A 57,671-nucleotide genomic window follows, 5' to 3' on the forward strand; every position below is an offset into this window, starting at 1 on the left:
AGCAGAAGCACCAACCATGATGTCCATGTCGGCCTGCTTCATCTGCTCGAAGGTAGGATCGATTACATACTGGCCATTGATACGAGCCACGCGCACCTCAGAGATGGGGCACTCGAAGGGAATATCCGAGCAAGCCAGGGCTGCAGATGCAGCAAAACCTGCCAATGCATCGGGCTGGTCAACGCCGTCTGCTGAGAGCAGCATGACGTTAACGAAAACTTCTGCGTGATAATTGCCAGGGAAAAGTGGACGAAGCACACGGTCCACGAGACGGCTAGTCAGGATTTCGTTATCAGAGGCTTTGCCTTCACGCTTGGTGAATCCACCAGGGAAACGTCCAGCAGCACTGTACTGCTCACGGTAGTCAACCTGCAAAGGCATGAAATCGGTTCCGGGAACTGCATCTTTTGCGGCACAAACAGTGGCCAGAAGTACAGTGTTGTTCATCTTCAGCATGACAGCACCGTCGGTCTGCTTTGCCACTTTCCCGGTTTCAATGGTGATGGTTCTGCCATCAGCCAATTGAAGGGTTTTTGTAATTACGTTCATCTTGTTTAAAACATCTAAAAAAATAAATTCGTGCAAAAGTACACATTATTTTATTAAAACGTGCACAAAATCTGCATATTTTACTCTTTTTTATGAATTAATTCGTAACTTTGCACTCGACAAAACAATAACGACAATGAAAAAAATAGCAATAACAGCCTTGGCAGCACTCGTTTTCGCTGCCTGTAGCGACCAGAAACCTACCTTTACCGTAGAAGGAACCATCGATGGTGTCAAGGACACGACCATCTATCTGTATAACAACGCCCTGAGCGGCGCTGTGAAAGTGGACTCTGCCAAAATAGGCGAGGACGGCACCTTCACGCTGAAAGGGGAGGCGCCCAAGGATCCCGAACTCTACTGCATCAACCTGGGCAACCAGATTATCTACGTGGGTATCGACTCCACGGAGACGGTGACCATTCATGCGAAGGCGCCCAACATCGCCCGTGACTACGAGGTGGAGGGTTCGGTGAACACCCAGAAAATCAAGGAACTGTCGCTGAAGCAGCAGGACCTCAGGGCCAGGGTGATTGCCATCCAGAACAACCTGGATTTGAACAGGGAGCAGATTACCGTGGCACTGCAACAGCTGGTGGATGCCTACAAGGTGGAGATTGCCAACGACTACATCTACGAGAACCCGGCATCTATCTATGCCTATTTCGCCCTGTTCCAGACGCTGGGCGGCTATAACCTGTTCGACCGTTCCAACCAGCAGGATGTACGTGCCTTTGCTGCCGTAGCCACCAGTTGGGACACGTTCCACCCGGAATCAGAGCGTACCAAGCACCTGCACAACACCACCATCAAGGGTATGAACGATACCCGTCAGCAGGCTGCCCGTGAGATGATGGCCGCAGAGGCCGCCACGAAGGTGGAGGCTACCGGTCTGATTGAACTGGAGCTGCCCGACGTGAGTGGCCATACCCGTACGCTGACAGAACTGAACGGCAAGGTGGTGCTGCTCGACTTCCACATGTTTGGCATGAAGGAGTCGGCCGCCCGTATCCTCAGCCTGCGCGACCTGTATGCAAAATACCACGCTCAGGGACTGGAGATCTATCAGGTAGGACTTGATGAAAACGAGCATTTCTGGAAGCAGCAGACAGAAACACTTCCCTGGATTTGCGTCTACGACCCATCGGCCCAGTCGGCCCTGCACTACAACGTACAGAACGTACCCGAATATTTCCTCATCGACCGCAACAGTCAGCTCTACAAGCGTTCGACACAGATGAAGGATGTGGAGGCGGAGATTCGCGCGCTGCTCGCAAACCCTACCAGCTCAGCCAAGTAAGCGATAGTCTCTACTGGCTGAACGATTGGCGGCTGCCCTACCCAGTGTACCGCTTCTGCACAGGTGATGTGGATGGCGACGGAAGTATCGACGCCTTGGTGGGTGTCGTCAAAAACACCCGATTTCATCAGGAGGTAGCACGCCGTATCTTCATCTTCAAACAGGTAGATGGGAAGGTGCGTCCGCTGTGGCTGGGTTCACGACTGGGTGCCGAGTTGGTGGACTTCCGTTTTGTGGACGGGTGCATCAGGGCATTGGAGACCGATGGAAAGGGAAAATATGCCGTGATAGACTATGAGTGGAAGGACTTCGGACCGGCCTTCAAACGGTTTATCGTCAAGAATACCAATCAAAAGAACGCCATAAAACAATTTAATCTATGAAGAGAATAGCTTCCTTTATCCTTTCTGGGCTGCTGCTGGCAGGTTGTGCCACCAAGGAGCAGACGGCACCGGTGAGCACGCTCGACGTGGAGAGCCTGCGCGACAGCGTGGACCTCAACATGGATATCACGGGCCTGTCGCTCAGCGACTTGCGCATCCTGGAGAATGTGTTCCTGGCACAGAAGGGTTATCCTTTTGAGGACTCCTATATCCGCAGCGTCTATTGTTCGACAACATGGTACGACTCGCTGATGTGGGAATTCAGCGAGAACGAGGACTACTACGACCAGAACAGTGGCTACTGGGGCGGCGAGCGCAACGAGGAACTGTCGTATCGCGAGGAATACTACGCCAGCATCAAGCCGGAAATCATCGCTTATACCGACGAGCAGCGTGCCTTTGTGAACCGTGTAAGACAGCGCGAGGATGAGTTGCGCAAACGGAACTTCAAGTCAGAGAACGAAGGCGACAAGGTGAACATCACAAACATCGTGAACCCTGCCCTGCTGAAAGATCCAGACCAGCGTCTGTGGGACTACCTGGGACGCAACGGCTTTGCCATCGTGCCTGCCCAGCACCAGCAGCTGTTCCACGTCTACGAGCAGAACGACTACCACGAATTTCCGGCCTTCGTCACCACCGACCTCTTTCTGCAACTCTACCACCTCTATTTCGACTGCATGCTGCGCGAAGTGGAACAGGAGAAGTTCATGCCCTTGCTGAAGGAGTTCTGCGAGGAGGCCCGCAAGAAGGTATCAACAGAAAACGACGACCCAACAGAGCAATGGCTCTCCACCTATTTCACCGTGGCCAACGCCCTGCTGAACGGACGACTTGCAACCACCGATGAAACGGCACAAACGGAATATGAAAAGGTCATGAAGAGCGAGGACGACATGTCGGAGTTCATGGGTTATACTGATGCTATGTTCAACTACAGTCTGTTCCGCCCGCGCGGCCACTATACCCGCAACGAGACGTTAGGCCGCTACTTCCGCACCATGATGTGGCTGCAGACCGTACCCTTCCAGACCGACAAGGAAGAGGACATGAAAAAAGCACTGCTGCTGGCCCAACTCATTGGTCGTGACACCAAAATGACGAAACTCTATCAGGCGCTGACAGAGCCCATGACCTACCTCATGGGGCAACCCGACGACGTGAGCATTCTGCAGGTTTGGCAGTTGCACCAGCAAGAGCCCGACTTCAGGAAACTCTGCAAAAAGATCGATGAAATCGCCGAAAAACAAACACGCATCCGTCCAAAGTTCCTACGTACAAGCAGAAACAAGGTGCGCCTGATGCCCCAGCGCTACCAGCCCGATGCCGAGGTGCTGCAGGAGATGGTGGATTACGAGACAGAGACCACCAAGCGCGAAGCGCCCAAGGGTCTGGACGTGTTTGCCGCGATGGGCGTCAGCGCTGCTGAGAAGATACTCATGGACGAACTGAACGAGCCCGACCGCTGGAGCAAGTACACCAGCAACCTGAAGCGGATGAAGAAGCGCATGAACGAGATTAAGTGGGAGGAGAATGCCGCAACCCAGTGGATGAGTGCGCTGAAGACCGTCATCGACAAGCCTCAGCATGCACCTTATTTCATGCTCTCGCCCGAATGGGACAAGAAATCGCTGAATGCGATGCTGGGCTCATGGAGCGAACTGAAGCATGATGCCATTCTGTATGCCAAGCAGCCCATGGGTGCCGAGTGCGGCGGTGCAGGTCCTCCCGACCCCATCGTCAAGGGCTATGTGGAACCGAATATCCGGTTCTGGCAGAAGGCTATCGACCTATTGAAGGAGCACAAGAAGATACTGCGCACCCACAACCTGCTTACAGAGAAGATTGTCAATGTCAACGAACAGCTCATCGAAGAGGCCGAGTTCCTGTTGGCTATTAGCAAGAAGGAACTGAGGGGCGAGGTACTGAAAGACGTGGAGTACGATGAACTGGAGTATATCGGTGCGAAGTTTGAGAACATGTCGCTGGAACTGTTGCGCGACAGCGAGCACGAGCTCTGGGACTGGGAAGCCATTCAGGGGCCCGACCGCAAGGTGGCGCTGGTGGCTGATGTCTATACCGCCAATGCCGACAACAACCCCAACAAGAGTATCCTCTACGAGGCTGTCGGTGATGCCGATGAAATCTATGTCGTGGTGGAGATTGGCGGATACCTGTGGCTCACCCGCGGTGCCGTGTTCTCGTATCGTGAGTTCCAGCGTTCCATCGACGACCAGCGCCTCAACGACGAGGAATGGCAGGAGTACCTGGAGCGTCACCCCCGATCGGGCGTGCCAGAATGGATGACCCCGGTTACCGTGCCCTTGGAAAAGACGCCTGTAGATAATGAGAGCGTATTTTATAGCACTGGTTGCTAGCCTGGCTAGTTTCACTAGTGCCACTAGTCAGACTAGTTCAACTGGTGAAACTAGTAAAACCTGCCTCCTCTTCACCGGCGACATCCTTTTAGACCGCGGTGTGCGGAAAGTCATCGAGCGCCACGGCACCGACTACCTCTTCACCCGCAAGACAGACTCGCTCTTCCGAGCTGCGCAGGTGGTGGTGGGCAATCTGGAATGCCCGGCCACGAGAATCAAGGCACCCGTACAGAAGCGCTTCATCTTCCGTGGAGAACCAGAATGGTTGGACGGACTGAGAAAGCACGGTTTTACCCATCTGAACCTGGCCAACAACCACAGCATAGACCAAGGCAGAAAAGGACTCACAGACACCCGGGAAAATATCCTTAAAGCAAGGATGGAACCCGTTGGAATGGGCAAAAATCTGCAAGAAGCGGCACAACCGGTGCTGCTAACATCATGTCCACGCAAGGTGTGGCTCATCGCCTCACTGGGAATGGCGCTGGAGAATTTTGCCTACCTACCCGACCGTCCCTGCGTGAACACCGAACGGACGCAGGAGATTATCGGGCGCATCCGTGACATCAAGCGGAAAGACCCACAGGCTGTGGTTCTCGTATCCATCCACTGGGGAGGCGAGCACACCCTGAAGCCCGTACCCAGTCAGCGACTGGATGCCCACCGTCTGATCAATGCCGGTGCAGATGCCCTGATATGTCACCATACCCACACCCTGCAAACCATTGAGCACTACAAAGGACGGGATATCTACTACAGCATCGGCAACTTCATCTTTGACCAGCAGAAGCCGCTGAACAGCCAAGCCTGCGTGGTGAAGGTGGAAGTAACCAGGAATCATGTGAAAACACAAGCCCTGCCCGTCCACATCCAAGGATGTGTGCCACATTTAAAGTGAATTTTCTTGCGCCCAATCGTTAAGAAAACAAAAAATCTCCTATATATATAAGGTGGTAGCAAACTTTTTGTTTACTTTTGCACCCCAAATTATCATAACAAGCAAAATTATGCAGAAAAATCTTGTGATTGTGGAGTCACCCGCCAAGGCCAAGACGATTGAGAAATTTCTTGGCGAGGACTATAAAGTCATGTCTAGTTACGGACATATCCGCGACCTGAAGAAGAAAGAGTTAAGTATCAACGACACCACCCTGGAACCCGAATACGAGATTCCCGATGAGAAGAAGAAACTGGTCAGTGAACTGAAGAACCAGGCCAAGAAAGCCGGTCAGGTATGGCTCGCATCCGATGAAGACCGCGAGGGAGAAGCTATTTCATGGCACCTGTGTGAGGTGCTGGGACTGGATGAGGAGAAGACCAAGCGTATCGTGTTCCACGAGATTACCAAACCCGCTATCCTTGATGCCATCGAGCATCCGCGCACGCTGGACATGAACCTGGTGAATGCCCAGCAGGCCCGTCGTGTGCTCGACCGTCTGGTAGGTTTCAAGTTGTCGCCCGTGCTGTGGCGCAAGGTGAAGCCCGCCCTCTCTGCCGGTCGTGTGCAGAGTGTTGCCGTACGTCTTATCGTAGAGCGTGAGCGCGAGATACAGGCCTTCAAGAGCGAGACATACTACAACGTGAGCGGTGTCTTCGCCATTGCCAACCCCGACGGTTCAATGACGGAGGTGAAGGCCACGCTGGGCCAGCGTTTCAAGACCGAGGAGGAAGTGATGGCGTTCCTGAACAAATGCAAGGATGCCACCTTCACCGTAGAGGCTATCCAGAAGAAGCCCATGAAGCGCACGCCTGCGCCCCCATTCACCACCTCTACCCTGCAGCAGGAAGCCGCACGTAAGTTGGGCTACACCGTGAGTCAGACGATGATGGTGGCACAACACCTCTATGAAAACGGACGCATCACGTACATGCGTACGGACTCTGTGAACCTGAGCAGCCTGTGCATCAACGCCACGAAGGAGGAGATCGGACAGCTGTATGGCGAGCAGTACAGCAAGGTGCGCCAGTATCACACCAGTTCAAAGGGTGCCCAGGAGGCGCACGAAGCCATCCGTCCTACCTACATGGACCAGACCACGATTGAGGGTACCGTACAGGAGAAGCGCCTGTATGACCTCATCTGGAAGCGCACCCTGGCCTGCCAGATGGCAGATGCCGAGATAGAGAAGACCACCGTCACCATCAGCATCAGCACCAGCGACGAGCAGTTCGTGGCCAGCGGCGAAGTGGTGAAGTTCGACGGTTTCCTGAAGGTTTACCGCGAGTCTGTTGACGACGATGACGACAACAAGGACGAGCAGGGACACATCCTGCCTCCTTTGAAGAAGGGCATGGAACTGACACGTCGCGACATCGTCGCTACAGAGCGCAACAGTCAGGGACCTCAGCGCTATACGGAAGCCTCATTGGTACATAAGCTGGAGGAACTGGGAATCGGCCGTCCTTCTACCTATGCACCTACCATCAGCACCATCCAGCAGCGTGAATACGTGGTGAAGGGTGACAAGAAGGGCGAGGAGCACAACTATGCCATCATCACCCTGAGGGGTAAGCAGATATCACAGAAGCAGCGCACCGAGATGACCGGTGCCGACAAGGGTAAGCTGATGCCTACGGATATCGGTACGGTGGTGAACGACTTCCTGATGGAGCATTTCCCTACGATCATGGACTATAACTTCACGGCTAAGGTGGAGCAGGACTTCGATAAGATTGCAGAAGGCAAGGTACTGTGGGACAAGATGATGAAGCGTTTCTACAAGGACTTCGAGCCCGTGGTGGAGAGCACGATGAACGCCCGTTCAGAGCACAAGGCCGGTGAGCGCCAGCTGGGTATCGACCCCAAGAGCGGCAAGCCCGTCTTCGTGAAGATTGGCCGTTTCGGTCCGCTGGTACAGATTGGTTCGGCCGAGGACGAGGAGAAGCCACAGTTTGCCCACCTGCCCAAGGAACTGAGTCTGGAGACCGTCACACTGGAGCAGGCACTGGAACTCTTTAAGCTGCCCCGCATGCTGGGCCAGTTTGAGGGTGAGCCTGTCACCATCGGTACAGGTCGCTTTGGCGCCTACGTGCTCCACAAGAAAGTATACACCTCTCTGCCCAAGGACGCCGACCCGCTGACCATCGGTATTGCCGATGCCGTGAAACTGATTGAGGACAAGCGCAAGCAGGAGGCTCAGAAGCTGCTGAAGACGTTCAAGGAAGACAGTAAGCTGACGGTGCTCAACGGTCGATACGGTCCCTACCTGGCTTACGACGGTACCAACTACCGTCTGCCCAAGAACCTGCACGAGAAGGCCAGGGAACTGACCTACGACGAGTGCATGAAGATCATCAACAAGAATTGAGGATTGAGATTTGAGGTTTGAGATTTAAGAACTGAGGTTTATGAAAAGGATTATCCTCATAGGCTACATGGGAGCCGGCAAGACGACCGTAGGCAAGGCACTCGCCAAGGAACTGGACATCCCGTTCTATGACCTGGACTGGTATATCGAGAACCGCAGGCGCAAGACGGTGTCGGAGATCTTTGCCGAAGTGGGCGAGGAGGGCTTCCGCCAGATAGAGCATAACATGCTGCACGAGGTAGCAGAATTTGAGGATGTCATCATCAGCTGTGGCGGTGGCACGCCCTGCTTCTTCGATAATATCGACTATATGAACGGGCAGGGACAGGTGGTTTACCTGAAGGCCTCGCCGGAAGTGCTCTACAAGCACCTGCTGATGGGCAAGGGCGAGCGTCCGCTGCTCAAGGGCAAGAGTAAGGAGGAACTGATTACCTTCATCCGCGAACAGCTGGAGAAGCGCGAGCCCTACTACAACAAGGCACGCTACACGGTTGACGTGAGCCTCATGGATAATTACGACAAAATAAAAATCACAATAGAGAAACTCCGCGAATTACTGGAACTATGAAGAAATGGACCTTAGATGATGCCCGCGAGTTGTACAACATCAACGGATGGGGCACGAGTTACTTTGGTATCAACGACAAGGGTGATGTCTATGTGACGCCCAGCAAGGACGAGGTGCAGATTGACCTGCGCGAGGTGATGGACGAACTGTCGCTACGCGACGTGACAGCCCCCGTACTACTGCGTTTCCCCGATATCCTGGACAACCGTATCGAGAAGACCTGGAGCTGCTTCAAGAAGGCGGCCAAGGAATACGACTACAAGGGTGAGAACTACGTGGTCTATCCCATCAAGGTGAACCAGATGCAGCCCGTGGTCGAGGAGATTATCTCTCACGGACGTAAGTTCAACCTGGGCGTAGAGGCCGGTTCCAAGCCTGAGCTGCACGCCGTCATCGCCGTACAGTGTCAGAGCGACTCTATCATCGTATGTAACGGCTACAAGGATGAGAGCTATATCGAACTGGCCCTGCTGGCACAGAAGATGGGCAAGCAGATCTTCATCGTGGTGGAGAAGCTGAACGAACTGGATATCATTGCCCGCGTGGCTAAGCAGTTGAACGTGCGTCCTAATATCGGTATCCGCATCAAACTGGCTTCCAGTGGCAGTGGCAAGTGGGAAGAGAGCGGCGGCGATGCCTCTAAGTTCGGACTGACCAGTGCCGAACTGCTTGAAGCGCTGGAGATGCTCGACAAGAAAGGTATGCGCGACTGTCTGCGCCTGATTCACTTCCATATCGGTTCGCAGATTACCAAGATACGTCGTATCCAGACGGCCCTGCGCGAGGCTTCACAGTTCTATATCCAACTGCATAAGATGGGCTATAACGTGGATTTCGTGGATTGTGGCGGTGGTCTGGGTGTGGACTATGACGGTACGCGCTCTCCCTCGAGTGAGAGTTCGGTGAACTACTCGATTCAGGAGTATGTGAACGACTGTATCTACACCTTTGTGGAGGCGGCCAACAAGAACAATATCCCCCACCCCAACATCATCACGGAGAGCGGACGCTCGCTGGCTGCCCACCACTCTGTGCTGGTCATCGATGTGCTGGAGACGGCCTCACTGCCCGAGATGCCCGAGGAGTTTGAACCCGACGAGAACAGTCACCAGCTGGTGAAGGACCTCTATGAGATCTGGGATAACCTCTCCCCCCGTAATGTGCTGGAAGACTGGCACGATGCCGAACAGATTCGTGAGGAGGTGCTTGACCTCTTCTCGCATGGTATCGTGGATTTGAAGACACGTGCTGAGATTGAGGCGATGTACTGGAGCGTTTGTCATGAGATCAACGCGCTGGCGAAGAACCTGAAGCATATCCCAGAGGAACTGATGAATATCGATAAGTTGCTGGCTGACAAGTATTTCTGCAACTTCTCACTGTTCCAGAGCCTGCCCGACTCATGGGCTATCGACCAGATGTTCCCCATCATGCCTATCCAGCGACTCGACGAGCGTCCTACGCGTAATGCCACGCTGCAGGATATCACCTGCGACAGCGACGGTAAGGTGGTGAACTTCGTGACCAACCGCCATAACTCGCACTCGCTGCCCGTCCATGCGCTGAAGAAGAACGAGACCTACTATCTGGGCGTGTTCCTCGTGGGTGCCTATCAGGAGATCCTGGGCGATATGCACAACCTCTTTGGCGACACGACCGCTGTCCACGTATCGGTGAAGGATGGTCACTACCACATCGACCAGATTTTCGACGGCGAGACCGTGGCCGAGGTGCTGGAATACGTGCAGTACAACCCCAAGAAACTGGTACGCCAGTTGGAGATATGGGTGTCTAAGAGTGTGAAGGAAGGAAAGATTTCGCTCGAAGAAGGCAAGGAATTCCTAAGCAACTATCGCAGCGGACTCTACGGATATACCTATCTGGAGCAGTAATGGGAGGTAAGAGGTAAGATGATGGAGATATTTAGCGACTGGTATATACTCGGATTGAGCGTCAATGCCTGGATCACTATCATGACAGTGATCAGCATCTTTGTGGTGATGGCCCGATCCCATATACCTGCCGAGGTAGCCTTTCTGGGGGCCCTGACGGTATTGCTGGTGACGGGTGTCGTCACGGAGGAGGAAGGTATGGCGGGATTTGGTAGTGAACCTGTTGTGGTGCATGCTGCCTTCTTTGTGATTATTGCAGGACTGATGCAGACGGGTGTGCTCTATTGGCTCACCAAGCATGTGCTGGGCGACCCGAAGAACTACAACAATGCGCTACTACGACTGATGGTGCCCACCAGTATCTTGTCGGCTCTGCTTAACTCGGTCAATGTGGTGGCGCTCTTCATCGATGCGGTGAAGATATGGTCACGCAAACTGAATGTCTCGCCCTCCAAACTATTATTACCCCTGAGCTATGCCGCCACCCTTGGTGGTATGTGCACGTTGCTGGGCAACTCTTCCAATCTGGTGGTAGCCGGTCTTTACCTGAATAAGACGGGCCACTCCATGCACATCTTCGAACCACTACTTCCTGGTCTCATCGTGACTGTCGTGGGTATCTTGCTGGTGATTATCATGCAGCATTATATCCCATCGCGCAAAACGGCTGAGGAGTCGTTTGAGACCACCAGCGACTATACCGTGGAACTGCTGGTTCCAACAGATAATCCTGCGGTGGGAAATACCGTAGAAGAGGCCGGACTGATGAACGTCAAGGGTGGTACACTCCTCGAAATTGTCCGATTTGATCGGGAAATTATCATGCCTGTGCCCAAGGATGAATGGGTGCTGGGAGGCGACCGTCTGATTTATGCCGGACAGATTAACGAGATTCTTGAACTGAAACGCACACACGGATTGGCTGCTGCCGATCATCATGTGTGGAGTATCAATGATATCGATACCAAGCGAAAGATGCGCACTGCCTACGTCAACTTCGGCAGTTCTCTGATAGGCCGCTCAATGTCAGAGTGTCATTTCGAACAGAAAAACAACGTGGCCCTCGTGGCTGTGGCGCGCCAGGGTAACCGTGTCAACGGACAGCCGCGTGAGATTCGTCTGGAGGCTGGCGACTCGCTGCTACTGGAATGTCCACCCAATGATGACCGTGCGTTGGAACAGAACAACCGTGGAAAGGTGACTTTCTTTGATAGTCATTTCGTGCCGCAGTTGGGCAAGAAGACCATCACCTCAGCCATTATCCTGGTCTTGATGTTCCTGATTTCATCGTTCCACCTGCTGCCTCTGATGGCTTCTACCATGTTTGCCGCAGGACTGATGATGATTTTCGGTTGCTGTCGCATCACGGGCGTGACCAAATATATAGAATGGGAGCTGTTGCTCATCCTGGGCGCCACGGTGGTATTCTCGGTGGCCATCACCAAGACGGGCGTGGCCGACACCATAGCCCACCAGGTGTTACAGCTATGCGGCAATAATCCGTATGTCGTCATGGCGGTGATGTGTATCCTGGCCTCTGTCGTCAGTGAGTTTGTGAGCGACGTAGGTTCCAGTGCCGTGTTCTTCCCCATCATGTACCAGCAGGCTGAGATGCTTGGCTGCAATCCCATGCCGTTTATCATATCACTGATGCTCAGTGTCACCATCAGTTTTGCCTCGCCCATAGGCAGCAACACCCACATGCTCATCTACGGTCCAGGTTCGTTTAAGTTCACCGACTTTGCCCGTCTGGGTATTGTGATGCATATTGTGCTACTCACCGTGGCACTAGGCTTGGTCACTATAATTTATCCATTATATTAATCACATTGAATCCGACATGAAACCATCATTGACCGTTATCAAAGTAGGAGGTGCCGTCGTTGAGGACGAGGCACAGCTCACACAACTTTTACACGATTTCACCGCTATTCAGGGACCGAAGATACTGGTTCACGGCGGTGGCCGCAGAGCCACAAAGATAGCCGAGCGACTGGGCATCGAGACCAAAATGGTGGACGGGCGCCGTATCACCGATGCCGATATGCTGGAAGTGGTCACCATGGTTTATGGCGGACTGGTTAATAAGAATGTGGTAGCCCGTTTGCAGGCACTTGGGTGCGATGCCATCGGTCTGACGGGTGCCGATGCGAATATCCTGCTCTCTCAGAAGCGCCCCGTGAAGATGGTCAACGGCGTACCTGTTGACTATGGTTACGTGGGCGACGTGAAGCAGGCATCAGGCGCAAAACTATCCCATTTCATCGACGCAGGACTGATTCCCGTTGTAGCACCGCTTACCCACGACGGACAGGGACACATGCTCAACACCAATGCCGACACGATGGCTTCTGAGACTGCTAAGGCCATGGCAGTAGCAGGTTACGACGTCACCCTGATTTACGCGTTCGAGAAGCCAGGCGTCTTGCGCAATGCTGATGATGACAACTCCGTGATTGCCACCATCAACCATGCCGACTTCGAGGCCTACAAAGCCGACGGCACCATCAGTGGAGGTATGCTACCCAAGATAGAGAACGCCCTTGCCGCCATCGATGCTGGCGTGCAGCGCGTTATTATCACCAAAGCCACGGCTATCGATGGTCAGCATGGCACGATGATTACAGAATAGCGTAACACGTACCTTCGCAAAATAATCTATATACAATGGCAATGAACCTAAATCTGACAACTACGATTAATTTCGACCATATCGCTGACCGCAAGTTGCGAAGTGATGTGATAGCACTCTGCCTCAAGACAGGCAAACCTGTACTGAAACTTTCTACGAAGGATTATGTGGATAATGGTCTGGAACACTATGTGAAGGAATACGGGTCGGCAGGACTGGTAAATATTGCCGTGTTCAATATCCTGCAGCATACGATTACGGGATGGCCAGGAGGTAAACCAAACGCAGACGACTCTACACGACCGGAGCGTGCATTGCCCTACCCCAAGCGGGTTATCGTGTTCTCGCCGCATCCGGATGATGATGTCATCTCAATGGGAGGCACTATCCGTCGCCTGAAACAGCAAGGACACGACGTACATGTAGCTTACGAGACTTCCGGTAATATTGCGGTGGCAGACGAGGAGGTGAGGCTCTATATGCATTTCCTGCGTGCCTTTAATGAGAAATTTGCCAATGGCAGCGATGACATCATCAAACACTATTCCGACGAAGTGCTGGGATTCATCAAACGGAAGCAAGAGGGCGACCTCGATAATCGTGATGTGCTGACCGTGAAAGGACTGATACGAAGAGGCGAGGCACGCAATGCCTGCGGATACAACGGTATCAAGAAAGACCATATCCACTTCCTCGACCTGCCTTTCTACGAGAGCGGAAAGATAGAGAAACTGCCGATGACAGAGCGTGACGTGCACATCATTCAGGAACTGCTGCAGCAGATAAAACCGCACCAGATATACGTAGCCGCCGACCTGGCCGACCCACACGGGACGCATCGGGTATGTACGGATGCCGTGCTGGCTGCCATCGACGAAGAGAAGCAGGCGGGTGCAGAATGGCTCCACGACTGCAGGGTGTGGATGTATCGCGGTGCATGGTCGGAATGGGAGATAGAGAATATAGAGATGTGTGTACCCATGAGTCCCGAAGAACTGCGTGAGAAACGCAACGCCATCCTGCGCCATCAGAGTCAGATGGAGAGTGCCCCATTCCTAGGCAATGACGAGCGCCTGTTCTGGCAACGCGCAGAGGATCGCAACCGTGCTACTGCCAAACTCTACGACGACCTCGGACTGGCTTGCTATGAAGCCATGGAGGCCTTCGTAGAGTATAAGTTCTAAAGAAAGCGTAGTACTTATATATAAAAGAAAAGAGAGGTCAGCCCTCTCTTTTTCTTTTATTTCTATTATTTCCTTTTCTTCGGTTTCCTGCGAGCCCAACCCTCTTCGCTGAAATCGGGTATTTCACCCTTAAAGTCCACACGGGGCGAGTTATTGTTCATCAACGCACGCCAGTCGTCCTTCTTCATCTTTCTCTTGGCTGGTGCAGGATTATTCGTCTGCTTGTCGTCCTCCGAATTACAACGCACGGTACGACCCTTGTAACGGATACCGGTGAGTTGCGTCATCACCTTACGGGCATCCTTCTCAGGTACCTCAAAATATGAGATGGTGTCGAGCAGGTCGATATGTCCTACCTCCTGGCGGCCTCCTACGTAACGGTTGAGCGTCTGCATCAGCACGCCAGGGAAGAAGCCATCCTTCTTACCCAGGTTGATGAAGAGACGCTTGAAGCCCTTCTGAGCCTTGTTCATGCGCTTCTCGCGGTCGCTCTGGGGTTTCTTCTCCTTTTCCCTGACAGGTGCCTCAATCTCGGGGGCATCAGCATAGTAAGCCAGGAACTTACCAAACTCCAGCGACACAATCTTCTTAATGAGTTCGTCCTTGTCGATAAATTCAAAGTAACGACTGATATCCTGCAGGAAAGGTGCGATTTCATCGTCGTTGACATCAGTCTTCACAATCTGGTCCATCACCTTATAGAGCTGTTTCTTACAAATCTCCTCGGCCGATGGAATGGGCGTTTCTATGAATTTCTTACCGATAATCTTCTCGATATCACGAATCTTGTGTTTCTCCTTTGAGTGAACGATAGAGATACTGGTGCCCTTCTTACCAGCACGACCCGTACGACCGGAACGGTGGGTATAACTCTCGATATCATCGGGCAAACCAAAGTTGATGACATGCGTCAGGTCGTCCACATCCAATCCTCGGGCTGCCACATCGGTAGCCACAAGAAGTTGTGTGAGGTGCTGACGGAATTTCTGCATCGTAAGGTCGCGCTGCTGCTGCGAGAGGTCGCCATGCAACGACTCTGCATTATAGCCGTCACGAATCAGTTTATCTGCTATCTCCTGCGTCTCCAGTTTGGTACGGCAGAAGATAATAGCGAAAATCTTGGGATAATAGTCAACAATGCGCTTCAAGGCCAGATACTTATCCTTGGCCTGCACCATATAATAGATATGATTCACGCTCTCGGCACCCTCGTTACGCGAACCTACCACCACCTCTTCGTAGTCAGTCAGGTATTTCTTGGCCACGCGCTCTACCTCGCGGCTCATTGTAGCCGAGAACATCAGCGTGCTATGCTCCTCGGGGAGCGACTCAAAAATCTCGTTGATGGCTTCCGAGAAGCCCATATTCAGCATTTCATCGGCCTCATCGAGTACGATATTACGCACATTCTCCAGTTTGGCATAGCCACGATTTTTCAGGTCAATGAGTCGGCCCGGGGTAGCCACGATAACCTGAGCGCCCTTCTTCAAGGCGCGTATCTGCTGTTCGATAGCAGCACCGCCATAGACGGCCTCCACATGAACGCCCTCCATATATTTCGAGAAATCGCGCAAATCATCGGCAATCTGTAAGCAGAGCTCACGCGTAGGACTCAACACCAAAGCCTGTGGAAGGTTTGAGTCTTGAGTTTTGAGGTTTAAGGTTTCCTCAAGGCGCATCAGCAAAGGAATGCCAAATGATGCCGTCTTACCTGTACCTGTCTGTGCCAGCGCAATCATATCGCGCTTACTGGTTAGTAGTCTTGGGATTACTTCTTCTTGTACAGGCATTGGCTGTACGAATCCCATCTCTTCAATGGCTCGGCGTATCTCTACGCTCACGCCTAATTCTTCAAATGTCTTCATAGTGAATTTTAATTGTTACTCATCGAAGCCACCGCCTCCGCCGCCAAAGGTATTCTCCTCATCGTTGCCACCCTGGCCGTCTTCACGATCGCGGTCGGTCTTCTTTCTTGTCATATTTCCAAAGTTCCACGTCAACTGCAGGTTGATACGTGGGTCGCGCCAGTTTTTCTGATGGCGCCAGAATGTTGGACCCTCGGTATAGTTCTCAAACTGACGCGTATTGAACACGTCGCGCCAGTTGAGCGCCAAAGCAAAGGTCTTATTCAGGAATGTCTTACGCAAGCCCAGGTCGAGTGAACCGTTAGCCTTGCGGTGTCCCTGCGTAATCACGGAGCGCGAACGGTAGTTGCCCGTAGCCTGCACAGAAATGCTATAAGGCAGGATAACAGAAGCCAACACACGGGCATCCCATGCAAAGTTCTCGTTGCCCTCGCCTGTCACGGTCTGGTTCTCCACAACCGTAGAGAAGCCATCCAACTTGTAATAGTAGGCATTCAGCGTGGTGGTGAGGTCGAGGATGCGGAAGAACTTGTCCTTCAGGATCACCTCGGCACCGGCGCTTTGACTCTTAGCCACGTTGAGGTTGGTCATGTACATCACGTTCTGTCCCTCATAGAGGCCCTGATAGCGGATGCGCTGCATCACGTCGGTAGTAGGACGATAGTAGGTACCTACAGACAACGTATGGGCAGCCCATGTCTTCAGGTAGTTCAGCGAGAAGGCATTGGTGAACTCAGGTGTCAGCTCGGGGTTACCGAACTCAATCATCGAGGCATCACGCGTATTCTTGAACGAGTTGAGCTGTCCGCCCCAGGGACGACGCAGACGACGGGTTACGTTCAACTGGATCTGTGATGTAGGTGTCAGTTCGTAGTTCAGGAAGAGCGAGGGGAACAGCTGGAAATAGTCCTTCTTAAAAGGTGTCTCCGTCTGATAATAGTCGATACTCCTCGTATCCACCTTCCAATATTCACCACGCAGGCCAGCCATCACACCCAACTTACCGAACTTCATGTTGGTTGTGGCATAGAGGGCATGGATATCACTGTCGTAGATAAAGCGGTTGTAGAAGAAAGGATCCTCCTGCAAACGCCCATCTGCAGGTGAGAGTCGCTCGGTCTGTCCTACACTGGCATACTCAAAACTGCTCTGCGGCGTATTCTCATGCGAGAAACGTCCTTCGTAGCCTGCCTCAATCTTAAAGTTCTCATTAATCTGGTTCTCATAGTCAAGACGAGCCTCCCAGTGTCGGTTGTTCATATCCATTGGGCGATACTGATAGCTATAGGAGCTCAGCGAAGTTAATAACGACGTGGTATCGTTTAGATACTCGTTTGAGCCGTCACCATTCCATTTATTAAACTCCACCATAGCATCCAACTTGTGCGTGCCACTCTCGTTGAACTTGTGTGTGTATGACAGTTCCACATTATACATATGGTGATCACCATCGCCCCAAGTCTGACGGCGCAGCTTGCGATCGGCCACCTTAGAACCGTCGGCACCAAATGTACCATATTCGTAAGTGGTCAGGTTGTCGTTAGAGTGGTTGCCCTGCATCGTCATACCACCCAGCGACAAATCATCGTTATCACTCAGATGGAAAGTCAGTCCGGCACGTGCAAAGAGTCCGCCGCCATTATTATTGTTCTCGCCCTCACTGAACTGATAGCTGTTGAAAGGAGAACTCGCGCTGGCACGATACCGCTGATCGCTCATATTGCCGCCATCACCCTTACGTTTACGATAGCCAATATTGGCATAGGCATCCACCCACTTGGAGGAATAGTTGATGTTACCACCCACGTTCCAGCCTTTCTGGTTGTTCACACCCGTCTGGACAGAGCCATAATAGCCGGCACGACGGTCGCGCTTCAGAATGATATTGATAATACCGGCAGTTCCCTCAGGTGAATATTTAGCACTGGGGTTGTCGATAACTTCGATACGCTCAATGCTCTCGGCTGGTATCTGCTGCAGAATCTCGGCACGGTTGTCGCTGGTCAGTCCGCTGCTCTTACCATTGATCCACACCTCCACACTGGAGTTGCCACGCAGAGAAATCTCACCATCGGTGGTCACCTCTACCGAAGGTATATTCTCCAACAGGTCACTGACACTACCACCAGCAGCTGCCAGCACCTCGTCAACGGTGAAGGTTTTACGATCTACCTCGAGCTTCATCTGTGAACGCTGACCAGTGACCTGCACCTCCTTCAGCATCTTCTGGTCTTCCGCCAGGTAGATAGCGTTATAATGAATATTGCGTTTCTCGGGAGTCACCTGAAAACGACGCACAGCCGACTTATAGCCCATCAAGGTGATCTCAAGTGTATAGGCACCATCTTTAAGACCCTGTATATTGAACTGGCCTTTCACATCGGTCATACCGCCACCTGCCAATTTCCCGTCAGCACCCGTTACACGCACAGTTACAAACTGCAGTACTTCATCGTTCTGCTTATCCAGAACCTTACCACGAACAACGCCCTGTGCCCACATACCTAATGAGCACACTAACAGCGCAGATACCAAAAACAATCTATTCATAAACCAGTTTAGTTATCGCATATAGAAATACATGAAAGCAGCAAAAGCAAGTATCAGATACGTGCATCCCTTCCAAATCTTACCAAATACATAGCAGCAGACAATCAGGAAAACTACCATCATGATATCTGAGAACCTGATATGGAAAGGCTGATAGTCCAGCATCTCCTCCGAATAGAGCATCTCACCATCGTCGCCTCTGCGACCTAAGGGCAGGTCATCCCTACCCTCTTCCTGGGCCCATAATTGCAGTCGAATAGCCCAGAGACAAATAATGGTGTAAAGTCTTAACAGGTTCTGATACATTAATTTATATTCAATTTTGCGTGCAAAATTACAAAAAAAGAATGTAAAAACTGCACTATTATAGGTATTTCTTTTGCATTTCGTTTGTTTTTTCGTATCTTTGCGGCCAGATTATTCCTAAAATACACAAAATCAGAGATGGCTTATACACGTATCACAGCAGCCGAGGCTGCAGCATTGATTAAAAACGGAGAGAACATTGCCATGAGTGGTTTCACACCCGCTGGTGTGGCCAAGGCAACGACAAAGGAGTTGGCCAAGCTTGCCGTCAAAGAGCACGAGGCTGGCCGCGAGTTCAAGGTTGGCATCTTCACTGGTGCCTCAACAGGTCAGAGCACCGATGGTGACATGGCCAATGCACAGGCTATCAAGTATCGTGCCCCCTACACTACCAACCCCGATTTCCGTAAGCACGTCAACCTGGGTGAGATTCCGTATAACGACCTGCACCTGAGCCACATGGCACAGGAACTGCGCTATGGTTTCTATGGTGATCTGGACTGGGCTATCCTTGAAGTTTGTGACATCGAAGAGGTGGGCAACGACTATCATGTCTATCTGACTGCCGCAGGTGGTATCAGTCCCACTGCAGCCCGCCTGGCCAAGCACGTCATTCTGGAATTAAATAGTTTCCACAACCCCAATGCCAAGTTCATCCACGACGTGTATGAACCCCTTGATCCCCCTTACCGCAAGCCCATCATGATTGAGAAGGTGAGCGACCGTATCGGTGTGCCCTATGTGTCTATCCCCAAGGACAAGGTAGTAGGTGTCGTAGAATGTAACATCCCCGACGAGGCCCGTGCTTTCAAGGACAGCGACCCTGTTACCGAGAAGATTGGTTTCCTCACCGCAGAGTTCCTCGTAGAGGAGATGCACAAGGGACGTATCCCCAAGGAGTTCCTGCCCCTGCAGAGCGGCGTAGGTTCTACTGCCAACGCGATCCTGGGTGCACTGGGCGAAGACAAGCACGTGCCCGATTTCAATATCTATACCGAGGTGATTCAGAACTCAGTCATTGAGATGATGCTCAATGGCCGTGTAAAGGATGCTTCTGCCTGCTCGCTCACCGTGTCTAACGACTGTCTGATGCAGGTTTACGACAATATGGACTATATGAAGAATCACCTGACGCTGCGTCAGAGCGAGATTTCCAACTCACCCGAGGTGATCCGCCGACTGGGCGTTATCGCCATCAACACGGCTATTGAGGCCGATCTCTACGGCAACGTGAACTCTACGCATATCAGTGGTGTGAAGATGATGAACGGTATCGGTGGTAGCGGTGATTTTATCCGCAATGCTTACCTCTCTATCTTCACCTGTCCTTCTACCGCCAAGGGTGGCGTCATCTCAAGTATCGTACCCTTCGTGAGTCACCAAGACTCTTCAGAGCACGACGTGAACATCATCGTTACCGAACAGGGTGTTGCCGACCTGCGTGGCAAGAGCCCTGCCCAGCGTGCTGAGTGCATCATTGAGAACTGTGCCCACCCCGACTACAAGCAACTGTTGTGGGACTACCTGAAGATTTCCAAGATGGGACAGACACGTCACAACCTGACTGCTGCCTTCGCCATGCACGACACCCTGGCTCGTAAGGGCGACATGCACCTGACGGACTTCGCAGAATATGTGAAATAAGCAATATATAGCAATAAAAAAGGCATCCTCACGGGATGCCTTTTTTATTGTTAATAGTTTCATTTACAAGGGATAGTCCTCGAAAGCATAAAGTACCGTACTCAAATAGCGCTCACCGGTATCAGGCAGCAGTACTACGATCTTCTTGCCCTTGTTTTCAGGACGCTTAGCCACCTGGATAGCGGCATAGAGGGCAGCACCTGCAGAGATACCAACCAGCAAGCCTTCCTGCTGAGCAATCTCACGACCAGTACGGATAGCATCATCGTTCTCTACATCGAACACCTCGTCGATGACGTCAGAGTCGTAGGTCTTGGGGATAAAGCCGGCACCAATACCCTGAATCTTATGAGGACCACTCTGGCCACCGTTCAGCACAGGACTTGACTTTGGCTCTACGGCGATGACCTGGATGTTGGGGTTCTGCTCCTTCAGGAACTTACCTGTACCGCTGATAGTACCGCCAGTACCCACACCACCGATGAAGATATCCACCTGTCCGTCAGTATCGCGCCAGATCTCAGGACCCGTTGTAGCATAGTGCTTAGCGGGGTTGGCAGCGTTTTCAAACTGCTGCAGGATTACTGCACCAGGGATAGAGTCGCGCAATTCCTCGGCAGCGCGGATGGCACCAGGCATGCCGTCCTTTCCAGAGGTGAGACGAACCTCAGCACCATAGGCCTTCACGAGGTTACGACGCTCCACACTCATGGTCTCGGGCATGGTAAGGATAAGGTGGTAGCCCTTGACGGCTGATACCAGTGCCAGTCCTACGCCCGTATTTCCGCTGGTGGGTTCGATGATGGTGGCACCGGGCTTCAAGATGCCCTTAGCCTCTGCATCCTCAATCATCGCCAGTGCGATACGATCCTTCACGCTACCGCCAGGATTAAAGAACTCTACTTTGGCAATAACAGGAGTCTCCAGACCCTTTGCCTGTGAATACTTGTTGAGCTCCAGAAGTGGGGTGTTGCCGACGAGCTCAGTCAGCTGTTTTGCAATTTTACTCATAACCTTATCCTTTTAAAATAAAAAATATTCTCGTTATTACGTTATGTCGATATATCGTTATCACAACTTATTGTCCGACGGTGCAAAGTTACGGCGTTTTTTCCAACCCCACAATACCTCTAGCATGTTATTTACATACCACATTTATGGTATTTTACTGAAAATCACGGTCTACCATCGCTGAAACGCACGAATCAGACCATACATTTTCGGCCGTTTCCACCATATCGATGATGGTATAGATGGGCAGGATGATGCCTAATACGGCGACAGGCGCACCGATGCCCGACATCAGCGAAAGGGTCAGGAAGAAACAGCCCATCGGTACACCGGCATTTCCCACTGCCGAGACAACGCTGATCAGCAGCCAGAGGAGTATGGTGCCCAACGAGAGTTCGGTGCCATCCTGCTGCATCACGAACAACGAGGTAACCAGGATAAAGGCCGCACAACCATTCATATTGATAGTAGTACAGATAGGCAACACAAAACGGGCTACATTCTTTTTGATGCCAAGACGCTTTTCCGCCGTTTCCATCGTCACAGGCAGCGTGGCCGCACTACTCTTCGTGAAGAGCGCCATCAGCACGGCAGGCATCATTTTTCCTAAGACGTGAACAGGATTCAGTCCTTTTGCCAACAGGAATAATGGCAGTACCACAAAGAACTGGATGACGTTGCCGCCCAACACCACCAGCACGTATTTGCCGATGGAATCGGCCACGACACCCGCACTGACCTGTGCCGACAACTGTGCCGAGAATGCCACAATACCCAACGGGAGCGTCCAGATGAGCCAGCGGATGAGCAGGAAGAGCAGGTCCTGCAAGCCAAGCAAGCCCTTGACGACTACCGCTTTGTTTTCAGAGTCGGGTAGTTTTGACAGGCCAATACCAACGGCGAAGGCCAACAATAGCAGCGACAGGACATTACCTTCGAGGAAAGGACGGACGATGTTGTTGGGAATGACCGAGAGAAGGTGGTCGGCATAAGAAGCAGTACCCGACGCAGAAGCCTCGGGAACGGTGGCACCACTAAGAGCCTCTAAGGGCAGTAAGCCAGGGGCTACGATAACGTAGAGCGCAGCACCAACGGCAGCAGCAGCGAAGGTGGTCAATAACGTGTAAGTCAGCGTATGGCCAAATATCTTACCAGAACCATTCGAGCCGAAGGTGGCAAAAGTAGTGATAACAGCCAGCACGATGGTAGGTACCGCCAGCAGCTGGAACAGACGGGTATAGACAGTAGCCACAAAGTTCATCACCTCATCGAGCCATGCGATGCCCAACAGTCCTAATATAGCACCCACAACGAGTGCTGCAATCCAAATAATAGTTCTTTTCATACTTATATTTCAAACGAAAGATTTACGTATATATTGCGTCCCTTCTGAGGAATATGGCACCAGTCGGCATAGGTAGCATAGTACTTATCGAAGAGGTTCTCGACGCCGGCACGGAGTGTGAATTGATATAATTGATAATTAGCTGAGAGATTCACGATGGTCCAGGCAGCCGTTTCTGTCTCTCCATACTTTTTGCCGTACTTCGCCTGTCGGGTGTGACCTTTTACCTCGGTCTGAAGACTCAGGGAGCCTGTGGTATAGCTCAGGCGCGACTGATAGGTGAACGGTGCGATGAGTGGGAGGTTATCGCCCTCATCATCGCGGCCCATGCTGTAGGTACCCTTTGCGCTCCAGCGGAATCCCTTGACGGGACGCCATTCGGCTGTGAGTGAAACATTGGCTATCGTGGCATGGTCAATATTCCCATAGACCTTCACACCCTCGGCACCGACAGTCATCGCACTCAGGCGGTTCTCAAACTGTCCGATGATATAGTTCGAGAAGAAGAAGGCGTTGGCATCAAGCCCAACTGAGAGTTGAGAGTGGAGAGTTGAGAGTTGATAGCTGCCGTTCACCTCTATCGCACTCTCATTCTTCAGGCGCGGGTTGCCGATGTAGTCGTACTGATCGAACGTGTTGTTCAGATAGTAGCCGTAGGCCTCCGTCACCGTAGGAGCACGACTCCCCCAGCCGGCTCCAATACTCAATTTAGAATTGACAATGGATAATTGATAGCTGGCGGCGATGCGTCCCGTTGTCTGGTGATACTGCTGCTTCATGCCAGGGAAGAAGACACCCAGGGCCTTGTAGCCCTCCTCATTGTTCAGTCGCTGATGCTGCCACGAGAGTTTGCCAGAGAGGTGCAAAGACGACTCATTATTCAGACGGATATTGTCTGTGAGAGCAGCACCCACGTTCAGCGTCCCCACATCAGGCCATGTGACCATATACATGGGTGCCGCTCCACCAGGATACATCGTCATGTCGGCAAACAGACGGTTGTAGTAGCTGTCGAGGTTCAGTTGCGCCTGATGCTTACCATACTCCCCCGTCAATAGCGAGTAGGCACCTGCCGTCCAACTCTCGCCTGGCATATCCATGTGGATCTCCACATCGGGACGCGTCGTGTCGTCCATCACGTGGGTGATATGGTTATAGTAGCCCTTCGTCTCCCATGACTCCAGTTTCGAATCCTCAAACAGATGCTTGTAAGCCAAGGATGTGATAAAAGCCTCAGCCTTTGACACGTCCATATTCAGCGCAGGATAGCCCACATCTGAGGCACGGTCGTAGATGAAAGTGGTCTCAATGGCATCATTCGCAGCAACCCGGTAGCCACCATTCACAAAGGCATTCACCTTCTGGAACTTAGAGAAGTCCACCTTCCTGTTGCCACCCGCCTTGTAGTTGTCGGCATGACGATAGAAAGCGCCACCGTTCACGTAGAACCGGTGCGATGAGTGCGAGGCATCAGCACCATAGACCTGTACGTTGCCGTTGGTCTCATAGCCCACCTGCGCATTCAATCCGCTTAATCCGTGAGATCTGTGGTCGTAAAGAAACCCTGCCTTTCGCAGTTTCAGGTCCAAAGCGCCACCGATATTTCCCGTAGCCTGAGGGTTACCATTAAGTCCCGAATTCAGACTGATGCTCTGCAGGTTGCCACTCTCCACATAACTGGTCACAGGGTCCATCTTGTCCGTGCAGGCATAGAAAATCTTCATGCCGTCGATGGTCGTAGAGAGACGTTCCGTCTGCATATTATTCACGGTGGGCTCCCAGGCATACGAGCCACGGCGCACCAGTTCCACATGGTTCAGTTCCTGCAGGTGCTCGTCGATAGTAGCCACCTGCCCTTTTATAGAACGTTTACCGCCCTCTTTGTGTGAAACAATCACCACCTCGTCCAAATCATGCGACGAGGTGGTAATAGTATCATTTTGAAGTCCTATAATCAATAAAATCAATCCTATCATAGCGTAACGTCCCAATAAAGTGTACTTAGCTCTTCACCGCCTGCCACGATATTTCCATCGGCATCCTTCACTGTGAGGTGAATGCGCCAGAGGCCCGTCATGGTCAGGTTGATAGTACCTGAATAACTGCCGTCGGCCTGCTTCGTGAGCGACGTATTGTTGGGCGAGGTGTGGTTGCCCATGTCAGGCATACGTGGGTCGATGTCGATGGTGAAGGTTTCCTCAGCTATCTGATAAGGCACGGTAGCCTTGGCGCTCTTCTTAGACACGTAGGCCGTGATGGTGTTGGTGCCGGTCTTGAAGTCGAGGGGGTTCACCAGCGAGAGGTAATATGTGGCGTCGTCCACCTTGAATGACTTCAGCCAGGTCTGTCCGTCGGGCAGGGCGTTGACTACCACATCCTTCTTCTCGATGCCACCCTTGCTGCCCAGCACCAGTGCGTCGTACGACAACGTCCACGAACCAGCCTCGCTGGTATTCATCACAAACGACACCCATGTGCGCTTCACAGCCAGGTAACCGTCGTTAAAGCTGGCGGCATCAGGACCTACAGGCGTGCTGTGGTACATATCCATCTTCACCATGTGCATCAGCGGGGTGATGTTGGTTATATCAAAGTTCTTGATGTAGTTGCCCGTAGCCTTCTTGGTAGCCACGAAGAAAATCTCGTTGTAACCATTGTGGAAGCTGCCTGTCGTGGTGTAGGCAAACACGTTGTACTTACCATCGATCTCCGTTGACAACTCCGGCACAATCTTCACTGTCTGCAGAAACTTATACACCTGCAGCGCCTCCTCGGCCGAGCAGCAGTCGATATCATCCGTTATCGTGATACCAGGAATCTCAATACCTGCCTGTACACCATCATCATTGCTATTGCAGGCTGTCAGCGCTGCAACGGCCAGAACCAGAAACAATCCTTTTACTTTTTTCATAATCCTTACCCTTAAATGATTAATACTACATATTATGTCTAATTGACACTGCAAAGTTACGGCGAAATCCTTATACACACAATCCCACGTTTAGGGCATTTGCATACCACGAAAGAGGTATTTGACAAAAAGAATAGGACTGACATATGCCAGTCCTATCTTTTTTAAAGGAAGAGATGACTAATTAATAGCCAGGGTTCTGGGCGATACCGAGGTCCTCACCGCTCAAGCCCGTGGGGATAGGCTGACGGTAGTGCTTACCACGGATATTGTTGTACTTAGCGCGCAAGTGGTTGTGCACCTTGGTGAAGTAAGCCTCCTGGTCGGCAGTGTAGGTATTGCCGAGCGAAGTCTTCCAGTCGTCAGCGAAGTGCTTGTAGTTCTTCACCAGCTTCACACTTGAGATAAGATCCTTCCAGCGGTAGCTGTTGAGCACAGAGAACTGTTCGTAGGTGAACTCATAGTCCCACTCGCGCTTAATCTCAGCGAAGGTAGGAGCGCTGACCTCAGCGATGCCGGCACGACGACGGAGTTGGTTGAAGGGCTCAGCAGCCTCAGAGTTGCGACCCAGCTGAACGAGTGCCTCAGCCTTGATGAGCAATACCTCAGCATAACGGATCTCGATGCGGTCAACCGAGTTCTTGGTGATCTCGAGGTTCTCAGAGTTCTCATAGCTCTGATCGACACCCTTACCATTGATAGGCGTGTAGACAGGCGAGTAGTAGTGATAGGTCTTGCCATCTTCAGGGTTCTTGATCTCGACGAAGTAGGTTTCGGCCAGACGCTTGTCGTTGGGCTGCTCAGCCTTCCAGTCGTCGTAGAGATTATCATCGGCCACCTCGGTGTGGTTCTGCGTATAGCCATTGCCGTATTCGCCGTTCTGGAATGGGAAGGTCCAAGAGCAGTGCGTCTGGTGGTTACCCTGAGCATCTACCTTGTCACCATCATGAGCGATCGTAAACAGGTGCTCGTTGGTGCCGCGCTTGTTGCTCTCGTAGTCGCGACCGTAGAGCTTTGTGTAGTCGGGGTCGAGCTTCAGTAGACCGCTGGCGATGACCTTGTTGGCATACTCCACAGCCTTCTCCAGACGACTGTCGGTCTTCGTGAACTGCGGGTCGGCCTGACCATTGGCGATAGCCTCTACCTCAGCAGCCGACAGAGGATTGTCGCCCCATACGAGGTAAGCGCGGGCCAGCAGAGCCTCAGCAGCCTGTTTTGAAGGCACGCGGGGGTCACCATCATAGTTCTTGAGCAAAGACTCAGCATCAGTCAGGTCGCTGACGATCTGTGCGAACACCTCGTCGATACTCTTACGGTCAGTGGTGCTGCCACCCTTCTCTGTGAACACAGGCACCTCACCCCACAACTGGGTCAGTTTCAGATAAGCCAGGGCGCGCAGGAACTTAGCCTTACCCACAGCAGCATTGTAGCCTGCCTGACTGACCTTACCCGCCTTCAGCGAGTTCTCGATGGTGGTGATGGCCTCGTTGTCCTGAGCGATACCAAGGAACAGATGGTTGAAGATCTTTACCTGATACCAGGTTGTGGGATCCTGTTCGAAACGGCTGTTCACAGGACCAGCCTCACTCTCCTCACCCTCGAAAGAGATCAGTTTGTTACTGTTCAGCTCGATGATAAATGAGAAAGACGAGCTGAGGGGTTGCCAGTGACTGTAAACACCGTTGACGAGCGACAGGGCGCTGGCATCGTCGGCCACGACATTCTCGTCGGTCACCTGATTATTATTACCACTGTTGTCATCATCGCTACTTGAGCATGATACAAAACCAAATGAAAGGGTTGTTGCCAAAGCGGCACCGAGTAAAATTCTAGCTTTCTTCATACTGAAATCTCCTTTTTACCTTTAATTAATACTCTATGAATTATAATGATATGTTTATTCCGAACACAAAACTGCGTGATGAGGGGTATGCACCTGAGTCGGTACCACTGGCCACCTCCGGATCGTAGCCCTTGTAGGGACTGATAGTCAGGAGGTTAGAGGCGGTGGCATAGATGCGCACACTTTGAATCTTGACGCTCGGATCCTGGAACTTGAAACGATAACCTATAGTCAGGTTCCTGAGTTTCAGGTAGCTGGCGCTCTGCACGTAGCGACTGTCGATATAGCCGATGGGACGGGCGTTTGATGCCAGAGGCAGACTATTGCCGCCACGCTCGGCCGTCCATGAGTCCTTGACGGTGCTGAGCACGTTGTACGAGTCGTTGGTCAGTTCCAGGCGACGACCCAGGGCGTTGTACACCTCATTACCATAGCTGCCGGCAAACGATGCAGAGAAATCGAGGTTGCGCCAACTCAGTTGGGTAGAGAAACCATAGACGATGTCGGGCTGGATGCTGCCGAGTATCACGCGGTCATTGCCATCGATGCGGTTATTGCCGTCGGTATCAGCGTATTTCAGGTCACCAGGCTTCGGTGTCAGTCCGTTGACAGTAGGCAACTGGCTCACATCCTCATCCTGCTGCACGATACCAATGAACTGCAGTCCGTAGAAGGAACCAAGCGCCTCACCCTTGCGCAGGATCTGCTGGTTATCGCTGCCCTGAATCACATTGTTCGTGGTACCCATGTCGGTAATCTCGTTCTTGTTGTAGGCGATGTTGGCCGAAGCCGTCCAAGAGAGACCTTTTCTCTGAAGAAGCGTACCATTGACCGCCAGTTCCACACCCTTGTTGACCACATTACCCACGTTCTGCAACTGGGTGGTGACACCAGAAGAAAAGCCCATCGGAACAACCAGCAGCAGGTCGCTGGTCTTCTTGTAGTAAGCATCGAATACCACGTTCAATCGATCTTTCCACAGACCGAGGTCGATACCAAGATTATAGCTGGCCGTTGTCTCCCATTTCAACTTATCGTTTGCCGTATTCTGCTTCGAGTAGCTGCTGCTGCCGCCATAAGAACCCGTGGCATACGAGGTTGTAAAGGCGTAATCACTAATCTCCTGATTACCCACCAGTCCGCCAGAGAGGCGCACCTTCAGATAGTCGATGCTGCGGATGCGGCGCAGGAATCGCTCCTTGTCAACATTCCACGACAGGCCCAGCGAGGGGAAGTAACCCCAGCGGTGGTTGGCCGCAAAGCGACTGCTATTGTCGGCACGGAAGGTGGCCGTGGCATTATAGCGGTCCAGCAGCGTGTAGTTCACACGGGCAATGATGCTGTTGAGCGTTGATTCCGATATACCCGTCTGCGGGGTGTATATCTCTGCGCCATCACCCAGGTTGTACTGCTTCAGCGTCTCGTTTGTGAAGTGGTTGGTGCGGATGGCACTGTAGGTTGACTTCTGTGTCTGTCGGGTATAGCCACCCAGTAGCTCCACGTGGTGCTGATTAAACTGATGATGATAGGTAGCCGTGTATTCCTGCTGCCATACATCCGTCTGCCGGTTGCCCGTACCGCCAATGCCCTGCGTGGCCAGTCCCAGTGAGGTATAGGCACCCGAGAAATAGTTCTGCGTGAGTTTCTCACTGTTCAGGCCCACAGAGGCTTTCAGCGTCAGGTCACCAATCTGATAAGTGGCCCAGATGTTACTCAAAAGGTAGTTGTTGATGTTCTCGGCCACGCTCTCGTTGAGGTCGTACACGGGGTTGGCAGCGTGGTCGCCAATAGCAAAGTAGGCATATTCATAAGGGTTCTTGAAGTTGTACGACCCGTCGGCATTATAGACTGAGACCACAGGGGGCATCAGCAGGGCATACACAAAACTGTTGGTGATGCCGGCCGAGAAGGGCGAAGAATTGAATACCTTCTCCTCTGCGGTGGTCAGTCCGTTCTGCTTCGAACGGCCGTAGGTGGCGTTGACGCCAAAGCGCAGTCCCTCCTGCAGTTCCCATTCCACGTTGGTGTGGAAGTTGTAACGCTCAAAACCAGAGTTCAGGATAATACCTTCCTGGTCGGTATAGTTGGCCGAGAAAGCATAGCGGTTCTTCTCCGTACCGCCATTGATACTCAGTTCATGACTCTGCTGGATAGCCGTACGCAGCACCGCATCCTGCCAGTCGGTACCCTTACCGAGGGCTGCAATCTCAGCATCCGTATAACCTCCCTTATTACTAAAATAATCCTTCTGGTACTGTGCCCACTCCGAGGCGGTGAGCAGGTCGAGCTTCTTGGCCACGCTGCTCACGCCCAACGTATAGTTGTAGTTCACGTGCGCCTTACCCTCGCCCAACTTACCTTTCTTGGTGGTGATGAGAATCACGCCGTTAGCACCGCGCGAGCCGTAGATGGCAGTGGCCGACACATCCTTCAAGACTTCGATACTCTCGATGTCGTTGGGGTTGATGGTGGCCAGGGGGTTCAGACTGCCCTCGATAGCACCGATACCCGTGGAGTTGTTGGCCGCATCCTTGAAATAGATAAAGCCATCGACCACATAGAGCGGTTCGTTGGACGCATTCACCGAGTTGCCGCCACGAATACGGATATGACTGTCGGCACCTGGCTGGCCACTGCTGGCCGTCACCGCCAGACCAGCCACCTGTCCGCCCAACGCCACATCGAGCGTGGGGGCTGTGGCCTTCTCGAAGATGTCGGCCTTGATGGTGGTCACGCTACCCGTCAGCTGGTTGCGCTTCTGCGTACCGTAACCCACCACGACGACCTCGTCCAACTTATTAGAATTATCAATGAGCGTTATCTCCACGGGCTCCTCGAAGTCGTACACATCCACATCCAGCGGACGGTAGCCCACATACTCTACCCTTAAAGTCAGCGGCGCCTCCTTCTTGGTCTGCAGACGGAATTTTCCGTCAACATCCGTCAGGACGCCCTGTGCCTTTGCATTCTTCACAATCACCGAGGCACCAATCAGCGCCTCACCACTACGTGCATCCTTGATGCTGCCCGTTATCAGTCCCTGTGCAGCAATCAGCAGCGGACTGCCTGCAACGAGCAATGTGATAAAAAATCTCCTTACCATATCCTTACCTTTTTTATTTTTTACTTTTTTACCTTTTTACCTTTAATAGTCGGTTGCAAAGGTACGGCGATTCCGCTCCCCCTACAATCCCACAATCGCGGCATTCGCATACCACATAAAAGGTATATCTGCTAAAATCTCTTAATATCTCGGCAATATTGACCTCTGAATTGGAAATTTTCGTAACTTTGCCGTCGAATTGAAAAAGATAACTAGTAAACCAATATCATTATAAATATTCTTATGAAACGGACCTTTTACTTCCTTTCCCTTTTCCTTCTCCTGGCCATGCAGGCCGGGGCCTACAAGAAAGAGTCTATTGACATCCAAGTGAACAACAAGACAAGAAACATGGTGGTGTTCACCCCCAACTCATTGCCTGCCAAGTCGCCCCTGTTTATCGTGACCCATGGTATGAACCAGGATCCGGAGTACCAGTACGGCTCTGACAAGATGTACGAGATGATTGACACGGCCAAGTTTGTGATTACCTACCTGCGCAGCAATGGCAGCACATGGGATATTGGTGGCACCAGCGATCAGAACTTCGTTATCAAAGCCATTGATGAGATGGCTACTCGTTTTGACATCGACAGAGAACGCGTGTACTGGTCGGGATTCTCCATGGGATCGATGCTGATTCACCACTGCATCGCCAACATGCAGGACAAGATAGCTGCCTTTGCCCCCACGAGTGGTATCCAGTTCTCGGAATCACCCTGGAACAACTGCAAGAAGCCTGTCAACCTGCTGGAGTGCATTGCCTATGGCGACGATGTCTTTGGCTACGAGAAATACGGCATCCATGCCTATATAGAGAACTATGCCAAGCACGACAAGCACACCTCTTACTCCAAGACCACCGGCTATAAGCCCATCAGCAGCAGCTGGTATAATGGCGACCTGGAGAAATGGACTGGCGGCGCCAATGGCGGTGAGGTGTGGCTCTACTCTTATAATAACGGTGGCCACTGGCCCATGGACCTGAACCGTCACCTGATCTGGAATTTCTGCAAGCGATTCTCGCTGAACATGCCATCGGTGAAGATCACGACGCCCTCCAACACAACGACCCATCTCTATATGTCCCCCAAGGACGAAGCCTCTTTCCCCGATATCAATGTGACCGCCACGGCGAAATCAGCAAAGAGCACTGTCAGCAAGGTGGTGTTCTATGACGGCAGCACCTTCCTTGACTCTCTGAAAGAGGCGCCCTATACTGTCACCATCAGGAATCCCAAGAACGGTAAGCACACCCTGCGTGCCGTGGCCTATGACGCGAATGGAAAGACGTCCGAGTCAACATGTCAGGTAAACTATGCCCAGGTTACAAGTTCCTATTCACTCATCCAGAATTTCAAGGTCGAGGGATGCGTGCCCCAGGACTGGTACGTAACCAACGGCAACGCCAAGCGCATCGGTGGCGGACTGCCTTATACCTCTGGCAACCGCATCCTGCACTTCACCAATTCCTCAAAAGGTTTTGAGTACGGACTGCTGGTCCAGAATACCATAGGCAAGGAGAAGAGCGCGTGGGCGAAGTTTGGCAACAAGAACGCCCGTTCCACGATGACGCTCTACGGCGGTCACTACCTCTTCAGATATAAGATATGCAACTGGAACCAACCCTCGTTCTCGCCTGTCACCATTGTCATTGAAGATACCGATGGTAACGAGATTGCTTCGCAGGTATATACACCAACAACCAATATAGGTAATAATACTGGCAACAAATTCACGGCCACGCTTCAGAACTTTGAGTTTGACATCCCCGAGACGGGCGACTACGTGCTGGCTATCTATGCCAACAGTGCCAAGAACTCAGACTTCGTGCTGGGTCAGGCCTACCTCCAGGCCAAGTCATTCCTGGCCACAGGCATCACCAACGTGACGAAGGACGAAAAAAGACACTCGTCAGACGCCTATGATCTAAGCGGCCGACGAGTGAAAAAAGAACTGCTGAAATCAGGTCTGTACATCATCAATGGACGTAAGACACTTGTGCACTGAGCTCCTTTTGATTAAGGTTAAGTAAGCCATATTGGTGATTATATTTTGTTCCGTTTTCAAGTACCCATTGCAGAAAACGGCTCACTGCTTCGTCCGTACCGTTATAGGTGATAGCCACCTTCCCGACAGTCACCTCGGCAGGCTTTTCAGTCTCCAGGATGGTGAGCACCTCATCAAGCGACCCCTTGTCGCTGAAGCTGACTGCCACATCCTTCTTCAGGTCGAGTCCCACGAGCGAGAGGTCGCTCTTCAGACGACGGCTCTGCAGGTCAAAGATATTTGAGAGCGTATTAAACGATACGCCAAGGGGATCCTTCGCAATAGCGGTATTCAGGAAGAGGTCGTCGCCAGCGATGCGCTTGCCGCGGAAGTTCGTGCTCTCCTCACCGAAGTTGTGGGCAAACGAGCCAGCCACCGACGTAGCGTTGCTGCCGCTGTAGATGGTAATCGCCTCGAAAGCCTTGTTCCGCTTCACGTCCTCCTCGAAATCATCATTGAGGAAGAAGAGCTGCTTCAGTTTCTTCGCATTCAGATGTTTTCCTTCGAGCAGTCGTGCTGCCTCCGAACTGCGTGCAGTGATGGGCAGCACGGCTGTCTCTCCGATATATATCCAATGGCTAAAGAGATCCTGTGTCTTCTCCTGCTGGTCGGCAATAGCCACGCTCAGGTCGCTCTCGCCCTGTCCCTTCGCAATCTGGAACGTCACGCCAGGTTCCGTCTTGGCGTATTCCTCAATCCATTTCTCCACCAGCGGGCGTGCAAAGCGCGGGCTCTTAATCGTGCGTACACTATTTGTATGATTCTCCTCTGCCAGCACATTTCCGAGTCCCAGCGTCAGAATAGCTGCTATTGTCAATAATACTTTCGTCATACCTTCATCCTTTTAATAAGTTTGATGGTGCAAAGGTACGTCGGTTTTTGCTCTCCCACAATCCCACGTGTGTGGCATTCGTATACCAAAAGCATGGTATTTCAGTAATTATTATTAATAATTCCTCCTTTTTTCGTACCTTTGCACCCAAAATAAGAACGATGGCAATAGATAGTGCAATATTCCGTAGAAGTGAGCTGCTGCTCGGCAAGGAGGCGATGGACGGCATCGCCCAGAAGCGTGTGATTATCTTTGGCGTGGGCGGTGTAGGCTCCTGGTGTGCCGAGAGTCTGGTGCGCAGCGGTATCCGCCAGTTGACGATCGTCGATTCCGACCGCGTGTGCATCACCAATATCAACCGCCAGCTGATGGCCACCACCAAGACCGTTGGTCAGGTGAAGGTTGAAGCATTGAAAGAGCGCCTGCTCAGCATCAACCCCAAGGCAGAGATTACCGCACTACAGAAAATCTTCTCGGAAGAGACTGCCGACAGTTTCCAGTTAGACACCTATGATTATATCATCGATGCCATTGACTCGCTAAAGGACAAGGCTGCCCTGATTCTCCTGGCCTGCAAGACCAAAGCCAAACTGTTCTCATCGATGGGTGCCGCCCTGAAGCTCGACCCTACACGCATCAAGGTCACCGAGTTTTGGAAGGTGCAAGGCGACCCCCTGGCACGCGCCCTGCGAAAGAAGTTCAAAAGTCAGAAGCAGTTCCCCAAGCGCAAGTTCCAGTGCGTGTATAGCGATGAGCTACTGGAAAACCGTGGTCATAATGCCACCTGCGGCACTGAACAATGCATGTGCCCCAAAGCACAGAATGGCCCAGGCGACCAGAGTCTCCTGAACCACGAGTGGTGCTCTTCAAAAGCACAGATTAATGGCACCCTGGCCCACATCACCGCCATCTTTGGTTTTATGCTGGCAGGATTAGTCGTCCAGGACGCCACAATGTAAGCGTTAGCGAGAAGAAGTATCCTGATACGCGGTTAATTCAGGCGCATGAAGCCACCGAAACCGCCAAAGCCGCCAAACGGAGCAGCCTTAATTTCTTTTGGTTGCTGGATGCGGGGCTGCCAGTCTTTATCGAAACGCGCGATATTACGATCAAGAAATGACAGACGGTCGGCCAACCACTGCTTCAGAATTCGAATCTCTTCATCATAAGACTGTACGCGATAGGCCGCAAACCAACTTATCATATTTCCTCCACCGAAAGCAGGCATCTGCCCCATAGGTGGGAAGCCGCCAAAACCAGGAAAACCGCCCGGTGCTGATGGAGCATCTGTACCAAAGAGCTCTGGATATAGTTCGAAGTGACGATCTATATAGGGAGCCAATAATTTGGCATGACGATCAATATAACTGTTGATGGCCTTGTTGCTTAACACCGATTTTCTGAGAGCCTGATAGCGCACCTTGACAGCCTTTCGGAAAGCTGGATCCTGAAGCAAGCGCTGCCAAAAAGCAGGTGTCGGATTGGTATTCCCACCTTCAAAACACCATGCCTCAATATTATTGGCATTGCAGAAATTACAATTGCCGTATGCCAAATTATAGTCCCATACAGGTCCGGCCACCAGTCTGCCGCCAGTGCCGTCAGCATGCTGCTTCTCCTTATAAAAATAGGCACTCCGCTTATAACCATCGGCATTCAGACTCAGTTCGGTATGGATGAAATAGTCCACAAACGACGGTACATCGATATACTTAGCATAGCCACGCTTGGGGTCGGCAAAATAGTCTGACTGGATGACTTGCTCCATCGTATCTATGAAACGCTGGATATAGTCCAGCTGCTCTGGCTGTAGTTTCTTTTTCTTTGGATAGATACACGACCAAGTAATCTCACTGGTCATGATGCCATCGCCGATGCCAGGCACCTTCGACTTAAAGGTAGCGTCGTCTTCGTCAAAGGTGTCGATACGGAGCAGATAACCGCCCGTGACATCACGTCCCTCAACATCACTCTTTTTCAGTTTGCTGATGTTTACACGATGCTCTCCCCGTTTAATCGCCTCTGAGAGGATATAGATGCCACGATACTCGCCATTGAGCGTCAGTTCCACCATCCGCGTGCGTGGTCCCCAGTGCCCCATGTCGCGCCACAATTGGAAAGCCAAGGGATCGCGCACCATAGAGACGTCGTTATAAGGAGCCAGCAACACCCAGTCGCTATGGGCCGGCATACCCATCAGGGGAGCATTTATTTCCTTGCCTTCGCCATCGCGCAGTTCAATGGTGTATTTCTTCTGATTGAAAGACAGCGAACTGTTGCCACGCAACTTTATGCCGATGGTGCCATCATAGTTGCCTGCCTTCATGTGGGCCGTTACTTTCTGCTGAGCATTCAGTGGTGAGTCAACATTGATGGTAATCATCTCTACATCGTTCTTGCCCTGCATCATATTTGCAAAGGCCAGCAAAACTATGATTGTCAATAATCGTATCATTAGGAAAAAGATTTTTAGTTTATATTTATCAGACTCAGAAAGAGAGGTAAAAGTCAAAATTATCGGAGGCTAATTTATTGTTTTTTAACCTAACGGGAAGGTTTCCATAGAAAAATTTTGTGGAATCCAAATCTTCTAGTATTTTTGCAACTACTAACAAGAAAGGAACTGTAGTAATATGATTGCCCCTTTCTCACATCCCATGTATGTGATGACAAAGGCTGTAGGCGCATCATGTAATATGACATGCAAATACTGCTACTATACGGAGAAGAAGCATCTGTATAGGGACGACGCGCGCCAGGTGATGAGCGACGAGGTGCTGGAACGGTTCACGCGCCAGTATATAGAGGCGCAGACCATGAACGAGATTCTCTTTACCTGGCATGGGGGAGAACCACTGCTGCGTCCCATCGGATTCTATGAGAAGGCTATCCGACTGCAACAGCAGTATGGCAGGGGGAGGACAATCAACAACTGCTTTCAGACCAACGGCACGCTGATTAACGATGAATGGGCGGCATTCTTCAAGCGACATAACATGCTAGTGGGGGTGTCGATAGACGGTCCCGAGCCTTTTCATGATGCCTATCGCAGGAGTCGGGGCGGCGAGCCCTCGTTCGCGCAGGTGATGAGGGGCATTGAGATACTCAACAGGCACGGTGTGGACTGGAACGCGATGGCGGTGGTCAACAATCTGAATGCGGAGGCGCCTCTACCGTTCTATCATTTCTTCAAGGAGATAGGCTGCCACTATATCCAGTTTACGCCCGTGGTGGAGCGTATCAAGGGCCACGAGGACGGTCGGCATCTGGCATCGCTGGCCGATGAGGAGGCGCTGTCGCTGGCACCTTTCTCAGTCACACCCGAGCAATGGGGACGATTCCTTTGTGAGCTATTCGACGAATGGGTACGGCAGGATGTAGGCACATATTTCATACAGTTGTTTGACGCCACCCTGGCCAACTATGCAGGTGTTGCCCCTGGTGTATGTGCTATGGCTGAGAGTTGCGGGCATGCCGGCGTGATGGAGTATAACGGCGACTTGTACAGCTGCGACCACTTCGTATTTCCTGAATACCGGTTGGGCAACATCCACCAGCAGACGCTCACGGAGATGCTCTACGGCGAACGGCAGACGACCTTTGGCAACAATAAAAAAGCGACACTGCCTCAGCAATGCCGCGAATGCAAGCACTTGAATATATGTCATGGAGAATGTCCCAGAAACCGGTTCACGAAGGACTGCTACGGCAATCCCGGACTGAACTGGCTATGCGCCGGCTATCGCCAGTTCTTTGACCACTCAGCCCCCTATTTCGCGTTTATGAAACAGGAGCTGGACAACGACAGGGCGCCTGCCAACGTGATGGACTACACATTCTGAGCAATAGCTGCACGCAACTGCTCCAGCGCCTGACGGAGGATAGCACGGGGTGTGCCGACGTTGAGACGCATGAAGCCAGAGCCGTCATTACCGCTTTGTTTTGCAAAGAACATGGCCCCGTCGTTCAGGGCCAGGTGGGCACGGTTGACAAAGAGGTCCACGAGCTGGTCATGACTGAGACCCAGTTCGCGACAATCAAGCCATACGAGGAACGAGGCCTGTGGGCGCCAGGGGTTTATCCGTGGCAGGTGCTCCCTGCAATAATCCTCTACGAAGCGGATATTCTCCTCGATATAGCCGAGCATCTGCCTACGATAGTCCTCACCCTGCTGCGTGTAGGCCGCAATGGTGGCGATAGGCGAGAAGAGTGGCGGGTCGTTGAGCTCGTTGGCCTCCAGCCAGGTGTAGAACCGACGGCGCAGCGAGTCGTTGGGCACGATGGCATAGCTACTCACGATGCCCGCTATATTGAATGTCTTTGACGGGGCACCAAAGGTGATGCTGATCTGGGCGGCCTCATCGCTCACAGAAGCGAAGGGCACGTGCTGATGGCCAAAGAGGGCCATGTCGGCATGTATCTCGTCGGATATCACAATGATATGGTGCTCATAGCAGAAATGGGCCAGGCGCTGCAGCGTCTCCCTGGACCAGCAGATGCCGGCAGGGTTGTGGGGATTACTCAGAATCAGCAGGCGACACTTGTCGTCGGCAACCTCGGCCAATTGCTCGAAGTCCATCTCGTAGGTGCCACCGACCTCTTTCAACGGGTTATACACCACCTTACGTCCGTTGCCCTCAGGCGTCAGTCGGAAGGGATGATAGACGGGTGGCTGGATAATCACTTTCTCGTCCTCTTTCACAAACACGTTGACAGCCATACCGATGCCCTTCACGATGCCAGGTATATAGGTGAGCCATTCACGTCTCACGTCCCACTGATGGTGATCCTGAATCCACTGGATGACCGTGGGCCACAACGCATCGGGTACCACCGTGTAGCCAAAGAGCGAGTGCTCCAGGCGCTGGCGCAGGGCCTCAGTAATAAACTGCGGTGTCTCAAAATCCATGTCGGCCACCCACAGGGGCAGCAAGTCGCTACGGCCGTAGCGCTCTTGCAGCACACCGTGCTTCAGGTCGCCACTGCCCGAGCGGTCAACTATTTTATCGAAATCGTAAGTCATGAGAGTGCTTGTAGAATATCATTTAGAATGTCTTCCTTGTTTTCCAACCCGATAGACAGGCGGATGGTGGTCTGACGTACGTCCATCTCTTTCAGTTGCTCCTCAGGGAAGTTACCAAAGATGGTAGAGGCAGGATGGATGGCCAGCGTGCGACTGTCAAAGAGGTTGGTGGCACGATGTACCAGTTGCAGGCGGTTCAGGAAACGGAAACAGACTTCTTTCGATGCCAGGTCGATGGTGAACATAGCACCTGCAGTAGGGCCAAACTGCTGCAAAGCCAAGGCATGATAAGGATTATCCTCCAACCCCACATAGTTGACCTTCACCACCTTACTCAGCTCGTGTGCCAGCCACAGGGCGTTGCCGGCCTGACGCTGGTAACGCACGTCGAGCGTTTCCAGTCCCAGCGTCTGCATATAGGCGGCCTGCGGCGTCATGTAGGCCCCCAGGTTGAAGAGCAACTCATATTTCACCCGCTTATTAATCTCAGGGAAGGTGCCATAGTCAATGACGAGTCCGCCCAGCGAGGTGCCGCCACCCGAGAGATACTTGGTGCTCGACACCACCTCCACATCAACACCCAGCGCTTTTAGATTTGTCTCCGTAAAGGGAATGACAGTAGAGTCGGCTATCACAGGTACACCCTTCTTATGGGCTATCTCTGCTATCGCTTTCAGGTTGGCTACCTCCAACTGCGGATTGGTTACCACTTCAAGAAACACGGCACAAGTCTTTTCATCGATAGCCTCAGCCACAGCCTCCAGGTTGGTGAGATTGCGCAGTCGCGGTTCCACCCCAAACCGCTTCAGCGTGGTGGAGATAAGAGCCAGCGTATTGCCAAAGAGGTGATGCGACGATACGATATTCCGGCCCTGTGCGGTCACGGCCAACAGCGTGTTACTGATAGCTGCCATGCCAGAGTTGAAGGCCGTCACGTGGTCGGCACCCGTCAAGGCCTTCACACGCTGCTCGATATTTGTCACCGTGGGATTTTCTACACGAGCATAGTCTGGTGCCTTGATACGGTTACAGAAAGCATCCGCCATCTCTGCAGCATCATCAAATTCAAAAGCAACATTATTATACACAGGTACGGCCAGTGCTCCATAGACATCTGGCCGTACAAAAGGGGTGTTGATTGCAACTGTCTGTTTGTTCATCCTTACCAATTTTTTTACCTTAAATTTTTATATATAGAACTCTGACGAGTCAATGAGTCCCGCTCGCAACGCATATTTCACAACCTCATGAGCAGTGTTTACACCAAGCTTGCGAAAGATATTCTTACGATGAGTAGTAATTGTGTGAACACTCGAAAAACGCTCACTGGCAATCTCCTTCGTGGTCTTTCCCTGAGCAATGGCCTTCACAATCTCTGTCTCTGTATTTGTGAGCACACTGGGTTGCTCGTCCTCCTCCTGCTGCTGACTGATAATAGCCTCCAGCGCGCGCTGGCTGATATATCTGTTATGACGACTAGCCGATTGCAGAGCCTCACGGACCTCTTGCAAGGGGCCATCCTTAAACACAACACTAAACTGATGTGATGAATAGACCACACGACGCAGGAAACGGGAAGTCAGCTCTTCGCTGAGAAGCACCCACTGAGATAAAGCGAAACGCTCAGCGACAATCAGGAGTTGATCCTCGTCGGTGAAATCAAACAGCGTGTAGTCTAGAATCACAATGGCACTCTCATGCTCTTTGAGCAAGGCCACCAGTCCGGCCTTGTCGAATGCACGATACACTACTGCTGTTTCGTCCTGTTGGAGTAGATTTTCCAACGCAAAACGAGTCAATTCCTGATTGTCTGCTAAGATATAATTCATTGTCCAGTTCACATTTATGGGTGCAAAAGTACGAATTAATTATCAATTACCAATTGTCAACTGTCAATTATCAATTGTCAATTATCAATTTTGTCCAGTGCCTGAGCCAAATCTTCAATGATATCATCAATATGCTCCGTACCAATACTCAAACGGATGGTTGAAGGCGTGATGTGCTGTTCGGCCAGTTCCTCTGGGGAGAGCTGTGAGTGAGTGGTGGTGTAGGGATGGATCACCAGACTCTTCACATCGGCCACATTAGCAAGCAGTGAGAAGATCTGCAGGGCATCAATAAACTTCCAGGCCTCTTCCTGACCACCCTTAACCTCGAAGGTAAAGATGCTGCCACCACCATTGGGGAAATACTTCTGGTAGAGAGCATGGTCACGGTGATTCTCGAGAGCGGGATGATGTACGGCAGCCACCTTGGGATGCTTAGCCAGGAAATCAACAATTTTCAGAGCATTCTCTACATGACGCTCCACACGTAAACTCAGTGTCTCAACACCCTGCAACAAGATAAAAGCGTTGAAAGGTGAGATAGCTGCACCGGTGTCGCGCAGAACAACGGCACGGATACGGGTCACGTAAGCAGCTGCACCAACGGCATCAGCGAATACGATGCCATGGTACGAGGGATCGGGCTTAGAGAGCGTGGGGAACTTATCGTTCTGCTTCCAGTCAAACTTACCTCCATCTACTATCACACCACCGAGGCTGGTGCCGTGGCCGCCCAGGAACTTGGTAGCAGAATGCACAACAATATCTGCGCCATGTTCCAGCGGACGGATGAGATAAGGTGTTCCAAAGGTATTATCGACAATAAATGGAATGCCGTGCTTGTGGGCTACTGCTGCCACACCTTCAAGGTCGAGCACATCACTGTTGGGGTTGCCGAAGGTCTCGGCATATATTACTTTTGTGTTGGGTCTGATTGCTGCTTCCAGGGCGTCGAGGTCGTTCACGTTGATAATCGTGTTAGAGATGCCCTGTGTCGCCAGCGTATGGGTTATCAGGTTGTATGAGCCACCATAGAGGTTGTCGGCAGCTACGATATGGTCGCCAGCCTGCACAATATTCTGCAGGGCATAGGTGATAGCAGCGGCACCAGAAGCCACAGCCAGACCTGCCACACCACCCTCGAGGGCGGCCACACGGTCTTCAAACACGCCCTGGGTTGAGTTGGTCAGACGACCATAGATATTACCTGCATCGCGCAGACCAAAGCGGTCGGCAGCATGCTGTGAGTTACGGAACACATACGACGTGGTCTGATAGATGGGCACGGCGCGGGCGTCGGTTGCGGGGTCAGCCTGTTCTTGGCCTACGTGGAGTTGCAAAGTCTCGAAACGGTAATTCTTGTTCTGTGCCATAATCTTTTCCTTTCTTTTATTTGTTAATTTGTTACTGTGTCTTTTAAACCTGTTCTTGTGTCTTTTCGACGATGCAAAGGTACGGCAAAAAGAAATATCTCCCAAATTTCTTTCGAAATCCAGAAGATATCTCTATAATATTAAATTTCGCAGAAGATTATTCCGTATAGTGTTATTTTACACCATCTTTGCAGAATAATATTCTTCTACATGCTTCGAAACGCCTTATTTATCGGTCTTTTTCGTCTTATCGTCCTGCTTTTTTTCTTCTTTTTTCTCGTCTTTTTTCACCTGAGTGGCCTTATATCCGAATTTCTCGAAGGCCTTGATGAGGTTTTCAGGCTTGTTCTTGTCAGCATCATAGGTGATGGTGACACGCTGATCGGGAATGTTGCAGTCAATACCCTTGACACCTTTCTCGAAACGCAGGTTGCCCTTGATTTTGTTTTCACAGCTGGCGCAATGCATCTGTGGCTCAGTGGTTACGACGAGGGTCTTGATGTCCTTGGCCGATACGCCCAGTGTCATAAGCATCAGGGCGAATGAAACGAATGCTTTCTTCATAATCGTATTGTTTTTTGTTTTTAAAGTTTCTTTCCTAAGTTTACACGTATGCCGGCATAGAACATACGTCCGTGAACGGGTCCCCACACCATGGTTGGCTCGAACTCACTGCCCCATGGGTCGGAGGCGCCGATGATGGAATTCTCCTGACGGTAGCCCGTGAGGTTCTCGCCACCAACGTAGACAGAGAAATGGCGGAACCAGCGCGTCACCTGCGCGTTCAACTGTCCATAGGCTGGGAACCGGCGGTCCCAGGAGAGTGTGCCGTCGGTCTTCTGATAGGGATCGGGCATACGGCCACCGCCATTGAGCTGGAACGTGGCATCAAACTGCCACAGACCGAGCGGTGTCTTATAACTGGCCGTAAGCAGACCTTTGTATTTGCTCTGCAAAGGCTTCTCACGCAACTCGCCGCCATAGGTGGCACGCACGTCATTCAGACGATAGGCTGCCGTCAGTTCCAGTCCGTTTACCACGGGGTAGCTCACATCAACCTGGAAGGTATGTGAATACGACTTGCCATCGAGGTTGGCCAGACGAATCTGCTGTGGATTACTGTCGTAGTCGATGAGCATCTGCTGCAGGAAATGCGTGTAGTAGTACTCGGCATTCACCTTCAACAGTTTATCGGCAAGTGGGATGCTCCATGCAGCAGAGATGCCATAGTTCCACGCCTCTTCCTGCTTCAGGTCGTCAACAACCAGTGTGCGTCCGCTGGCCAGCAGATAGTTGTTCTCGGCCAGTGCAAAAGGTGTGCGATAGCCTTTACCAGCTGATACGCGCAGGGTTAGGACATCGGACGGGGCATATTTCAAGTGCAGGCGGGGCGTGACAAACGTTCCGTAATGACTGCTATGGTCGGCACGCAAGCCAGCCATCGCCACAATCTTATCGTTGATATTCAACGTGTACTGCAGGTATGCGCCAGGTGTCGTCTCCTTGGTGACAGTCTGTGTTTCGCTGGTCACACTCAACTTTTCCTTCAGGTAGTCATGGTTGAGCGAGAATCCAGCTGAGAGGTTATGCAACTTCGTCAGATTGGTCTCGAACATCAGTTGCAGATAACCGTTTTTCTCGTCCACGTCATAGGACTTCTTGCCATACAAAGCTTCGAGATTGTGGAGTGAGCCGCTGGCCATCAGCGCGACATTCGTACCTTTTTCGGCATCCAGTATGAAGGCATGCTTCATGTGGGCCTCATAGCGACGGGTCTTCAGGCCAATCTCGTAGGGGTTGTGGACGTGGGGTGCCGTATGGTGGGTCTGACCACCATCGCGCTGCTCGTCCAGCAAACCAAGACCGCCATGGAAGATATAGGTTTGTCCGGCGTACTGCCAACGGTTCTGAAGGTTTACCTGACGTACATTGGGCTGATCCAGAAATCCATCGCCATTGTCGTCGTGGTGTCCCCAGTCGTTCTCGTAGTGGCCCAGTATCTCTGTGTTCACCTTACCCAGATGGATGTTACCGTCGGCATTGGCTTCCATCTTGCTCTTCGTGTTGCCATAGAGATTAATAGTGGCTCCCTCTTCATCCTCCGGTTTCAGATAATCCACGTTAATCTGGCCGGTTATTGACTCGTAGCCATTGCGTACCGACGAGGCGCCCTTCGACACCATGATACTTTTCATCCAGGGTCCTGGGATATAGCCCAGCGAATAGGGTGCTGCAGCACCACGGAAGTTGGGCAGGTTCTCAGTGAGCATCTGCACATAAGTGCCTGAAAGACCCAGTAACTTAATCTGCTTGGCACCTGTTGCGGCATCACTATAGTTCACGTCAACAGAAGGGTTCGTTGTGAAACTCTCGCCAAGGTTGCAGCAGGCCGCCTTCAGCAGTTCCTGTCCTGTGATGAGCGATGCATTATCGACATTACGCAATTTGATAGTACCCGAGCGACGCTTCACCACCATCACCTCCTTGAGTGTCTGGTCCTTTATCGTCGCCGTACTGTCCGTTTGTGCCAAGAGTTCATTTTGTGGTAGGGAAAAGGTGGCAAGCACACAGGCCAGCACCTTATAGATATGTATGTTCATTTCCAGTTTTTTATCCTTATTATTTAATTGATACTTACGACTTTTGTGGCAGGACACACCATGCCCAGCCTTATAAAAGGAACGTCGTGAGAATCAAATAAGAAGGATGCGGATTTTCGCCAGATATGCCCGCGGGGGTATCGGCACCTTGTCAGGGCAGAACAGGTCCTGGGGCTTGGCAACGATCTCCGGCATATCTGACCAGAGACTCGCAATAGTGAATAAAACGGGTTGGACAACAGTGAAGTCGGGGTGTAGCACAGGGGGCTGAACCGATGCAGACAACTGTTCCACATCGTATTCCATGCATTGTTGCATGTCCATCTCATCCATACCGATGCAGTCTTCATCGACATACATCGTGTCGTGTGAACGCGTGGCTAACTCCGTCAGCGAGGCAATATGAACCCTTCCGCTATGCAGACAACGAACCAGCGTCACCCCTCCCGCAACTTGTACTACCAATAGCGCGAGGAGCACCGCCACAAATGCCGTGCATAACTTTTGGACTCTGCTTGCCTTTCTCTTCATTGCGGTGGCAAAAATACAAAATATGTCTTATTTAGCAGGCAAATTGGACGAAAAATTAAGTTTTATTTTCCAAATTCCTTGTGCACCTCAGAAAATATCCATACTTTTGCACCAAACAAAAGAATATTTGCTATGGCTGAAATCTTAGATGAAACCGACCTGCAGATACTGAAAACGCTGCAGAGGAACGCGAAACTGACCACAAAAGAGTTGGCCGATGCCGTCCATCTGACTCCTACGCCCGTCTTTGAGCGTCAGAAACGACTGGAGAAGAAAGGCTATATCAAGAAGTACGTAGCTATTCTCGACCCTGACAAACTGAATCAGGGTCTGCTGGTCTTTTGCAAAGTGAAACTCCAGCAGATTAACCACGAGATGGCCGACTCGTTCACACGGCGCATCATGCGTATCCCCGAGGTCACCGAGTGCTACAACACCTCGGGTGCCTACGACTATCTATTAAAAGTACGCGCACGCGACATGAAGCAATATCAGGAGTTTGTACTCAACAAACTGGGCGATATTGAGAATATCAGCGCCATTGAGAGCACCTTCGTAATGAGCGAAATCAAACAAAGTTATGGACTGAATATCTAAGACTGGCAATCCGGACAGATACCTTTCGCCATGTAGTTGATGCTATGCAGTTGATAGCCCTGCGGCAATTGTACGGCAGGAATGGGAACATCTGAAATACAGAATGTGCGATGACAACGTTCGCAATAGAAATGCACATGCTGGTCGTCATCATGCTCATGATCACTCTGACTATGACAAAGTTCATAGCGCACGCCATCGCCACCATCTTCTATGACGTGTACCAAATGGTGCTCACGGAAAAGAGTCAGCGCTCTAAATACGCCAGATTTGTCAATTGACAGAATCTTGTACTCCAATTCAGTAAGCGACATAGGATTCTCGGCATCGGCTAGTGTCTTCACTATGACGATACGATTAGCTGTAGGCTTAATGCCGTGCTCAAGGAGCAGTTGTTCACATTCTTGTTGGTTTAACATGGTGCAAAGTTAATAAAAAAGAAGAAAGAAACAGAGTAAAGGAATAAAAAAATAAGCTTTGCAACCAAGTTGCAATTTATTTATCGTAATTTTGCAGCCAGAAAAAAAATATATTGAAATTATGGCACACGAACATCATCATCATCATGAACATGAGTGTTGTGCACATGAGCATCATCATCATGAGCATCATGAGCACGAGCATCACCACCATCATCACGAGCATAGCGGACATCGTCAGCTGTGGCTCATTGGCATCACCATCCTCCTTCTGACAGGAGCCGTTATCATTGAGAAGAATACAAGTCTGCCTACCTGGCAACTGCTACTGGTTTATCTGGTTCCTTATCTTTTAATAGGATCCGGCACACTGAAGGAAGCTGCAGAGGGACTGGCCCATGGCGACCCTTTCAACGAACATTTCCTGATGTCGGTAGCTACCATCGGTGCCCTCAGCATCGGGTTTATGCCTGGTGCCGAGACGGAATTTCCAGAGGCCGTCTTCGTGATGTTGTTCTTTCAGGTAGGTGAGTTCTTCGAGGGCTACGCTGAAGGAAAGAGTCGCACAAGCATCTCGCACCTGATGGATATCCGTCCCGACATAGCACGTGTAGCGGGTTCTGAAGAGACTGTCAGTCCTGAGCAGGTGGCCGTGGGCACCATTATCGAGGTGCGTCCAGGTGAGAAAGTACCCTTGGATGGTACCATCGTCAGCGGTACTTCCAGTCTGAACACAATGGCCTTGACAGGCGAGAGCGTACCTCTTGAGGTCAACGAGGGCGACGAGATTATCTCTGGCTGCATCAACCTGAGCGGTGTTATCACCTTGCGCACCACCAAGACCTTTGGCGAGAGCACGGTATCGAAAATCATCAAACTGGTTGAAGATGCCGGTGAACACAAGTCGCAGAGCGAAGCCTTCATCACACGATTCGCCCGTATCTACACACCCATCGTGGTATTCCTGGCACTGGCTATCGTCATCATTCCCACACTCTTCGGAGGCAGTTTCGTTACATGGCTCTATCGTGCCTTGATGTTCCTTGTGGTCAGTTGTCCCTGCGCCCTGGTAATCAGCGTTCCCCTCACCTTCTTCGGTGGTATTGGTGGCGCATCAAGAAAGGGCATTTTGGTGAAGGGAGCCAACTACCTGGATATCTTGTCGAAGGTAGATACCGTGGTGTTCGACAAGACCGGCACGCTGACGCATGGGCGCTTTGCCGTTCAAGCCGTACACCCCGAGATATGCAGCGAATACCAGCTGTTGCACCTGGCAGCCCATGTGGAGCATTCTACCAGCCACCCCATTGGTGCCGCCCTTCGTGATGCTTTTCCCAACGAGGGTACAGACGGCTGCAAGGTTACAGATGTTGAAGAGATTGCCGGCAAAGGCATCCGAGCCAAGGTAGGCGAGAAAATGGTATGCGTAGGCAATACAAAGATGATGGAACTCGTAGGCGTGGAATGGCACCAATGCGAGCATGGCGACGAGGGAACCATCGTACATGTGGCTATAGCAGAGGAATCATCTACCCCTCATCGTCTGTCACCTGTCACCCATCACCTGTCGCCTTATGTCTATGCCGGTCATATTGTTATCAATGATCAGGTGAAAGCCGACAGTGCTGAAGCGATTGCCCAACTGAAGAAGTTGGGTGTGAAGAAGACCGTTATGCTGACAGGCGATCGTGAAGAGGTGGCCAGTCGTGTAGCCCAGCAACTGGGTATCGATGAATATCACGCAGAACTGCTGCCTACTGACAAAGTCACTCAGATATCAGCCATCAGCCATCAGCCATCTAAACTCGCATTCGTAGGCGACGGCATCAACGATGCACCCGTTCTGGCACGTGCCGATGTAGGTATTGCCATGGGAGGCTTAGGAAGCGATGCTGCAATAGAAGCTGCGGATGTGGTGTTGATGGACGACCAGCCGTCAAAGATAGCTACAGCCGTGCGCATAGCACGTCGTACAATAGGCATTGCACGTCAGAATATCTGGTTTGCCATTGGCGTGAAGGTTGCCGTACTGATTCTTGCTGCCTTCGGCATCGCGACCATGTGGCTTGCCGTATTTGCCGACGTAGGCGTCACGGTACTGGCTGTGCTCAATGCCATGCGAGCACTCAAGGCATAAAAAAAAGAGAGGTTTCCCGATGTTGTTTGGGAAACCTTTTTTTTATAGGTTACTTGATTTTCGATGTCATAGGACCTCGCACACCCTTGTAGGTCTTCAGGAAAGCCTTGGCACTACCGAAGCTAAGGAACATATCCAGACGTACTGGGATATGGTTATTGTCGTCGGTCACATAGAAACGGATCAACTCGTGGTTCTTGCCGTCCTCGCGCTCATAGAAAGAGAATACCAGGCAACGGAACTTCTCGTTTGTACCGTCAATCTTATAGTTCTCCTTACCACGATAAGTCATCCACGAATTGGTAAGACTACGGGCATCGCTGATAGGCAGAGGGATGATATCACCCTTCTTCATGCCGGAAGCATCAAAGTTGCGCGCACGCAAGAAGATGCTCATCATATCATAGATACACTCAGCATATTCCTTATCGTTCCAGTGTTCCTCACCATCGGCATCAATACGGTGCATACGCAGATGACAGTTATTACGGGGATAGGTATACCACAGTTCATCTACATAATAGCGCTTACCTTCCAGGGCACCCTTGCGGAAATAGAGTGGCGAGAGGTCTTTCGCACTGCAATAAGACAACAAGGTGTCGCGCATCACGAAGACGCCATCCAACTTACTGTTGCCACGGGTGGTCAGGCTGGTGCGATAGGCCTTCTGTCCCTTGAATGTGGAAGTCACAGTAGACATAGATGCCGTACCCACCTTAAACCATACGAACTTCCAATTGAAATAGAGGTCGTAAGCTAAGAACTCACCACCATTGAAGGCTGTATTCTCAATGCCGCACTTAGACTGGGCACTCATGCTCAGTGGGAGCAGCATAAATAGGATAAACAAACATTTCTTCATTTTCATCAGGTTTAATGTTCTTATTTATGATTCTGATTCAGGTAATCAATACCCTTTGACTTTGCTCTGTCAAGATTGCGATTGCGCAGCTGCTTCCCCTTGTCGGGCTTCTGCTTGGTGATAGCCATAGGCTTCTGCTTATAAAGAGGCGTTGCCGTGAGATTCCACTGACGCGTGGCCTCCCATTTAGCCTTGCAATCAATCATCTGACGGTTATAATAAACAGGCTCGGGCTGCAGGTCCTGGTCATAGACACCAGTATCCCACTGACCATTGCCGTTCTTATCGATATAAGCACGCAGATAGTAGTTACCTGGCTTCAGATACATAAACTCTGCCACGCCCGATGCATCGGCCAGCACCTGACGCTGCACCCTGTCCTGTGTATCCATCAGCTGTACGATAACAGAGTCAGTAGACTGACATCCGCTGATTTCTACAGTCAGATAAGCATATTCCTCCTCAGGACGCAGTTTGAACTTATGTTCTATCTTCTTCGTAATCTGACCATAGATGCTCTCGAAGGCTGCCGAATCGATGAGCAGTTTATAGTCTACACCCTGCTCGCGCTCGCTCAACAGTTCATAGCGTCTTACCCCTATCTGCCGCAGGGAGAGAGGCACAGGCGTCTCTACAGAGTCAACCACTGAGAAGAGATGCACAGCTGTGGTATCACAACGACGGAGAGGTTCTGGTGCATCAAAATAGATACGCTGTCCTGGATCCATCTGTCCTGTTACACTCCACTTGATGTTCATATACTTCGGAGGCATGATGGAATCATAAGGCTCCTTACGCTTTTTCTTCCTGTCTTGTTCCTTCTTCCACTCGTCATACTCCTTCTGCCGCTCCTTCAAACGCTTAGCATAAGGCACCTTTGACACAAACTCCGTGGTATCCGTAAACTCTACCAGGTTACCCAGCGAATCTGTCATCAGGAATGTTTTCTCAATGGTCAGGGTGTCCTGATTCACAAGCGTGGTATCAGCCAGCCAGTAGGTCAGCGTGTCGTTCTTCTGCGAAGCCTCCAGGATAAAGGCATTCTCGCTATCGAAATTCAAGCCACGAAGACGAGGTAGCGAGTCACTGCCATAAGTAAAGAAGATACCCAGGCGATTGGGGTCCTTACGCTCCGTCTTCAGCAGATAGCGATCGGTCTGAGGCTCCTGAAAACACAGCAATGTGATATCATCTGGCAGGAAATGGGTATAGTTCACCTGCAGGATATTGGCTATATGAAGGGAATCACGCCAGATAGTATCCTGACGAATATCCGGGCGCCATGAGGGAACGATACTGTCATGATTGAAGGCTATCATCTCACTCTTCTGACCAAACAGGAAATCGCCATCAGCATCCTGCAAGGCAAAACAGCGATAGGTGCCAGGAGCAACACCCTTAATCGTGAACCGGCCACTACCATTCGTGCGTGAGACACGCATCATGGGCTTTTTATGGAAGAGAGAGTCTTCGAAAGAGTCGTACAACCCCACCAGCATGCCCTTGATAGGTTCCAGGTTCTCTGCATTCAGGCAATAGCCCGAGACTTCCAGCGTATCAATATGGTCGCCCGTAGAGAAGCTGAAAGTATAATTACCCATAGGGTTACCCTCGTTATTATCCGTGATAGCATCGCTGAAATCAATGGTATAGGTAGTATTCTCCTTCAGCGAGTCTTTCAGATCCACAATAATCCTGCGACCGGCTGCCTTGACCTCGGCCTGCTCTATCTGGGGCGGTGAGATAATAACTTTATTCTGGGCATCCTCTATCTTGATGTATTCATCGAAGTTGATGGTCACCTTATGTGCCTTCACATTGACTCCCCTATCGTCGGGTGTGGAACCGACTACACTGGGAGGTGTGTCATCATACCATCCACCGTCAGGAGTCCCCATGCGGGCACAGGAGGAGATGAAAGATGAAAGATGGAAGACGAGGGATATGAGAACCATATTCCCCAGAATATCTTTCCACGATTTATTTCTACCAGATCTGATCATATCTTTCATTTTTCATTTCTCATTTAACGCGAGCAACTCCTCAAGTTGGTTGCGGCTGTTACTGAGACGAGGCACCTTATGCTGCCCGCCCAATTTTCCTTTTGATTTCAGCCAGTCGTTGAAGAGATTCTCACGGGCAGGGATAATCTCCAGATGCTGCAAGGTGATATCCTTGAAACGCTTAGCCTCATAGTCGCTGTTCAGTTCCTGAAGCTTGCGGTCGAGGATTTCGGCAAACTGCTGCAGATTCTCAGGAGCCTTAGAGAACTCGATAAGCCACTGATGACGGCATTTTGCATTCTGGTCCATAAAGACAGGAGCCGCCGTGTATTCAAGGACCTGGGCGCCTGTCACCTCACATGCGTATTTCAGTCCCTGCTCCGCATTATCAACGATGAGTTCCTCACCAAAGGCATTGATGAATGACTTGGTACGTCCTGAGATAAAGAACTTATAGGGATTCGTAGAGGTAAACTGCACCGTGTCGCCAATCATGTAACGCCACAGACCACAGGAGGTAGAAATGAGCATCGCATAGTTCTTACCAGTCTCCACGCCCCACAACGGTACAATTGTATCCGTGCCCATCTCCTGAAACTCATAGAAGACATCATAGTCGAGCATCAGCAACATGGATTTGTCAGCAGGATCGTCCTGAATACCGAAGAAGCCCTCACTGGCATTATAGGTCTCCATATAATGCATCTTCGGACTGGTAATCAGTTTCTCGTACTGCTCACGATAAGGCGTAAAGGCCACACCGCCATGAAAGAATACCTCAAGGTTAGGCCATACCTCCTCCAAATGGGTCTTGCCAGAGAGCTCCATCACGCGATTCAGTACTGACAACATCCACGAGGGTACACCAGAGAGGTTGGTTACATTCTTGTTCATTGCCTCACGGGCTATGCGGTCGCGCTTCACTTCAAAGTCGCTCAACAGGGCCGTCTGCTTTGAAGGCACACGTACCAGATTGACGATGGGGTTGATATTCTCAATAAGAATAGCGCTGAGGTCACCTACCAAAGAACCAGGAAGGTTATAGTTGGGCGCATGACTTCCACCCAGAATCAATCCCCTTCCATCAAACATACGACTTTGGGGATTATTACGCAGATAGAGAGCTACCACATCGGCACCACCCTTATAATGAACATGTTTCAGACCATCTGACGAAACAGGGATGAACTTCGACTTATCGTTCGTCGTGCCACTTGATTTGGCATACCACTTGACACGGCCCGGCCAAAGGATATTAGCCTCACCCTGACGCATACGGTCGATATCACCTTTCAATTCCTCATAAGTATTGACGGGGTTATTACGTACAAAATCATCATAACCCTTTGTTGCTGCAAAGAGATGCTCACGACCATACTCTGTGTCCTTGGCCTTACTGATCAAATGGGCCAGCACCTCACGCTGCAACTGTTCTCCTTGTGTATTATGTTTCTCCAGTTCCCGCCATCGCTTAGCAAACAGCGGTCTTACAATTCCTGTCAGACTCATCTTGTTACTTCTTTATATCCTGCAAAGTTACTGCAAACTTTTGTAATACACGCAAGTTTTTACGTTTTTTAATAGGAATAAGGGGCTTATCTATAGATAAAAGATGCTTTCCGGACCCATATTAAACAGAAGATCCAGAATGCTGAGGTTGGGCAGAAAACCATGTTTCTGCTGATAAACCTGATAATAAGGTTTGGGTTGAAAATCGACATCCTCAAGCGGATGCTTGGGGTTGATGCCCAAACGAAAATCATCAGGATTGATGGATGGGGGGCAAGATGGCTGAAGTCTGAAGTCTGAAGTCTGTACTATTGTCGGCTGTATATCCAGCAACTCACACATCTTCTGACAGATAGACATGTTATAATCTTTCAGTCGCTCCCAATGGCGCTCCGTAAAGAACGGGCGCAGGTCATCTTCGTAATACTCAAAGAAAGGGGAATCACCATAGGCTGTCTGCAAAGCCTGCCAATGCAGATGACGCCAGTTGCCATGATCCGAAATACGGATATCACTTATCATATTGCTTGCATCATGGACCACAGGCACCGTCAAGGCCTGAACACCCTGCGTCGTTGCTATCAGGCAGCGATTACGATAGGTCTGCTTCTGGAAAGTCTCCTGTAGGTCTATGGACACAGAATCATAGCGGTATAACTTCTGATACCACTGCACAGGACCGAAATAAGTGGTAGAAAGGAGTACGCTGGTCATAGAGGCAGAAGGATTCTATTTGAACGCCACCCTTTCCACAGAGGTTCTAACGGGTCACGACTATATACAACCATGAAGGCACGCCCTATGAGGTATTCCTCAGCAATAAAACCCAACTGATGGGAATCAAGCGTCTCCAACCAGTAATAATCTGCGTCAGCACAGTCTCTCAGGCTGGGCACCACAAATGTGTTTCCCTCATGAACAATGGTGTCTCCAGGTAGTCCCTTACAGCGATAGATAAGAATCTGGTCGTTATTCTGTGGATTCTCAAAAGCCACCAAATCACCTTTCTCAACAGACTGTCGGGCTATGCGTCCATAGCCAAAGAAACAATCTTTCCCTCCTACCCTCAGGCCGTAACTCCATCTGTTTACCATCACGCGGTCACCGGCTTGGAACACCGGTCCCGAGCCAGTGCCGCTGATAGTATAGAGAGTGACACCTATCATCCTGACAACCATCATAATTGCGAAGGCTATCAGGAATGCCAATAGGAATCGGAGGGTCTTTTTCATTTACTTAATGTTGTCGACAAATCGGAACAGACGACTCCAACGGATGCCTCCTCCGAAGAGACCACGATCGGGATCGCTACTCCACCAGATGAAGATGGGCTTACCCACGATATGATCTTCAGGCACAAAACCCCAATAGCGTGAGTCGGCAGAGTTATGACGGTTATCACCCATCATCCAGTAATAGTCCATCTTAAAGGTGTAGCTATCCGTCTGCTCACCATTGATAAATATCTTACCATCACGCACCTCCAGGTCGTTATGTTCATAAACCCTGATAGGACGCTCGTAGATAGGCAGGTTGTCAAGAGACAACTTAATGCTTTCACCCTTCTTAGGAATCCAGATAGGACCGTAGTTGTCGCGAGTCCAGTCTTTCACCATATTAAGAGGATAGACCTCTGCAGGATTACCTCCTGTAACAGGAGCCATTGCCTGTACCAGGTCCTTTCTGCTCTTCAGCAATGCCGCCGTTTGCTTCGTCATCGGCATGATGATACGGTTATTGCGGAATTGCTGGGTCAGCTGTATCTGACCTTCGCTCTTGAAATAGGCCTTGTCGGCACTACTCAGGCCGAGATCCTCGCAGGTGATGCCGTTCTCTTTCAAGAAATCATTGGTGAGAATAGCACCATCATTGAACAAAACATCGTATGTGTACTGCACGTTATCCGGTTCTTTATTGGCCTTACCGTTCAGATAAACAACATGCTCGATAATCTGCAGGGTATCACCAGGCAGACCCACACAACGCTTCACGTAGTTTTCACGACGGTCTGTGGGACGATAGCCAATGCCACCAAACTCCTGCGCATTAGCAGAGATATACTGTCGTCCCAAGTTGTAATACGCCTCAAAACGCGCTCTCTGCTCAACCTTCGATAGCGAGTCAACAGGATAAGCCATAGGATAGTTCTGCTCATATATCTGACGTCCATAACCATAGCACATATTGTAATACTCCGTCTGATAAGGCACATTCTGACAAATCGTATCACCAGCGGGATAATTGAACACCACGATATCATTGAGTTCCACCTTACCCAATCCAGGCACACGACGGTATTCCCAATGAGGCCACTCAATGTATGACTTCAAATCGCCAATAGGCAAGGTATGCTGTGTCAGGGGAACTGTCAGCGGGGTCTCAGGAATACGAGGTCCGTAGCTCACCTTACTCACAAAAAGATAATCACCCGTGAGCAGCGACTTCTCCAATGAAGAGGATGGGATGACATAGTTCTGGAAAAAGAACTGGTTGATAAAATAGACAGCCACCAATGCAAACACGATAGCATCGACCCACGACATCACCGAGCGCATCGGACCTTCCAAGTCCTGCCACCATTTCCAATTGATTTTCTTTGAGATATAGGCGTCATAGATAAAGGGAATGACCAGCAGGCCCAACCATGACTCCACCCAATAGAGGAAAAGCAGATAGCACACCATCACCAGGACAAACTTGGTCCACTGCTTTTTCATATTCAGTTTCTTCTTTTCGCGTTTTTCCATACCAACACGTAATCTGATATTTCTAATACTCCTAGAACTTAAACATATCACTAATTGTCAGCAATCCCTGATGATCCTTGGTATATTCTGCAGCCAATACTGCACCAAGGGCAAAGCCACGACGTGAATGCGCATCATGCGTTATCGTGATGATATCGGCATCAGAGTCATAGCGGATGGTATGGATGCCAGGCACCTCTCCACGGCGGATATGATCCACACGCAGCAGTTTGGGGTCTGTGGTATCCTCTGCCCAGGCTTCTTTACGGTCGATATTCTCCACAATCTCCTCGGCCAGCGTGATAGCCGTACCACTGGGATGGTCGAGCTTATGCACATGATGCGTCTCCTCCATCTCTACATCGTACTGCGGAAACTGGTTCATGATTTTGGCTAAGTAACGGTTAACGGCAGAGAAGATGGCCACGCCGATAGAAAAATTTGAAGCCCAGAACAACGTCTGGCCGTTCTCGCAAGCCTGACGGACATCATCTCCATGTTCCTTCATCCAACCTGTAGAACCAGACACAACCTTTACGCCTTTAGCCCACGCTTTCAAATAGTTACCATAGGCAGCCTGAGGAGCTGTAAACTCGATGGCCACATCAGCTGATGCGAAGGCCTCACTCTCAAAATCCTGTTGATTGTCTATATCGATGATACTAACAATCTCATGGCCACGGCTACGGGCTATTTCTTCAATCATTTTGCCCATCTTGCCATAGCCGATTAATGCTATTTTCATTTTAATTCGAATTAAATTGCGTTGCAAAGATAGTAATTTTTGCCCATTAAGGCTCAACAATTAAGAATTTTTTGTATCTTTGCCCACGTAAAAACCAATACTTTTGCAATTATGGGAAAGAAAAGAGGTGGAAAACGGTTGAATAAGCGTGATGTTGCAAACGCTTTGCAAGCCTTGTTTCAGGCTCATCCTGGCGAGACGCTCAGTTTCAAACAGATATTCAAGGCACTGAAATTTGATACGCATCCCGTGAAGATGCTCGCTATCGACGTGATGGAAGAGATGGCATGGGATGATTATCTGTCGAAAGTAGGTGACAGCGCTTATAAACTGAATCTGAAGACGCAGGTGCAGGAGGGTACTTTCATCCGTAAAGCCAACGGCAAGAACTCGTTCCAGCCTGATGATGGCGGCAAACCCGTCTTTGTAGCAGAGCGCAACTCGATGTTCGCCCTCAATGGAGACCGGGTGAAGGTGGCCTATATGGCACGCCGTCAGAATCATATCAAGGAAGCGATTGTTACAGAGATTCTGGAACGCAAGCACGACCAGGCCGTAGGCATCCTGCAGGTAGAGAAGGATTTCGCCTTCCTGAATGCTGAAGGAAACTTCTTTGTGCATGACATCCTGATTCCTAAAAAGAAGCTCAAGGGAGGCAAGACTGGCGAGAAGGCCGTTGTAAAAATCACGCAGTGGCCATCGGCAGAATCAAAGAATATTGTCGGTGAAGTCATTGACGTGCTTGGCAAACAAGGCGAAAACAATGTTGAGATGCATGCCATCCTGGCGCAGTATGGTCTGCCTTATAAGTATCCGAAACGTGTAGAGGATGCTGCTCTGAAGATTAACGCAGAGATTTCCGAGGAAGAAATCGCCCGTCGTGAGGACTTCCGTGAGGTGTTCACCTGCACCATCGACCCCAAAGATGCCAAGGACTTTGACGATGCATTGAGCATCAGAAAAGTCACAAGTCAAAAAAATAAAACCTCAAACCTCTATGAAGTAGGCGTCCATATTGCTGATGTGAGCCATTATGTCACCGAAGGCAGTATCATCGATCGTGAGGCCGAACAGCGCGCTACCAGCGTCTATCTTGTTGACCGCACCATTCCTATGCTACCAGAAAGACTATGTAACTTTGTCTGTTCACTCCGTCCTGATGAGGAAAAACTCTGCTATAGTGTCATTTTCGTCCTGGACGATGATGCCAATATCAAAGACTGGCACCTGGCCCATACCGTTATCAAGAGCAACCGCCGATACGCCTATGAGGAAGTACAGGAGATTCTGGAAGGAAAAGATGGTGACTACGCCGACGAATTGCGTATCCTTGACAAAATGGCCAAACGTCTGCGCGAGCGCCGTTTCAAGAATGGTGCTGTGAAGTTTGATCGTGAAGAACTGCACTTTGATATTGATGACGATGGCAAGCCCACCCGCTGCTATTTCAAGAAGTCGACAGATGCCACACAGCTCATTGAGGAGTTTATGTTGCTGGCCAACCGCACGGTAGCAGAATTCATCGGTAAGGCAGGAAAGGCTAAAAAAGAGGATTCTGGCAAGCCCTCCAAAGGCAAGACTTTCGTTTATCGTATCCACGACCAGCCCGATCCTCAAAAGTTGGAAAGTCTGCGCACAGCCCT

The 57,671-nt window shown here is 51.0% G+C and carries 43 protein-coding genes and 1 pseudogene (2 of these 44 only partly in view); 17 read left to right on the forward strand and 27 right to left on the reverse strand.

What is annotated here, in order from left to right; translation table 11 throughout:
* Positions 1–549, reverse strand: partial view of a polyribonucleotide nucleotidyltransferase gene (locus L6466_RS13640; RefSeq protein WP_237802518.1) — the 5' portion only. It extends 1,806 nt beyond the left edge of the window; the window shows 549 of its 2,355 coding nt (coding positions 1–549); its start codon is at positions 547–549; its stop codon lies beyond the left edge, outside the window.
* A 136-nt stretch (positions 550–685) separates the two neighbouring features.
* Between L6466_RS13640 and L6466_RS13645 the strand changes: the two genes are divergently transcribed.
* The 10 genes and pseudogenes from L6466_RS13645 to L6466_RS13690 form a co-directional block, all read left to right on the forward strand.
* Positions 686–1,849, forward strand: a complete 1,164-nt coding sequence (locus tag L6466_RS13645) for a TlpA disulfide reductase family protein (protein ID WP_237802517.1) — start codon at positions 686–688, stop codon at positions 1,847–1,849.
* 44 nt (positions 1,850–1,893) lie between these two features.
* Positions 1,894–2,232 (forward strand): hypothetical protein, encoded by a 339-nt coding sequence (locus tag L6466_RS13650; RefSeq protein WP_237802516.1) that lies wholly within the window; start codon positions 1,894–1,896, stop codon positions 2,230–2,232.
* Positions 2,229–4,610 carry a DUF3160 domain-containing protein gene (locus L6466_RS13655; RefSeq protein WP_237802515.1) on the forward strand — a complete coding sequence of 794 codons (2,382 nt, stop codon included), beginning with the start codon at positions 2,229–2,231 and terminating at the stop codon, positions 4,608–4,610. The genes L6466_RS13650 and L6466_RS13655 overlap by 4 nt, the downstream gene beginning before the upstream one ends.
* On the forward strand, positions 4,579–5,508 hold the full coding sequence (locus L6466_RS13660) for a CapA family protein (protein WP_237802514.1): 930 nt from the start codon (positions 4,579–4,581) through the stop codon (positions 5,506–5,508). The genes L6466_RS13655 and L6466_RS13660 overlap by 32 nt, the downstream gene beginning before the upstream one ends.
* 109 nt (positions 5,509–5,617) lie before the next feature.
* Entirely contained in the window at positions 5,618–7,918 is a 2,301-nt protein-coding gene (gene topA / locus L6466_RS13665) for a type I DNA topoisomerase (RefSeq protein ID WP_091818088.1), read from the forward strand.
* 40 nt (positions 7,919–7,958) lie between these two features.
* On the forward strand, positions 7,959–8,486 hold the full coding sequence (locus tag L6466_RS13670; RefSeq protein WP_237802513.1) for a shikimate kinase: 528 nt from the start codon (positions 7,959–7,961) through the stop codon (positions 8,484–8,486).
* Positions 8,483–10,378 (forward strand): biosynthetic arginine decarboxylase, encoded by a 1,896-nt coding sequence (gene speA / locus L6466_RS13675; RefSeq protein WP_091818092.1) that lies wholly within the window; start codon positions 8,483–8,485, stop codon positions 10,376–10,378. Before L6466_RS13670 ends, speA begins: the two co-directional genes overlap by 4 nt.
* 18 nt (positions 10,379–10,396) lie before the next feature.
* Positions 10,397–12,202, forward strand: a complete 1,806-nt coding sequence (locus L6466_RS13680; protein WP_237802512.1) for an SLC13 family permease — start codon at positions 10,397–10,399, stop codon at positions 12,200–12,202.
* Positions 12,203–12,206: 4 nt separating this feature from the next.
* Positions 12,207–13,010: an acetylglutamate kinase gene (gene argB / locus L6466_RS13685; protein WP_237803576.1), complete on the forward strand. Its 804-nt coding sequence runs from the start codon at positions 12,207–12,209 to the stop codon at positions 13,008–13,010.
* Between the two features lie 86 nt (positions 13,011–13,096).
* A pseudogene (locus L6466_RS13690) lies at positions 13,097–14,194 on the forward strand (PIG-L family deacetylase); the annotation flags it as partial.
* A 65-nt stretch (positions 14,195–14,259) separates the two neighbouring features.
* On the opposite strand, the gene L6466_RS13695 reads toward L6466_RS13690, so the two are convergent.
* The 3 genes from L6466_RS13695 to L6466_RS13705 are packed head-to-tail and all read right to left on the reverse strand — an operon-like array spanning position 14,260 to position 18,915.
* Complete coding sequence (locus L6466_RS13695; protein ID WP_237802511.1) at positions 14,260–16,059, reverse strand: DEAD/DEAH box helicase; 1,800 nt, start codon at positions 16,057–16,059, stop codon at positions 14,260–14,262.
* 15 nt (positions 16,060–16,074) lie between these two features.
* Positions 16,075–18,609: a TonB-dependent receptor gene (locus tag L6466_RS13700; RefSeq protein WP_237802510.1), complete on the reverse strand. Its 2,535-nt coding sequence runs from the start codon at positions 18,607–18,609 to the stop codon at positions 16,075–16,077.
* A gap of 12 nt (positions 18,610–18,621) precedes the next feature.
* Positions 18,622–18,915: a hypothetical protein gene (locus L6466_RS13705; RefSeq protein WP_091853956.1), complete on the reverse strand. Its 294-nt coding sequence runs from the start codon at positions 18,913–18,915 to the stop codon at positions 18,622–18,624.
* Positions 18,916–19,053: 138 nt separating this feature from the next.
* On the opposite strand from L6466_RS13705, the gene L6466_RS13710 reads away from it, so the two are divergent.
* A complete protein-coding gene (locus L6466_RS13710) occupies positions 19,054–20,559 on the forward strand; it encodes a butyryl-CoA:acetate CoA transferase (RefSeq protein ID WP_237794168.1) in 1,506 nt (501 codons plus the stop codon).
* Between the two features lie 63 nt (positions 20,560–20,622).
* Here L6466_RS13710 and cysK read toward each other — a convergent pair whose 3' ends face one another.
* The 6 genes from cysK to L6466_RS13740 all read right to left on the reverse strand — a co-directional run bounded on the left by cysK (position 20,623) and on the right by L6466_RS13740 (position 30,772).
* A complete protein-coding gene (cysK, locus tag L6466_RS13715) occupies positions 20,623–21,570 on the reverse strand; it encodes a cysteine synthase A (RefSeq protein ID WP_091818100.1) in 948 nt (315 codons plus the stop codon).
* A 154-nt stretch (positions 21,571–21,724) separates the two neighbouring features.
* The gene (locus L6466_RS13720; protein WP_237794160.1) at positions 21,725–22,915 is read right to left on the reverse strand and encodes a dicarboxylate/amino acid:cation symporter; all 1,191 of its coding nucleotides are present in this window, start codon (positions 22,913–22,915) and stop codon (positions 21,725–21,727) included.
* 2 nt (positions 22,916–22,917) lie between these two features.
* On the reverse strand, positions 22,918–24,891 hold the full coding sequence (locus L6466_RS13725; RefSeq protein WP_237802509.1) for a TonB-dependent receptor: 1,974 nt from the start codon (positions 24,889–24,891) through the stop codon (positions 22,918–22,920).
* Positions 24,888–25,826, reverse strand: a complete 939-nt coding sequence (locus tag L6466_RS13730) for a FixH family protein (RefSeq protein WP_237794156.1) — start codon at positions 25,824–25,826, stop codon at positions 24,888–24,890. The genes L6466_RS13725 and L6466_RS13730 overlap by 4 nt, the downstream gene beginning before the upstream one ends.
* Positions 25,827–26,010: 184 nt before the next feature.
* Entirely contained in the window at positions 26,011–27,669 is a 1,659-nt protein-coding gene (locus tag L6466_RS13735) for a RagB/SusD family nutrient uptake outer membrane protein (protein ID WP_091818106.1), read from the reverse strand.
* Positions 27,670–27,709: 40 nt separating this feature from the next.
* Positions 27,710–30,772, reverse strand: a complete 3,063-nt coding sequence (locus L6466_RS13740; protein ID WP_237802508.1) for a SusC/RagA family TonB-linked outer membrane protein — start codon at positions 30,770–30,772, stop codon at positions 27,710–27,712.
* A gap of 243 nt (positions 30,773–31,015) precedes the next feature.
* Here L6466_RS13740 and L6466_RS13745 point away from each other — a divergent pair, with 243 nt between their 5' ends.
* Positions 31,016–32,782, forward strand: a complete 1,767-nt coding sequence (locus L6466_RS13745) for an Ig-like domain-containing protein (protein WP_237794146.1) — start codon at positions 31,016–31,018, stop codon at positions 32,780–32,782.
* Here the strand turns inward: L6466_RS13745 and L6466_RS13750 are convergent.
* A complete protein-coding gene (locus tag L6466_RS13750; protein WP_237802507.1) occupies positions 32,754–33,653 on the reverse strand; it encodes a hypothetical protein in 900 nt (299 codons plus the stop codon). The genes L6466_RS13745 and L6466_RS13750 overlap by 29 nt on opposite strands.
* 161 nt (positions 33,654–33,814) lie before the next feature.
* On the opposite strand from L6466_RS13750, the gene L6466_RS13755 reads away from it, so the two are divergent.
* Entirely contained in the window at positions 33,815–34,612 is a 798-nt protein-coding gene (locus L6466_RS13755) for a tRNA threonylcarbamoyladenosine dehydratase (protein ID WP_237802506.1), read from the forward strand.
* Between the two features lie 32 nt (positions 34,613–34,644).
* Here the strand turns inward: L6466_RS13755 and L6466_RS13760 are convergent, their stop codons facing one another.
* Positions 34,645–36,108 (reverse strand): CotH kinase family protein, encoded by a 1,464-nt coding sequence (locus L6466_RS13760; protein ID WP_237802505.1) that lies wholly within the window; start codon positions 36,106–36,108, stop codon positions 34,645–34,647.
* A 178-nt stretch (positions 36,109–36,286) separates the two neighbouring features.
* Here L6466_RS13760 and L6466_RS13765 point away from each other — a divergent pair, with 178 nt between their 5' ends.
* Positions 36,287–37,495 carry an anaerobic sulfatase-maturation protein gene (locus L6466_RS13765; RefSeq protein ID WP_237802504.1) on the forward strand — a complete coding sequence of 403 codons (1,209 nt, stop codon included), beginning with the start codon at positions 36,287–36,289 and terminating at the stop codon, positions 37,493–37,495.
* Here L6466_RS13765 and L6466_RS13770 read toward each other — a convergent pair.
* The 7 genes from L6466_RS13770 to L6466_RS13800 form a co-directional block, all read right to left on the reverse strand.
* Positions 37,483–38,676 (reverse strand): MalY/PatB family protein, encoded by a 1,194-nt coding sequence (locus tag L6466_RS13770; protein ID WP_237802503.1) that lies wholly within the window; start codon positions 38,674–38,676, stop codon positions 37,483–37,485. The genes L6466_RS13765 and L6466_RS13770 overlap by 13 nt on opposite strands.
* Positions 38,673–39,836: a trans-sulfuration enzyme family protein gene (locus L6466_RS13775; protein WP_237802502.1), complete on the reverse strand. Its 1,164-nt coding sequence runs from the start codon at positions 39,834–39,836 to the stop codon at positions 38,673–38,675. The genes L6466_RS13770 and L6466_RS13775 overlap by 4 nt, the downstream gene beginning before the upstream one ends.
* 27 nt (positions 39,837–39,863) lie before the next feature.
* On the reverse strand, positions 39,864–40,505 hold the full coding sequence (locus L6466_RS13780) for a response regulator transcription factor (RefSeq protein ID WP_237802501.1): 642 nt from the start codon (positions 40,503–40,505) through the stop codon (positions 39,864–39,866).
* A gap of 77 nt (positions 40,506–40,582) precedes the next feature.
* Entirely contained in the window at positions 40,583–41,878 is a 1,296-nt protein-coding gene (locus L6466_RS13785) for an O-acetylhomoserine aminocarboxypropyltransferase/cysteine synthase family protein (RefSeq protein ID WP_237802500.1), read from the reverse strand.
* Between the two features lie 225 nt (positions 41,879–42,103).
* Complete coding sequence (locus L6466_RS13790; protein ID WP_237802499.1) at positions 42,104–42,442, reverse strand: heavy-metal-associated domain-containing protein; 339 nt, start codon at positions 42,440–42,442, stop codon at positions 42,104–42,106.
* 20 nt (positions 42,443–42,462) lie between these two features.
* Complete coding sequence (locus L6466_RS13795; protein ID WP_237802498.1) at positions 42,463–44,478, reverse strand: TonB-dependent receptor plug domain-containing protein; 2,016 nt, start codon at positions 44,476–44,478, stop codon at positions 42,463–42,465.
* A gap of 93 nt (positions 44,479–44,571) precedes the next feature.
* On the reverse strand, positions 44,572–45,009 hold the full coding sequence (locus L6466_RS13800; protein WP_091819168.1) for a hypothetical protein: 438 nt from the start codon (positions 45,007–45,009) through the stop codon (positions 44,572–44,574).
* A 132-nt stretch (positions 45,010–45,141) separates the two neighbouring features.
* On the opposite strand from L6466_RS13800, the gene L6466_RS13805 reads away from it, so the two are divergent.
* Complete coding sequence (locus L6466_RS13805) at positions 45,142–45,606, forward strand: Lrp/AsnC family transcriptional regulator (RefSeq protein WP_237802497.1); 465 nt, start codon at positions 45,142–45,144, stop codon at positions 45,604–45,606.
* On the opposite strand, the gene L6466_RS13810 is transcribed toward L6466_RS13805, so the two are convergent.
* Entirely contained in the window at positions 45,603–46,025 is a 423-nt protein-coding gene (locus L6466_RS13810) for a Fur family transcriptional regulator (RefSeq protein WP_237802496.1), read from the reverse strand. The two genes, L6466_RS13805 and L6466_RS13810, sit on opposite strands and share 4 nt — an antisense overlap.
* Positions 46,026–46,146: 121 nt before the next feature.
* Here L6466_RS13810 and L6466_RS13815 point away from each other — a divergent pair, with 121 nt between their 5' ends.
* The gene (locus L6466_RS13815) at positions 46,147–48,162 is read left to right on the forward strand and encodes a heavy metal translocating P-type ATPase (protein WP_237802495.1); all 2,016 of its coding nucleotides are present in this window, start codon (positions 46,147–46,149) and stop codon (positions 48,160–48,162) included.
* A gap of 49 nt (positions 48,163–48,211) precedes the next feature.
* Here the strand turns inward: L6466_RS13815 and L6466_RS13820 are convergent, their stop codons facing one another.
* The 7 genes from L6466_RS13820 to dapB all read right to left on the reverse strand — a co-directional run bounded on the left by L6466_RS13820 (position 48,212) and on the right by dapB (position 56,028).
* Positions 48,212–49,024 carry a DUF3108 domain-containing protein gene (locus L6466_RS13820; RefSeq protein ID WP_371836499.1) on the reverse strand — a complete coding sequence of 271 codons (813 nt, stop codon included), beginning with the start codon at positions 49,022–49,024 and terminating at the stop codon, positions 48,212–48,214.
* A 20-nt stretch (positions 49,025–49,044) separates the two neighbouring features.
* Positions 49,045–51,027 (reverse strand): Ig-like domain-containing protein, encoded by a 1,983-nt coding sequence (locus L6466_RS13825; protein WP_237802494.1) that lies wholly within the window; start codon positions 51,025–51,027, stop codon positions 49,045–49,047.
* Positions 51,028–51,039: 12 nt separating this feature from the next.
* A complete protein-coding gene (locus L6466_RS13830) occupies positions 51,040–52,536 on the reverse strand; it encodes a GH3 auxin-responsive promoter family protein (RefSeq protein WP_091819163.1) in 1,497 nt (498 codons plus the stop codon).
* A gap of 90 nt (positions 52,537–52,626) precedes the next feature.
* Positions 52,627–53,250 (reverse strand): WbqC family protein, encoded by a 624-nt coding sequence (locus L6466_RS13835; RefSeq protein ID WP_237802493.1) that lies wholly within the window; start codon positions 53,248–53,250, stop codon positions 52,627–52,629.
* A complete protein-coding gene (gene lepB, locus L6466_RS13840; RefSeq protein ID WP_237802492.1) occupies positions 53,247–53,768 on the reverse strand; it encodes a signal peptidase I in 522 nt (173 codons plus the stop codon). Before lepB (L6466_RS13840) ends, L6466_RS13835 begins: the two co-directional genes overlap by 4 nt.
* On the reverse strand, positions 53,769–55,283 hold the full coding sequence (gene lepB / locus L6466_RS13845) for a signal peptidase I (RefSeq protein WP_237802491.1): 1,515 nt from the start codon (positions 55,281–55,283) through the stop codon (positions 53,769–53,771).
* Between the two features lie 31 nt (positions 55,284–55,314).
* A complete protein-coding gene (gene dapB / locus L6466_RS13850) occupies positions 55,315–56,028 on the reverse strand; it encodes a 4-hydroxy-tetrahydrodipicolinate reductase (RefSeq protein ID WP_091853915.1) in 714 nt (237 codons plus the stop codon).
* A 111-nt stretch (positions 56,029–56,139) separates the two neighbouring features.
* Between dapB and rnr the strand changes: the two genes are divergently transcribed.
* Positions 56,140–57,671 carry the 5' portion of a ribonuclease R gene (gene rnr, locus L6466_RS13855; protein WP_237802490.1) on the forward strand. 649 nt of this gene lie beyond the right edge of the window, so the window shows 1,532 of its 2,181 coding nt (coding positions 1–1,532); its start codon is at positions 56,140–56,142; its stop codon lies off the right edge, out of view.

This window comes from Prevotella communis, from assembly GCF_022024175.1.
GTDB lineage: Bacteria > Bacteroidota > Bacteroidia > Bacteroidales > Bacteroidaceae > Prevotella > Prevotella communis.

What these genes read in the sequence shown, in the direction of transcription:
- L6466_RS13645 (WP_237802517.1), top strand. Translation starts at nt 686, where the DNA reads ATGAAAAAAATAGCAATAACAGCCTTGGCAGCACTCGTTTTCGCTGCC.
- L6466_RS13655 (WP_237802515.1), top strand. Translation starts at nt 2,229, where the DNA reads ATGAAGAGAATAGCTTCCTTTATCCTTTCTGGGCTGCTGCTGGCAGGT.
- L6466_RS13660 (WP_237802514.1), top strand. Translation starts at nt 4,579, where the DNA reads ATGAGAGCGTATTTTATAGCACTGGTTGCTAGCCTGGCTAGTTTCACT.
- topA (WP_091818088.1), top strand. Translation starts at nt 5,618, where the DNA reads ATGCAGAAAAATCTTGTGATTGTGGAGTCACCCGCCAAGGCCAAGACG.
- L6466_RS13670 (WP_237802513.1), top strand. Translation starts at nt 7,959, where the DNA reads ATGAAAAGGATTATCCTCATAGGCTACATGGGAGCCGGCAAGACGACC.
- speA (WP_091818092.1), top strand. Translation starts at nt 8,483, where the DNA reads ATGAAGAAATGGACCTTAGATGATGCCCGCGAGTTGTACAACATCAAC.
- L6466_RS13680 (WP_237802512.1), top strand. Translation starts at nt 10,397, where the DNA reads ATGATGGAGATATTTAGCGACTGGTATATACTCGGATTGAGCGTCAAT.
- L6466_RS13695 (WP_237802511.1), bottom strand. Translation starts at nt 16,059, where the DNA reads ATGAAGACATTTGAAGAATTAGGCGTGAGCGTAGAGATACGCCGAGCC.
- L6466_RS13700 (WP_237802510.1), bottom strand. Translation starts at nt 18,609, where the DNA reads ATGAATAGATTGTTTTTGGTATCTGCGCTGTTAGTGTGCTCATTAGGT.
- L6466_RS13705 (WP_091853956.1), bottom strand. Translation starts at nt 18,915, where the DNA reads ATGTATCAGAACCTGTTAAGACTTTACACCATTATTTGTCTCTGGGCT.
- L6466_RS13710 (WP_237794168.1), top strand. Translation starts at nt 19,054, where the DNA reads ATGGCTTATACACGTATCACAGCAGCCGAGGCTGCAGCATTGATTAAA.
- cysK (WP_091818100.1), bottom strand. Translation starts at nt 21,570, where the DNA reads ATGAGTAAAATTGCAAAACAGCTGACTGAGCTCGTCGGCAACACCCCA.
- L6466_RS13720 (WP_237794160.1), bottom strand. Translation starts at nt 22,915, where the DNA reads ATGAAAAGAACTATTATTTGGATTGCAGCACTCGTTGTGGGTGCTATA.
- L6466_RS13725 (WP_237802509.1), bottom strand. Translation starts at nt 24,891, where the DNA reads ATGATAGGATTGATTTTATTGATTATAGGACTTCAAAATGATACTATT.
- L6466_RS13730 (WP_237794156.1), bottom strand. Translation starts at nt 25,826, where the DNA reads ATGAAAAAAGTAAAAGGATTGTTTCTGGTTCTGGCCGTTGCAGCGCTG.
- L6466_RS13735 (WP_091818106.1), bottom strand. Translation starts at nt 27,669, where the DNA reads ATGAAGAAAGCTAGAATTTTACTCGGTGCCGCTTTGGCAACAACCCTT.
- L6466_RS13740 (WP_237802508.1), bottom strand. Translation starts at nt 30,772, where the DNA reads ATGGTAAGGAGATTTTTTATCACATTGCTCGTTGCAGGCAGTCCGCTG.
- L6466_RS13745 (WP_237794146.1), top strand. Translation starts at nt 31,016, where the DNA reads ATGAAACGGACCTTTTACTTCCTTTCCCTTTTCCTTCTCCTGGCCATG.
- L6466_RS13750 (WP_237802507.1), bottom strand. Translation starts at nt 33,653, where the DNA reads ATGACGAAAGTATTATTGACAATAGCAGCTATTCTGACGCTGGGACTC.
- L6466_RS13755 (WP_237802506.1), top strand. Translation starts at nt 33,815, where the DNA reads ATGGCAATAGATAGTGCAATATTCCGTAGAAGTGAGCTGCTGCTCGGC.
- L6466_RS13760 (WP_237802505.1), bottom strand. Translation starts at nt 36,108, where the DNA reads ATGATACGATTATTGACAATCATAGTTTTGCTGGCCTTTGCAAATATG.
- L6466_RS13765 (WP_237802504.1), top strand. Translation starts at nt 36,287, where the DNA reads ATGATTGCCCCTTTCTCACATCCCATGTATGTGATGACAAAGGCTGTA.
- L6466_RS13770 (WP_237802503.1), bottom strand. Translation starts at nt 38,676, where the DNA reads ATGACTTACGATTTCGATAAAATAGTTGACCGCTCGGGCAGTGGCGAC.
- L6466_RS13775 (WP_237802502.1), bottom strand. Translation starts at nt 39,836, where the DNA reads ATGAACAAACAGACAGTTGCAATCAACACCCCTTTTGTACGGCCAGAT.
- L6466_RS13780 (WP_237802501.1), bottom strand. Translation starts at nt 40,505, where the DNA reads ATGAATTATATCTTAGCAGACAATCAGGAATTGACTCGTTTTGCGTTG.
- L6466_RS13785 (WP_237802500.1), bottom strand. Translation starts at nt 41,878, where the DNA reads ATGGCACAGAACAAGAATTACCGTTTCGAGACTTTGCAACTCCACGTA.
- L6466_RS13790 (WP_237802499.1), bottom strand. Translation starts at nt 42,442, where the DNA reads ATGAAGAAAGCATTCGTTTCATTCGCCCTGATGCTTATGACACTGGGC.
- L6466_RS13795 (WP_237802498.1), bottom strand. Translation starts at nt 44,478, where the DNA reads ATGAACATACATATCTATAAGGTGCTGGCCTGTGTGCTTGCCACCTTT.
- L6466_RS13800 (WP_091819168.1), bottom strand. Translation starts at nt 45,009, where the DNA reads ATGAAGAGAAAGGCAAGCAGAGTCCAAAAGTTATGCACGGCATTTGTG.
- L6466_RS13805 (WP_237802497.1), top strand. Translation starts at nt 45,142, where the DNA reads ATGGCTGAAATCTTAGATGAAACCGACCTGCAGATACTGAAAACGCTG.
- L6466_RS13810 (WP_237802496.1), bottom strand. Translation starts at nt 46,025, where the DNA reads ATGTTAAACCAACAAGAATGTGAACAACTGCTCCTTGAGCACGGCATT.
- L6466_RS13815 (WP_237802495.1), top strand. Translation starts at nt 46,147, where the DNA reads ATGGCACACGAACATCATCATCATCATGAACATGAGTGTTGTGCACAT.
- L6466_RS13820 (WP_371836499.1), bottom strand. Translation starts at nt 49,024, where the DNA reads ATGAAGAAATGTTTGTTTATCCTATTTATGCTGCTCCCACTGAGCATG.
- L6466_RS13825 (WP_237802494.1), bottom strand. Translation starts at nt 51,027, where the DNA reads ATGATCAGATCTGGTAGAAATAAATCGTGGAAAGATATTCTGGGGAAT.
- L6466_RS13830 (WP_091819163.1), bottom strand. Translation starts at nt 52,536, where the DNA reads ATGAGTCTGACAGGAATTGTAAGACCGCTGTTTGCTAAGCGATGGCGG.
- L6466_RS13835 (WP_237802493.1), bottom strand. Translation starts at nt 53,250, where the DNA reads ATGACCAGCGTACTCCTTTCTACCACTTATTTCGGTCCTGTGCAGTGG.
- lepB (WP_237802492.1), bottom strand. Translation starts at nt 53,768, where the DNA reads ATGAAAAAGACCCTCCGATTCCTATTGGCATTCCTGATAGCCTTCGCA.
- lepB (WP_237802491.1), bottom strand. Translation starts at nt 55,283, where the DNA reads ATGGAAAAACGCGAAAAGAAGAAACTGAATATGAAAAAGCAGTGGACC.
- dapB (WP_091853915.1), bottom strand. Translation starts at nt 56,028, where the DNA reads ATGAAAATAGCATTAATCGGCTATGGCAAGATGGGCAAAATGATTGAA.